We start from the raw sequence: 55,945 nt of genomic DNA on the forward strand, positions 1-55,945 counted from the left end.
CGGCTGGGCCCGCCGGCCGCCCCGGGCGAAGAAGTCGGCCAGCGGGAGGATCGCGGCACCGACGGTGACCGCCTCCGGGCCGAGCGTGCCGAGGCCGATCGTCACGCGGGCGGCCGGATAGCGCAGCGCGTACTCGCGCGCGTGCTCCCGGACGCGGTCCAGGAAGCGGTCGCCGAGCTGGAGGCCGGCCCAGCCGCCGACCAGGATCCGCTCGGGCTGGAAGAGGTTGATGAGGTCGGCGAAGCCGGCGCCCAGGTACTCGGCGGTCTCGTCCAGGACGGCGACCGCCGGGGCGTCGGGCGCGCCGCCGGATCCCTCCGCGGGGTGAGCGGCGGCCAGCATCGCGGCCAGGGCGGTCTCCTCGTCCGCGCCCGCAGGGGGCCGCCCGCCCGCCTCGCGCCAGCGTTCGAGCATGGCCTCGGCGCCCGCGTACGCCTCCAGGCAGCCGCGCGCGCCGCAGCGGCAGCGCCGGCCCCGGACCCGTACGGCCAGATGCCCCCACTCCAGGGCGCGGCCCGGCCCCAGCGGATCGGTGGCGACGCAGGCGCCGACGCCGGAGCCGAAGAGGACGAAGACGGCGCTGTGCGCGCCGCGCCCGGCGCCGAACCACAGCTCGGCCTGGCCGAGGGTGCGGGCGCCGTTGTCGATCCAGTACGGGACGGAGTCGGGCAGGTCGACGGCCTCGCGCAGCAACCGCTCCAGCGGCACCGCGTCCCAGCCGATCGTCTGTCCGTGCACGATCGCGCCGCCGTAACCGCCGCCCGGGCCGCCGTGTGCGCCACCATCCGGGCGCTCGCCGGAACCGCTCCCCGGGGTCCGGTCGGCACCGCCGCCGGCCGTACCGCCGTGCGCGACGATCCCGGGCACGCCCACGCCGACCCCGAGCAGTCGCCCCGGGTCCATGTCCGCCGCCCGCAGCACCTCCGCGATGCCCTCGCGGATGTGCGCGACGACGAGCCCGACCTCGTACCGGTCGTGCGGGGCGCGGCTCTCCACGGCCAACGGCCGCTCGGTGCGGGCGAGTTCGGTGAGGGTGAGGTCGAACAGCTCGATCCTGACCCGGGTCTCGCCGACGTCGACACCGATCATGCAGCCGCTGGTGGGGCTGATCCGCAACAGGGTGCGCGGCCGGCCGCCCGCCGAGTCGACACTGCCGGCCTCCTCGACCAGGCCCTCGGCGACCAGTTCGGCCACCACGTTGCTGACCGAGCCGGAGCTGAGCCCGGTCGCGGGCCCGAGGGAGAGCCGGCTCGCCGGGCCGTCGAAATACAGCCGCTGCAGCACCGCCGTGCGGTTCTCCCGCCGCAGGTCGCGCACCGTGCGGCCATGTGTCGCTCGCACAGCAACCCCCCGTTCTCCAGAGCCTGTTCGGCCAGCTGGTCCGCAACATACACCTGACGCGAAGCCTTGACGCGCCCTTCCCGTGCAGCTTAACTCACGTCCTAAATTAAGCCTCACTCGAAAGGGTTACGAGGAGTCATGCGCAGAATCAGAGCCGCGGTCACCGGCGCCGTCACCCTCTCCCTCGCCCTCACCGCGACCGGCTGCGGCGGCGGCACCGCCGACGGCTCGGGCGGCGCCAACTCCCAGCCCAGGACGCTCACTTACTGGGCCTCCAACCAGGGCCCGAGCGTCGAGGCCGACAAGAAGGTGCTCCAGCCCGAACTCGACAAGTTCGAGAAGGAGACCGGCATCAAGGTGAAGCTGGAGGTGGTGCCCTGGTCCGACCTGCTGGCCAGGATCCTCACCGCCGCCACCTCCGGCCAGGGCCCCGACGTCCTCAACATCGGCAACACCTGGAGCGCCTCGCTCCAGGCGAGCGGCGCGCTGCTGCCCTGGGACGCGAAGAACCTCGCCGCGATCGGCGGCAAGGACCGCTTCGTCGACTCCGCGCTCGGCTCCACCGGCGCCGCCGGCCAGGACCCGGCCGCCGTGCCGCTCTACTCCATGGCCTACGCGCTCTACTACAACAAGAAGATGTTCGCCGACGCCGGCATCACCAAGCCGCCGGCCACCTGGGACGAACTCAACGAGGACGGAAAGAAGCTCGCCAAGGACGGCAGGTCCGCCATCGGCGTCGAGGGCGCCAACCTCGCCAACAACATCCACCAGGTCTTCGTGCTCGGCAAGCAGCACGGCGCCGACTTCTTCACCCCCGACGGCAAGGCCGACTTCACCTCCGACGGCGCCGTCGCCGCCGTCAAGCAGTACGTCGACCTGATGGCGGCGGACAAGCTCGTCGCCCCCGGCAACGCCGAGTACGCCCAGAACCAGTCGCTCGGCGACTTCGCCAAGGGCCGCACCGCGATGGTGCTCTGGCAGACCCCCGCGCAGACCTTCGCCGCCCAGGGCATGAGCCCCGACGAGTGGGGCGTCGCCCCCGCGCCCGTCCCCTCCGGCACCCCCGGCCAGGGGACCCGGGTCAACTCCATGGTCGCCGGCATCAACATGGCCGTCTTCGCCAACACCAGGAACCGCGACGGCGCGCTGAAGTTCGTGAAGTTCATGACCGGCGACACCGAGCAGAAGATCCTCAACCAGGCCTACGGTTCCGTCCCGCCCGTCAAGACCGCCCAGGCGGACCCCGCCTTCTCCGGACCCGCGCTCGCCGTCATCCGCGACACCCTCGCGGGCAGCGCCGCCGCCCTGCCACAGGTCCCCGAGGAATCCCAGTTCGAGACCGTCGTCGGCACCGCCGTCAAGGAGCTGTTCGCCGACGCCGCCGCCGGCCGGCCGGTCACCACCGAGTCCGTACGTGCCAAGCTCGGCAAGGCCCAGCAGCAGATGCCGAAGAACCAGGCGCGCACCCTGCCATGACCACCACCGCCACCCCCGGGGCGAGCCCCGCAGCCGGCCCCCGGACCGTTCGAGGCGGCGCCACCGGAGCCGCCACGTCCGCCCGGAAGGCCCGCGGCCGCTCCGCACTGCCGTATCTGCTGCTCCTGCCCGCCCTGCTGCTCGAACTCCTCGTCCACCTCGTGCCGATGCTCATCGGCGCCGTCATGAGCTTCAAGGAGCTCACCCAGTTCTTCATCCGCGACTGGACGGCCGCCCCCTGGAACGGACTCGACAACTTCGCCGTCTCCGTGGACGTCAACGCACCCGTCGGCGAAGCCCTGCTGAAGTCCTTCACCACGACCTGCGCCTTCACCCTCGCCTCGGTCGCACTGTGCTGGCTGCTCGGCACCGCCGCCGCGATCTGCCTCCAGGACCCCTTCCGCGGCCGCGGCCTGCTGCGCACCCTCTTCCTCGTCCCGTACGCGCTGCCCGTCTACGCCGCCGTCATCACCTGGGCGTTCATGTTCCAGCACGACAACGGCCTGATCAACCACGTCCTGCACGACCGGCTCGGCATCGGCGACAGCCCCGCCTTCTGGCTCATCGGCGACAACAGCTTCTGGGCGCTGCTCACCGTCTCCGTCTGGAAGGGCTGGCCCTTCGCCTTCCTCACGGTCATGGCCGGCCTGCAGAACATCCCCCGGGACCTCTACGAGGCCGCCGCCCTCGACGGCGCCGGCGTGTGGCGGCGGATCCGCCACATCACGCTGCCGTCGCTCAGGCCCGTCAACCAGGTCCTGGTCCTCGTCCTCTTCCTGTGGACCTTCAACGACTTCAACACCCCCTTCGTCCTCTTCGGCAAGGCCGCTCCCGAAGCCGCCGACCTGATCTCCCTGCACATCTACCAGTCCTCCTTCCAGACCTGGAACTTCGGCACCGGATCCGCCATGTCCGTCCTGCTCCTGCTCTTCCTGCTCCTCGTCACGGGCCTCCACCTCGCCCTCACCTCGCGCGGAAGGAGGGCCGAACGTGCGTAACCCGCCCTCCGCACCGCCCCGTTCGTACCGGTGGACCCGGCGGATCCTGCTCACCCTGCTCACCGGATTCGTCCTGCTGCCGGTGTACGTGATGGTCTCCAGCTCCCTCAAGCCGCTGGCCGACGTCACCGGCGCGTTCCGCTGGTGGCCCTCCACGCTCACCCTGCGCCCGTACGCCGACATATGGCGCACCGTCCCGCTCGCCGACTACTTCGTGAACTCGGTGATCGTGGCCGGTGCCGCGACCGTCTGCTCGGTCACCGTCGCCGTCTTCGCCGCGTACGCCGTCAGCCGCTACGACTTCCGCGGCCGGCGCGTCTTCACGGTGACCGTCCTGTCGACGCAGATGTTCCCCGGCATCCTCTTCCTCCTGCCGCTGTTCCTCATCTACGTCGACATCGGCAACGCCACCGGCATCGCCCTTTTCGGCTCGCGCGGCGGACTGGTCCTCACCTATCTGACCTTCTCGCTGCCGTTCTCCATCTGGATGCTCGCCGGCTATCTGGACTCGATCCCGCGCGACCTCGACGAGGCCGCCAAGGTCGACGGCTGCGGCCCGGTCGGCGCCCTGTTCCGGGTGATCCTGCCCGCCGCCCTGCCCGGCATCGTCGCCGTCGCCGTCTACGCCTTCATGACCGCCTGGGGCGAGGTCCTCTTCGCCTCCGTCATGACCGACGACACCACCCGCACCCTCGCCGTCGGCCTGCAGGGCTACGCCACCCAGAACGACGTGTACTGGAACCAGGTGATGGCCGCCTCCCTCGTCGTCAGCGTCCCCGTCGTCGCCGGCTTCCTGCTGCTCCAGCGCTACCTCGTCGCCGGCCTCACCGCGGGTGCCGTCAAGTGACCCACCTGAGCGCCCACCAGCCTTCTTTCACCGAAGGGCATTTCGTGTCCGACGCACACTCCGTCCCGCACCCCGTACCGCGCCCCCTCACGCACTCCGCCACCACCCCGCTCGACCTCGGCGCCTTCCCGGCCGGCTTCGCCTGGGGCACGGCCACCTCCGCGTACCAGATCGAGGGCGCCGTCGCCGAGGACGGCCGCGCCCCCTCGATCTGGGACACCTTCGCCCACACCCCCGGCGCCGTCGACAACGGCGACCACGGCGACACCGCCTGCGACCACTACCACCGCTGGCCCACCGACATCGCCCTGATGAAGGAGCTCGGCACCGACGCCTACCGGATGTCGATCGCCTGGCCGCGCGTCCTGCCCGGCGGCGACGGCCCGGTCAACGCGGCCGGACTCGACTTCTACGACCGGCTCGTCGACGCCCTCCTCGACGCCGGCATCACCCCCAGCGTCACCCTCTACCACTGGGACCTGCCGCAGGCGCTGCAGGACCGGGCGGGGGAGTCGCGCGGCGGCTGGACCGAACGCGCCACCGCCGAGCACTTCGCCCACTACACCTCGGTGGTCGCCGCCCGCCTCGGCGACCGGGTCCGCGACTGGGCCACCCTCAACGAGCCGCTCTGCTCGGCCTGGATCGGCCATCTGGAGGGACGGATGGCCCCCGGCTGGACCGACCTGCCCGCCGCCGTCCGCGCCTCGTACCACCTCCTCCTCGGCCACGGCCTCGCCGTCCAGGCGCTGCGCGCCGCCGTCCCCGGCGCCCGGATCGGCCTGGTCACCAACCACTCCACCATCGAACCCGCCACCACCCGCCCCGAGGACCTCGCCGCCGCCGTCCGCGCCGACGGGCACACCAACCGCTGGTGGCTGGACCCCGTGTACGGGCGCGGCTTCCCCGCCGACATGCGCGAGCTGTACGGAGTCGAACTGCCGGACAGGAGCGGCGACGCGGAGGTCATCGCCGCCCCGCTCGACTGGCACGGGCTGAACTACTACTTCCCGGTCACCGTCGCCGACGACCCGGCCGGCCCCGTCCCCTACGCCCGCGAGGTCCCCCGGCCCGAGCTGCCCCGCACCGGCATGGACTGGCCCGTCGACGCCGGCGGCCTCGAAGCCCTCCTGCTGCGCCTCACCGAGGAGTACGGCGTGCGCCGGCTGTACGTCACCGAGAACGGCTCGTCCTTCCCCGACACCACCGGGCCGGACGGACGCGTCGACGACCCGGAGCGCACCGCCTACCTGGAACAGCACCTCGCGGCCTGCGCCCGCGCCCTGCGCAAGGGCGCCCCGCTGGCCGGCTACTACGCCTGGTCCCTGCTCGACAACTTCGAGTGGGCCTACGGCTACGACAAGCGCTTCGGCCTGGTCCACGTCGACTACGCGACCCAGCGCCGGACGGTCAAGGCCAGCGGACGGCGGTACGCGGACATCATCCGCGCCCACCGGTCGCAGGCCCGCTGACCCGCACCACCCCCCACCGAAGAATCCAGAAGGAGCCGCCGTGTACGACGCCATGCACCGCTCCCGACCACGCACCGAACCGCCGCGCCGCCGGGCCCTCGCCCTCGTCACCGCCCTGCTGACCGCCCTCATCGGCGGGCTGTTCGCGCTCACCCCGGCCGGCCCCGCGCGGGCCGCGGCGGCGGCCGCGCCGGTCCTGCTCTCCCAGGGCCGGCCGGTCACCGCCTCCAGCCAGGAGAACGCCGGCACCCCCGCGGCGGCCGCCGTCGACGGCGACCCCGGCACCCGCTGGTCCAGCGCCTTCGCCGACCCGCAGTGGATCCGCATCGACCTCGGCACCCCCGCCGCCCTCAGCCGGGTCGACCTGACCTGGGAGACCGCCTACGGCTCCGCGTACCGCGTCGAGACCTCCACCGACGGCACCGCCTGGACCACCGCCTACGCCACCACCACCGGCCACGGCGGCACCGAGTCCCTGCCCGTCTCCGGCACCGCCCGCTACGTCCGGCTCACCGGCCAGACCCGGGCCACCGGCTGGGGCTACTCGCTGTGGGAGTTCCAGGTGTACGGCACCACCGACGGCGGCACGACCCTGCCCGGCGGCGGCGACCTCGGCCCCAACGTGCACATCGTCGACCCGTCCACGCCGAACATCCAGGCCCAGCTCGACGACGTCTTCCGGCAGCAGGAGTCGGCGCAGTTCGGCACCGGCCGGCACGCCTTCCTCCTCAAGCCCGGCACCTACAACGGCCTCAACGCCCAACTCGGCTTCTACACCCAGATATCCGGCCTCGGGCTGCGCCCCGACGACACCCTGATCAACGGCGACGTGACCGTGGACGCCGGCTGGTTCAACGGCAACGCCACCCAGAACTTCTGGCGCTCCGCCGAGAACCTGGCCCTCAACCCGGTCAACGGCACCGACCGCTGGGCCGTCTCCCAGGCGTCCTCCTTCCGCCGCATGCACGTCAGGGGCGGCCTCAACCTCGCGCCCACCGGCTACGGCTGGGCCAGCGGCGGCTACATCGCCGACAGCCGTGTCGACGGCCAGATCGGCAACTACTCGCAACAGCAGTGGTACACCCGCGACAGCGCCGTCGGAGGCTGGTCCAACTCCGTGTGGAACCAGGTCTTCTCCGGCGTCGAGGGCGCCCCCGCCACCACCTTCCCCGACCCCAGGTACACGACGCTCGACACCACCCCGATCTCCCGAGAGAAGCCCTTCCTCTTCTTCGAGGGCGGCCAGCTGAAGGTCTTCGCCCCGGCGAAGCGGACCAGCGCCCGCGGCGTGAGCTGGTCGGCCGGCACCCTGCCCGGCGAATCGATCCCGCTCAGCCGCTTCTACGTCGTCAGGCCCGGCACCAGCGCGGCGACCATGAACCAGGCCGTGGCCCAGGGACTCCATCTCCTGTTCACCCCGGGCGTCTACCACGTCGACCGCACGGTGGAGATCGACCGCCCCGGCACCATCGTGCTCGGCCTCGGCCTCGCCACGATCGTCCCGGACAACGGCGTCACCGCCCTGCGCGTCGGCGACGTCGACGGCGTCCGCCTCGCCGGCCTCCTCATCGACGCCGGCCCCGTCAACTCGCCCACGCTCCTGGAGATCGGCCCGCAGGGCGCCACCGCCGACCACGCGGCCGACCCCACCACCGTCCAGGACGTCTACCTCCGCGTCGGCGGCGCCGGCCCCGGCCGCGCCACCACCGCGATGGCCGTCCACAGCGACGACACGATCATCGACCACACCTGGGTCTGGCGCGCCGACCACGGCGACGGCGTCGGCTGGGACACCAACCGCGCCGACTACGGCGTCCGCGTGTACGGTGACGACGTCCTCGCGACCGGCCTCTTCGTCGAGCACTTCAACAAGTACGACGTCGAATGGTTCGGCGACCGCGGCCGCACGGTCTTCTTCCAGAACGAGAAGGCGTACGACGCCCCCAACCAGGCCGCCGTCCAGGACGGCCCCTACCAGGGATACGCGGCCTACCGCGTCGACGACTCCGTCACCACCCACGAGGGCTGGGGCCTCGGCAGCTACTGCTACTACAACACCGACCCGACCATCCGTCAGGACCACGGCTTCCGCGCCCCGGTGAAGCCCGGCGTCCGCTTCCACAGCCTCCTCGTCGTCTCCCTGGGCGGCAAGGGCCAGTTCAACCACGTCATCAACACCACGGGCGCCCCGACCTCGGGCACGGACACGATCCCGTCCACGGTCACCTCCTACCCGTAACGCCGTCACCGCGGCAACGCCGTCACACCGGCCCGAGCCCCCTCCACCCTGCGGCGGAGGGGGCTCAGCCCTCGGCCGGCGCGTAGTCGGGCAGGTCGACGCGGCCCGGCCGCGCCGATCGCACGGAGGGGTGGCCAGGACCACGTTGCGACGGCCGATCGGCATCCTGGATGATCAACCGGGGCCGAAACCAAGGGGGATGACATGCGGTATTCCGAAGGTCCGCGGGTCGAGTGCGAGATCCACGTCGAGGCGCCGCCGGCGCGGGTCTGGGCGCTGGTGACCGACATCCACCTGCCGGCGCGGCTCAGCGGCGAACTGCAGCGCGTCGCCTGGCTCGACGACGCCGACGGACCCGCGGTGGGCGCGCGCTTCGAGGGCTACAACCACAACGAGATGATCGGCGAGTGGCGGACCGTCTCCCACGTCGTCGAGCTCGACGAGCGGCGGGTGTTCGCCTGGGCCGTCACCGACGCGGACGGCCGCTACGGCGAGCCGACGCTGGACCCCGCGAAGCCGCTGGCGACCTGGCGGTACGAACTGGAGGCCGACGGCGCGGGGACCCGGCTGCGGCAGACGGCCCTCCTCGGGCCGAACCGCAGCGGGGTCACCCTGGCCATCGAGCGCTGGCCGGACAGGGAAGAGGAGATCGTCGCCTACCGCGTGCGGGAACTGCGCGCCGCCATGGAGGCCGCCCTCCTCGGCATCAAGGCGCTCGCCGAGGAGGACGCCTGACGGCCCGCCGCGGGACGGGTGCTAGCTCGGCTCCATGTCCTTGACGAACACGATCCCGTCGCTCGCCGCCAGGTGCTCCGGATCGAACGGCGCGTAGCCGAACCACGGGGACACGCGCGCCGCCGGCCGCCAGGCGCCGAAGGCGGCCGCCAGCCGCCGGGCGTCGACGAGAACACGGTCGTCCGCGAGGGCGTACAGGAGTCCTTCGAGGGTGTCCGGCTCCGGGGCGTCCACGCCCTGGTGGCGGATCGTGCCCAGGGCGGTGGCCACGAAGGCGTACTCCGCGCCGAGCCGGACGCTCACCAGCGCGCCGGCCCCCCACCACTCCACCGGCCCCTCCCACATCCCCATGGAGCTCTTCTCCCGCTGGAAATGGGAGTTGTGCCCGAAGGCCAGTGCCGGGCCGCGCTCGGCGAGGGCCAGGAGGTTCTCGGCGATCATCCGGTCCCGGACGCCGAGCAGCCGGGTCATGCGGGCCGGCGAGGTGTCGGCCATCGCGTGGTGGTAGCGCAGCAGGCCCGTGGCGGTGCGCGCGTACAGGCGCGCCCGGTCCCACTCCTCGCGTGACGTCGCCGCGATCAGCCCCGGTGTCCGCTCGTCGAGCAGTTCCGTCAACTCGTCGGCGAGCAGCCGCAATTCGGCTGCCTCGGCCGACCGCCCCACGGACCGGTCCGGGTGCATCATCACGGCCTGGTCCGTCCACTGCCCGTCGGTGCCCAGCAGCCGGTCGAGCGTCTGTGCGGTGCAGGGGAGCAGGTCCGCGTCCAGGCGGTCCGCGAGGTAGCCGTGGAGCGCGGCGAGCGCCTGCCGGGGGCTCGCCGCGCCGGTGATCTCCAGCGGGCCGTCGGCACCGGCGAAGCGGAGCCGATCGGAGGCGGGCCGGCCGTCGTTGTAGGCGCGCATCCAGCGGACGAGCTCGCGGTTGGCCGCGTAGGCGCCCCAGTCGTGGCTGAATCCGTGCTCCATGACCTCGTCGAGCGTGCCCGCGCCCGTGGTGACGTGGTCGTCCACGAGCAGACCCCTCAGGCAGTCGGTCTCCAGGGCGATCGTCCGGTAGCCCTCCTGCTCGACGAGCTGCCGGAAGAGCTCGTTGCGCAGGTCGAGCAGAGTCTCCTCGCCGTGCGTGGGCTCGCCCAGGGCGAGCAGCCGGGGCCGGGAGGGCAGCAGCCCCATGACGGCGGCGGCGTCGGCGGGATGGACGGCATCTCGCGCGGTTTCCTTGATGTCAGTCGCCATGCCCTCAACGCTATCGTTGAAGCCTCGGTGGAGACTTTTCCATGAATGAGCCGCGATACGGTCGTCCTCATGGGGCAGAACCTTCAAAGCGGTGTGCGGCTCAGGCCGATCGATCTGGCGCGTGGGCACGGTCTGTCCACGCAGGCGGTACGCAACTACGAGGAGGCCGGCATCCTGCCTGTCGCCGACCGCACGCCCAGCGGCTACCGCACCTACACCCCGCTGCACGCGCGAGCCCTCGGCGCCTTCCTCGCCCTGCTGCCCGGCCATGGCCACCGGGCGGCGACGTCGATCATGCGGGCGGTCAACGACGGCGCGGTCGACGAGGCGCTCCGGCTCATCGACGAGAGCCACGCCCAGCTCCTCGACGACCGGCGCACCCTGCGGGCCGTGGAGACCGCCCTCGGCGACCTGGATCCCGGTGCGGGGCGCGAGCGGCCGGCACCGTCCGCGCCCGGCGACACCTTCATCGGTCCGCTGGCGGCGAAGCTCGGCATCAAGCCGGCGACGCTGCGCACGTGGGAGCGCGCCGGCCTGGTGCGCCCGCGCCGCGACCCGCGCACCGGGTACCGCGTGTACGACGAGGCCGCCGTACGGGACGCCCGGCTCGCCCACCAGCTCCGGCGGGGCGGCCACCTCCTCGAACAGATCGCCCCGCTGATCGACCGGGTACGGGCGGCCGGCGGCCTCGAACCGCTGGAAGCCGCCCTCGGCGACTGGCACCGCCGGCTCTCGGCCCGCGGGCGCGCGATGCTGGCCGGGGCCGCGGAGCTGGAGGCGTACCTCCGCGAGCGCGGCTGAGGAGCGTACGGACAGCGGCGAGACGGCCGAGGCCCTCCGGATCCCGACAGCGGATCCGGAGGGCCTCGGCGCGTGGTGGTGCGCGGAGCGAGCGTTACGGCGTCGGCGTCTTCCAGATGCCGCGGCCGTGCGTGGCCACGTACACCTGGCTGCCGTCCGGGCTCGGCGAGAGGTAGACCGCCGGTGCGGTGGGCAGGTCGGTGCCCAGGCGCGCCCAGTGGCCGGTGCCGGCCGTCGTGCCGGTGAAGACGCCGAGGTCGGTGGCGACGACGAGGGTGCCGTCCGCGGTGACGAGGGCCGAGTTGGCCGGGGCGTCCGGGAAGGAGTCCGCGGCGGTGGTGTCGCCGCCGATGTCCGTCCAGGTCGCGCCGCCGTCGGAGGTCTTCCAGACGTGGCCGTAGCCGGCGCCGGGGCCCTCGTTCCAGTGCCGCGAGAAGCCGTTGATCACCGCGTACACCGTCCTGCCGGAGGCGTCGGACGGGTCGATGGTCAGGCCGGAGACATAGCGGTTGGGGAAGGCGGCGGGCAGGTCCACCTGGTGCCAGGTGCCGCCGTAGTTGGTGGCGATGCCCCGCGCGAAGGTCTCGTCGACCGCGCCGCACGGGCCGCACCAGGCCGCCCAGGTGACGTGCCGGCGGCTGGCGACCGCCGAGGCGGAGCGCCCGGCGCCCAGGTCGAAGAGCTTGGTCCAGTCGGCTCCGGACGTGCTCTGCCACGTCCTGGTGTTGCCCCAGACGTACTGTCCGCCGGCGACCCACAGGCCGTTCGGGTCGGTCTCGTCCGCGGCGAACGGGGCGATGAAGCGGGCACCCGGGTCGCCCGGCGCGATGTCCGTGATCACGTCCTCGGCGCCGTTGTCGCTCGCCGTGAAGCCGCAGTTGTTCGTGATCTGCAGGGCGAGGTCGACGTACTCGCCGACCGTCTGGCAGCCGTTGTCCGGGTTGACCAGCTGGTCGCCGCCGTCACCGCCGAACGGGGCCACCATCCGGCCGTCGGGGTTGAGCCGCTGCCCCTGGTACGTGGCGCCCTTCGGAGCGAGCAGCGAGACGCCGTTGTCCTGCAGGCCGCCCCAGACCGCCTCGCCGCTGCCGTCGGGCAGCTTCCCGGCGCGCACCGAGTAGTACTGCAGGTTGCGCAGGGTGCCCGACTCGTTGAGGTTGCGCCAGCCGGCCGTGGTCTGCGCGGTCGGCCGGGCGTAGGCGCCGCCGTCGTTGCCGACGAACACCTCGGGCGTGCCGCCCTGCCACCGCGAGAACGCGAGGGCGTGCTGGTCGGAGTGCATCACGTCGGCGTCGCAGGTGTTCGCGGCGGCGTCGTACGAGAAGCACGGCATGCCGAAGTTCCAGTAGCGGCCGATCGTCTTCCAGGTGGCGCCGCCGTCCCGCGACTCGAACATCTCCTCGAGACCCAGGTAGACGTGGTCCGGGTCGCTCGGGTCGACCGCGATGACCTGGTCGTACCAGGCCTGCGAGCCCGGCTGGTAGCCGGATCCGATCGCCTTCAGCTTCATCGCCGAGCCGGTCGTCGACAGGGCCGCGGAGGTCGCGATCTGCTTGAACGGCCCGTTCGCGTCACCGTTCTGGCTCACGTACACGCCCGCCAGGACCGAGGAGACGCCGGAGCCGGAGGACTTGCCCAGCAGCTTGGGCGACTCCATCGACACGTACAGCCGGCTGCCGTCCGCCGCGTACGCGAAGGCGGCGTTGCCGATCTCGGCGGGGTTGACCGCACCCGTCGGGTTGGCGCGCTTCCAGGTGGTGCCGGCATCGGAGGAGTAGTAGAAGCCGTTGTAGCCGGCGCCGCCGCGCCAGGCCACGTTGGCGAGCAGACGGGTGCCGTCGCCGCCGGGCTGTACGGCGATGTCGTTGGCGATGTCCGCGTAGTGGCCGTCCACTCCGCAGGTGATGCCGCCGACGCCGACGCCCGCGCAGGGTGCGAGGACCTTCGCCCAGACGGCGGACCGCCCGGCGGACAGCGGGCGCCGGAAGACTCCGTGCGAGGAGGCCGCGAAGACGTAGCCGGCGGCCTGGTCGAAGGCGAGCGTGTGCACGGAGGACGAGTCCAGCTCCGTGCCGCCGACCTTGTCGCCCTCGCCGAAGACGCCGGTGACCGGGTCCGCGAGCCGGTACACGCCGCTGCCCAGGTAGTTGTCCGACGCGGTCGTGGCCTCGCCGGTCGCCAGCCACAGCGCGCCGTCGGGCGCGACGGCGAGCGCGCCCACGGACAGCGCGGGCAGCCCGTCGGCGATCGGCGTCCAGGTCCTCCCGTCGTCGGTGGAGCGGAACACACCGCCGCCGGCGGCGCCCGCGTAGACCACGCCCCGGTGGGTCGGATCGGTGGCAAGGGCCGCGATCCGGCCGGACGAGAACCCCGTACCGGAACCGGAGTTGGACGCCGACTGGTCACGGTAGTGCAGCGCGTCCTCGTCGTACGGGGAGGTGGTCACCTCCGTCCAGCTGCCGGACCTGACGGGCATGTTCCTGATGTGCGCCCACGCCCCCGTGTACGCGCCCGGCGCGACCTGGGCGGCCGGGGCGAGCCTCGGCTCGTTGAACGAGTCGACGGACTCCATCAGTTCATGGGACTCCTCGCCCGCCACCTCGTGGCGGCCGGCCCCCGGGTCGCCCTGCCCGTAGGCGGCGACGGGTCCCGCCCCCGCTATGAGGAACGCGGCGACGACGGCGAGTGCCGTCCTGCCGCCGCGCCCCGCTCCGCGGCGCGTTCCGCGCCGTGCGGAATACACAGTCATGGACTGTCTCCGGCTTCTTCGGCGTAAGGCGTGCCGCCCCGACGGCCGCACGCGATCTCCTACTGCCGAGCGCCGGAACCGTACTCCTGGGCCCTCCTGTTGCCACAGAGGTTTGCGGCGACTTTACGCAGTGCCCGGCGGCCCGGGCGTCAGGCCCACGGGTCGAAGGGGATGCCCGCCGGCCTGGAGGCGTTCAGGAGGTTGCGGAAGCGGTCGTCCTTGTCGGTGATCTTGATGGTGGCGGCACCGAAGTCGGCGTTCATGAGCCGGTCGCGCAGCCCGGTGGACGGGTAGCCGTTCCAGTCGACCAGCGGGGGATAGCGCCAGTTGTGGTAGTGGTTCTCCGGCGGCTCGTCGTTGTCGTTGGCGAGCCGGAAGAAGTGCGTGCTCAGACCGTCCTTGTGGTAGACGGCCTTCGGGTGGGAGCCGTCGAAGCGGACCTGCGAGGCGGGGTAGGTCTTCACCGTGCTGTGCTGCGTGGTGGACAGGTACGCCACCCGGTTCGCGGCCTGGTCGACCCAGGAGATCACGTGCTCCCAGTCGTGCCGGTGCCCCCCGAGGCTGCTGCCGGGCAGGGCCTGGTCCTTCTCGAAGTAGCTGGCGTAGACGATCGCGCACCAGCCGTTGTTGCACTTCGAGCGGGCGTACGTCTGGGAGTTGTCGAGGTCCGACTGGTCACGGCAGTTGCCGTTGACGGCGCCGGTGGGGTTCAGACCGGGGGCGAGGGTGCCGTCGGGGCCGATGGCGGGCGTGGCGTAGCAGCCGTCCGTGTCGTAGTCGTACGCGGGGGAGAAGGTCTGCTCGTAACCGCCCGCGCTCTGGGGCAGGTTGTGCGGCGGATCGGCGTGGGCCGATGCGACGGGGACCAGCACGGCCAGGAGGGCCGTGCCGAGGACGGCGGTCGTTCGGGGGACCAGGCGGCGGGGGGTCGGGGCCTTCATTCTTCCTCGCTCTCGAGTGGCTCGACGTGGGCCGGTGGTGCTCGACGCTGCTGAACGGGGCTCCGCGGGGCGGCGTGCGGCTCCGCGTGGAGTGCGGTTCGAGGGTGCCGCAGCCGGTGCGGCGGCGGTAGGGGCTGAAGGGGCCGGCGAGGAAGTGTTCGCCTCCGGTTCGCGCGGGGAGTGCGGCCGGCCGCTCGGTGCAGTCCCGAAATGCACCGGCTCGGCAGGGAAAGTGACGCGCTGATGATCGCTATCAAGCCACCCGCCCGCCGCTCTCGACGACCGCTCCGTCGCCGACCCCCGAAAAACAGGGCCCGCGCTCTGTTTCTGCTGACGAGAACAAGCCACTCGGTGAAGGCGTCGTTGACGCGTACCGATCAAGCTGAATAGAGTCATGATCACTTCGAACGGGCGCCGCGAAAAAGGTTCCTGCGAGAGACGAGTGGGCGGCACGACTGAATGGGGGCTTTCGTGATCGGTGACACAGACACCAAACTCTCCACCGGCCTGGTGGGGGACGGGAATTCATTGGTCGCCGACCGTGACATCCTCTACAGTGGCGCAGCCGCTATCTACAACGAGGAAGAGCCTGCCCGGCTGCCGAGCGAGTCCCACGCGGACTTCCTGGCGGACACGGTCAGGCGGATCAATCTCGACTACCTGATCGTCGAGGGTGCGGGTGCGATATCCGAGGAGAACGATCCCGGAATTCAGGGGGATCGCCCGGGTTCGCCGCGGCAGCGCCTGAGCGGTGTGGCCGGCTCGTGGTGGGTCTGGGACAAGGACAGCGAGGCGTCGCCGTCCGTCGCGTACGGGAATCATCTCGGACGTGTCCTCCGACAGCACGAGCTCGACGACATCCTGCGGCCCACTCCGGTGACGGAGGAGCAGGAAAAGCGCGCTGTCGAAGCCCTTTCCCTGGTTCAGGAACTGCTCCCGCAGGTGGCCGCGACGACCTTCCCCTTCGTGCATCACCTGGTCTTCCTCGACGGCCGCATCCTCAGCATGAACCTGCCGCAGGTGCCGGAAAGCGTGTTCATCTCCACGGAACTGCTCGGCCGGGACACGATAGAACTCGCCGACGCTCTTCTGCACGAATCACTGCACGAGAAGATGGTGGTGCTGCGCCTGACCCGCAGGCTCATGCGCGCCGGTTACACGGACGACGACAGCGCGACGTTCCTGCTTCCGTGGAGCATCGACTACGTGAAGCCCCGGCATTTCAACGCCGGACGGATCATCTCCGCGGCGCACGTCTACACCCATCTGGCAGTGCTGCACTGCGCCGCCCTCCTGCGGGACACCTCCGCCGGCGGCGACGTCACCGACCTGCACCGATCCAGGATCTCGCTGCCGTACGCCCGCGCCGCGTGCCTGCTCGACGCGATGACGCGCGAGCACGTCAAGGACGAGTTCGGCGACGACGGCCGACTTCTTCGGGAAGTCCTCGTCGAAGCCCTGGAGTCGGTACGCACAGAACTTCACGGTGTGGTCGAGCTGAAGCCCCACGGATGGTCGGGGATGAGCGAGAGCGCACTGATCACGCCCGCCAAAGTCGCAGGATAGGCAGCCATGAAATACCAGGTTTCTGACGGGGTCCGCATCCAGCCGATCAGTGTCCCCGGGCGCTTCTTCGTCTTCTCGGTGAACCCTCACTCGATCCTTCAGATCGACGCCAAGTCGGCGTTGGTCATCAAGCTTGCCGCCAGCACTCAGAACGCTGATGAGGCCGTGGCGGCCTACGCTTCTGCGACCAAGTCCGAACTGAGCGATGCCCGAGCGAACTTCGAGCGGATCGGCGAACAGCTGATCGGCGCCGGCATCCTCACCAAGAGCTTGTAATTCGAACCGGGGGATCCATCCGCCTGGAGAGGGTTACGGGGAAAAAATCCACGACGAAAGGAGGTGTTCCTATGTCCATCAACGAGCTGAACATCGACGAGCTCGCCGAGCTCGCCGCCGGCGAGGCCGGCGACGGTGACGTCGCCACCCAGGTCCTGCCTGAGGTGCGTGCCCAGTCGCAGTACCCCGCGTCCGGCATCTGAGGACGCAATACATAGGGTTCTCTGAATTCCTATGCGGGTGCGGGACCGGCTCCGGCCGGTCCCGCTCCCGGCGTTTTTACAGACAGACGGTTGTCAGAAGAAGAGACAGAGACAGATCGAGGACTGTTCGCCATGACCGCAGCACGTCAGATTCTATCGAGCGGGCCCTACGGGGATGCCGGGGCCATCGCAGACGACGTTTCCGCCTTCATGCGTCTGGTGGACGATCTCCTGCACGACGCGACGGGAATTCGGCTTCCTGACGCGGACGAAAACAGTCCGCTTTCCGTGCGGAGCATCCGGCGCGGCCTCATCATGGATGCCTACCGTGCTCTGACCGTCCGCAAGGACATCGCCGAGGCCCGTCTGATCATGGCCGAAGGCTTGCGGATCACTGACGGCACCGCGCCCCGCAACGAGGTGGCTGTACCGGGCTTCCGCTACGCGCTGGCGGGCGACTGGTCGGCCGACACCGCGGGCCGGGCGGTGCAGGAGCGGATCGGCAAGGACCTGGCCCCGCACACGTGCGGCTATGTCGCGGCGGGCGAGGACGAGGCCCGCAAGATGGCAGACGGCATCCGCCTGCTGACGGACTCGGTCGGCGAACTGGGCGCATCGGTCCTGAGCACCGTCTCCGGCGCGGTCCTGGTGACCGACTGCCCGATCGACTCCGGCTTCCTCGTGCCCGTCCCCTTCGCCTCCGTCGTCAACATCAGGCTGCTGGAGGACCCGGTCGCGCTGGCCGACGCCGTCTTCCACGAGTCCTGCCACCAGAAGTTCTACGACGTGCTGCTGTGCCGGCGCGTGGTGAACGAGGGGTACGGCTTCCTCGACGGCACGCTGTTCGACGTGCCGTGGCGTCCGATCGGCGGCAAGAAGCGCCAGATGGACTGCCTGCGCATCCTGTCCACCCTGCACGTCTACTCGCACCTGCTGGAGTTCCTGCTCTCCCTGGAGGGCGACGTGGCGGGCGGCTCGATGAGCCTTCGGACCAGGCTCGAGGAGTACTGGCGTCGCGCCTCCTTCTTCCACGAGCTCTCCCGCTCGTCGACCGTCCGCGACGGCCTCGGCCCGGACGCGGGCGACATGGCCGACTGGCTGGACTCCGTCATGGCGCGCCACCAGGCCTCCCTCACGGACCGGGGCATGTACGCCGGTTCGTTCTATCGCGAAGAGGCGCTGCGCCAGGTCGCCGCCGTCTCGGCCGCACACTGAGCACAGCCAGGATCCCGTGAACCAGCGCGGGCCCGGCGACGTCACGGAAGATCGAGGATGGATTCAGGGAAGCGCTTCACCCTTTCATGGCGTGTCTACGTCATCGTCGTCGGCATGCTCTTCTCCCTGATCGGGGACTCGGCCGCGGCGCTGGGGCTCGCCCTGGACGCGGCTCATTCGGGGACCTCCTGGAACGTCACGGAGGTCTACGTGGCGGGGCTGGTGCCCCCCATCCTCTTCGCGCCCCTGGTGGGCGTCCTGGCGGACCGCTGGCGGGCCCGCCGGCTCTGGATCGTCTCCGTGCTCGCCCAGGCGGTGGCCCTCGGTGCGGCCACCGCCGTGCCCGCGCTCCACTTCCGCATCGCGATGCTCGCGGTGGCGGGCGTCTTCGGCGTCGCGGCGGCCGCGGTGGGATTCAAGCTCCTGCCGGAACTGGCGGGCAGCGAGCACCTCTCGCGCGCCAACTCCGCGGTATCGGTGGCAAATTCGGCCTCCGGTCTGCTCGGCCCCTCGCTGGGGGCGACCGTGCACGCGCTGTGGGGCAGCACCACGCTCCTCGGCTACGACGCGCTCTCCTTCCTGGTGATCGCCGGCGCGGCATTGATCGCCGTCCCCGCCTCCTCGGACTCCCGCGCGACGGTCAAGGCCCACCCCTTCCGCGGGGCCGGCGCGGGATTCACGGCGCTTCGCGCTTCATCGGTCATCGGCCCCATGCTGCCCCTGCTGGCCGGCCTGATGCTCGCGACGAGCATCGAGGGCGTCGCGGGCGTCTTCTACATCCGGGGCGTCGTGAACAACGACACCTGGTACGGATACGTCGTGGCCTGCTGGGCGCTCGGGAGCATTCCCGGCGCCGTGCTCGCCGGGAAGAACGCACTCCTGCACCGCCAGGGCCAACTGGTGGTCATCGGCGCCGGCATGATGTCGGCGGGACTCCTCGTCGCCGGCCTCGTTCCCAACGGATTCGTCATCGCGGCCGCCTTCGTCCTCGCGGGCCTCGGAAACGGCGCCCACAACGTGGCCGTGCGCAACAGCGTCCACTCCACCGTTCCCGACGCCTTCCACGGACAGGCGTGGGCCGCCTACAGCGCCATGGCCCGGGTGTCGGTCCTGGCCGGTTACGTCCTCGGAACACCCGGCGAGGTCCTGACCCCTCGCGCGCTCGTGATCGCCTCGGGTGCCCTCCCTCTCGCGCTCACCCTGGGAGTCTCGCTCCTGTTCTGGCGCCGCGACGCCGGGCGAACGCCCCGGGCGGACGCCACCGGACCCCAGGCGCGGCAGGAGAAGGACTCCCTGCCCACCTGACTCCCCGCGGTCATCGCCTCAGGAGTTCCCCGCCAGAACGGCTTCCGCCAGCCGCTCGCGGAACCAACGGTGGCCCGGATCCGCCGAGTTGCGCGGGTGCCAGGCCATCCCGATGTCGAGCGGTGCCAGGTCGAGCGGGATGGGGAAGGTCCGCAGCCTCATGGCGGAGACCGTGTCAGGGAGCCAGCCGGCCACGGTGAGCGCGACGAGGTCGGTGTCCCGGGCGAGCATCATGGCGCTCGTGTGGCTGGGCACCACGACCGCGATCCGGCGGCGCAGCCCGAGTTCCGCGAGCGCGGTGTCGATGGGGCCGAGGCGCTTGCCGAGCCGGGAGATGCCGATGTGGTCGGCCGCGGCGAACCGCCGGACATCGACCGGCCCGCCGTCCCCTCCGCCCGGGTCCTGCCCGTCGAAGAGCGGATGGCCGCTGCGGGCGACGCCCACCAGCGGCATCCGGCTGAGCCGGCGGGTACGGATCTCCGGATCCAGATGCCCGAGGACGCCCAGCTCGACGTCCACCGAGCCCTGTCGCAGCCCGGGCCCGCCCTCCACCGCCTCGGGCAGGAACACCACGTCCACCCGCGGCGCCTCCGCGTGGATCCGCTCGGTCAGGGTCCCGGCAAGACCCACCAGGAGCAGGTCGGCGGCCTGCACGGTGAAGCCGCGCTGGAGCTGCGCGGCGTCGAAACCGGGGCCGGGCCGCAGGACGCTGTCGCATCCGCGCAGCAACGCGCCCACCTCCTCGCGGAGTTCCTCGGCGCGCGGGGTCGGGACCATCCGCTGGCCGGCCCGGACGAGCAGCGGGTCGCCGACGGCGCGGCGCAGCCGGGCCAGCGTACGGCTGACGGCCGCGGGCGAGGTGCCGAGCCGCTCGGCGGCACGGGACACGCTGCTCTCCTGGAGCAGGGCGTCCAGGACGCGCAGCAGATTGAGATCCATTCCTGCCCCCGTACCCACAACAGCGCTGCTGACCTGCATTTTTACGCATGAGTCAACAATTGAGTGCTCATCTTTGCATGGCGTCGGCGGTCGCCGGCGCGGAGAGTGGAGCTGCCCGCGGAGCCGCCCGCGAAGACCGCGTGGCCTTCCCTCCGCCCTATGCAAGGAGCCGCTGTGCAGAAGTCCCCCCGTGCCGGTCGAGAAGGCGACGTGCTGGCCGTCGTCAGCCAGAGCGGACCGGCGGTCTCGTTCTTCGACGCCGCCTCCGACCGGCTCCTCGGCACCACCCAAGTCCTCGCCGAACCCCACGAATTGTGCTTCGACCCGGAGCAGCGCCTGCTGTGGTGCACCACCACCTACCACTCGGGCTACTACCACGCGAACGGCGGCCGGCGCACCGAGCTGACCGTCATCGACCCCGACACCCGCCGCGTCGTCGACGTCGTCGACCTCGCCCCGGAACACGGGCCGCACGGGCTGGCGCTCGACCCGGCGCGCCGCCGGCTCTACGTCAGCGTGGAGAGCACCCAGGACCGGCCCGGCGGAGTCGTGGTGATCGACACCGCGACCCGCCGCCCCCTGGGCCGGATCGACACGGACGCTCCCGGCCCGCACTGGTTCGCGATCGACCCGGCCGGCAGGACCGGGTTCGCCACCAACAAGGAGGCGCCGTTCGTCTCGGTCGTCGACCTCGAAAGCGGCACGCTCACCGGGAAGGCCGAGGTACCGGGCAGCGAGGGCCTCGCCGTCTCCGCCGACGGCACGCACGCCTTCGTCGCCGCGCCGTACGCCTCCTTCTCCTTCACCACCGAGGAGCGGCCCGCCACCGGCATCCGGGTCATCGACGCCCGTACCGCGTCCGTCGTCGACACCCTGCCCACCGACCATGTCGTCCTGCCGGTGCACCTGACGTCGACCGGCAGGCTGCTCGCCGGCGAACTGCGCATGGCCCCCGACCCGGCGGCCGGCCTCGGCCGCCACGCGCCGGGCCGCCTCACGGTGTTCTCCGCCGTCACCCGCGAGCGGCTGGGCGGCGTCGAGGTCGGGCACTTCCCGCTGACCATCACCTCCTCCCCGGACGGCCGCCTCGCCTACGTGGCCTGCGTCGTCTCGTCCACCGTCGACGTCGTCGACCTGGAGACGATGGAGCGGCTGGCCCGGCTCGACGTCGCCAAGCAGGGTGAGCCCGGCGCCCACGGCCTCGCGTACATCCCGCGCCCGGCCTGAGGCCACGGCCTTGGGGCGCGGCCGGGCGGCGGCGCTCAGCGCGGAAGCACCCAGTCCGGCGCCCACGTCCCGGCGGCACCGTGGCGGGGCGCCGTGGCGGCGAGATGGGCGCGGAGCGTGGCCAGCGCCGGGTGGGGATGGTCCCGGTGCCAGAGCAGCGAGTGCGGGTAGACCAGCGTCGGGTCGGTCACCGGGATGCGGCGCAGACCGTGACCGGCCGGCCAGACCAGCCGGGTCCCCTCGCTCATGAAGGTGGCCAGTGCCGGCGTGTCGGCGACCGTGTCGAGCAGCGCGTCGGAGCCGAAGTTCGGGCCGGTCGCCTCGATGGTGAGGCCGAACTCGGCGACGAGGTCCTCGTAGTAGGCGGCCCACTCGCTGCCTGGGACGATGCCCGGCATCCAGATCCGGTGCCCCACGAGCTCGGCGACGGTCACCGACCTGGCCCCCGCCAGCGCGTGGCCGGGGCCGGTGAGGAGCTGGAGCGGCTCGTCGAGCACCCGTACGGACTCGATGTCCTCGGGGAGGGGCCGGCCGGGCGCGGCGACGGCACGGAACGACGCGTCGATCTCGCCGGACCGGATGGCGGCGACCGCCCGCTCGATGTCGAGCAGCATCACCACGGCGAGGTCGATCTCGGGGTACGCGCGGTGGAAGTCGCGCATCAGACCCGACGCCGCGCCGCGCGAGGCGATGATGTCGACGCGCAGCGGACGGCGACCGGTGCGCACGGACGCCACCGCGCGCTCGGCGGCGCGCAGCACCTCGCGGGCGTGCGGCAGGAACGCCTGCCCGTCGATGGTGAGCTCGGCACCGCGCGGCGTCCGGGCGAACAGCCGCACGCCGAGCTCGCGCTCCAGCACGGCGACGCGCTTGGAGACGGCCTGCTGGGTGATCGACAGATCGGCGGCCGCCTTCTGGAACTGTCCCGCCTCCGCGACGGCGACGAAGGTGCGTACGGCTTCGAGGTCCATGCCGCCCCACCTTAGTGAACAACGTATGGTTGTGCGGATTCGGTCGTCCGGTTGTTTGACCTGCGGTTGTGGCGCTCGCTTAGCTCTCACCGATCAACGAGGGATTGTTCCGGTGGGACATCGAGGGAGGGTGCTGGGCATGGTGGGCAGGAGACGGCTGGGCCGGCCGTTCGGCTGGCTGTGGACGGCGTACGCGGTGAGCGCGTACGGCTCGGGTCTCGGATTCGGGGCGCTCCCGCTGATCGCCGTGCTGGTCCTGCACGCCGGACCGGCCGAGGTGTCCGCGCTGTCCGCGGTGGGGCCGGCCATGGGCGCGCTGATCGCGGTGCCCCTCGCACCGTGGATCGAGTTCCGGCGCAAGCGACCGGTCATGATCGCGGCCGACCTCACCCGCTTCGCGGCCATGGCGACGATCCCGCTCGCCTACGCCCTCGGCCTGCTCGGCTTCGTCCAGCTTCTCGTCGTCTCGGCCGTGGTCGCCGCGGCCAGGATCGCGTCCGGCGCGGCGAGCGGCGCCTACCTCAAGGCCCTCGTCCGGCCCGACGACCTGCTCGTGGCCAACGCCCGCTTCGAGTCCACGAACTGGAGCTCCATCGCGGTCGGGCCGCCGCTGGGCGGGGCGGCGATCGGCGTGTTCGGGCCGGTCGTCACCGTGGTGGCCGACGCGTTCAGCTATCTGCTCTCCGCACTGGCCCTCACCGCGATCCGCGGCCGCGAGGAACCGCCGCGGCCGGCCGACGACAGCCCGGCCGCCGGCAAGAGCCCAGGCGCGGGTATGGGCCAGGTCGCCGGCAAGAGCCCGGTCCGGGCGGGCGCCCTGCTCGACGGCTGGCGGCACATCATGGGCGACCCCGTCCTGAGGGCGCTCTGCCTCAACAGCATGCTCGTCTCCGGTCTGATCATGGCCACCGAGCCGGTCCTCGCCGTGCTCCTGCTCCGCCAACTCGACTTCGCCCCCTGGCAGTACGGCCTCGCCTTCGCCCTTCCCTGCCTCGGCGGACTCGTCGGCTCCCGCCTGGCCCCGCGCGTCGTGGCCCGCCACGGCCGTCACAAGGTCTTCCGGACCGTCGGCACCCTGCGCGCGATCTGGCTGATCGGCCTCGCCTTCGTCGGTCCCGGCCCCGTCGGCCTCCTGACCGTCATCGCCGTCGAGCTGGCGATCATCGTCAACATGAGCCTGTACACCCCGGTGCTCGCCACCTACCGGCTCGAACACACCCCGCGGCACCTCGTCGCCCGCACCCTCACGGCCTGGTCGATCGCCCAGCAGGCGGCCATCGCCGTCCTCACCGCGCTCGGCGGGCTGCTCGCCGACGCCGCCGGCCCGCGCACCGCCCTCACGGTCGCCGGGCTGCTCGTCCTGACCACGCCGCTGCTGCTTCCCCGAGCCGACCGGACGCCGCGGCAGGAGCGGCCGGAACCGTCCCGTACCGGCGCATGACGCGTCGCCGACCTCCGAGGAGAACCCGCACATGAGCACCGCCCCCGCCCTGGACCCCGCCCGCACCGCCCTGCTCGTCCTGGACCTCCAGCCCGCGATCCTCGCCGCGCTCCCTGACGACGCGCAGCGCGAGGCCCTGCTCGACCGGGTGGCGGGAGCCATCGCCGACGTACGCGCCCAGGGCGGCACCCTCGTCTACGTACGCGTCGGCTTCACCGAGGCCGACTGGGACGCGATCCCGGCCGCCAACACGTCATTCGGCCCGCTGGCACGCCACCGCGTCCTGCACCACGAGGACCCGGCCACCGCCGTACACGAGCGCCTGGCTCCCCTGGACGGCGACATCGTCGTGCGCAAGACCCGCCACGGCGCCCTGTCCACCACGGACCTCGACCGGCGGCTGCGCGAGCGCGGCATCACCACGCTGGTCCTGTGCGGCGTCAGCACCGGCGGCGCCGTCCTGTCCACCGTCACCGAGGCGGCCGACCGCGACTACCGGCTCCACGTCCTGTCCGACGGCGTCGCCGACCCCGACCCGGACGTCCACGACGTGCTGCTCCACCGGGTCCTCCCCTCTCGGGCCCACGTCACGACCACCGCCGGGCTGCGGGCCCTGCTCGGCGCGGCCTGACACCGCGGGCCCGGCTCGGACCGCGGCGTGTGCCCGCCCAGCCGGAACCGCTCCGGCGACTCGATGACAGGGACCTCGCATGCATCAGAACACTGTCATCAGGGTGCTGTCACAAGCCAGGGTTCGATGGATCACATGGCGTACGATCCCTCCATGAACAGGCCGGCCACCGAACGCCTCGGCCTGCACATCAAGCGGGTGGAACAGGAGTTGACGGCGGCCAAGCACACCGCCCTCCGGTCGCTCGGGCTGACGGTTCCGCAGGTGCGGCTCACCGACGAGGGACGCCTTCTGCCGGCGCAGGCCGACGCCAAGGCCGTCGCCATCGAACGGCACACCGCCGACGGGTTCGGCCAAGAGGAACGGGCACTGCTCATCGACCTGCCGGCCCGCGTGTCGGGCCGGCTGACCACGCCCTAGCGGCGACGGGGGACAGGCAAGCGCATGACCACGACATCATCGTCAACGCCGTCCGGAGCGGCGGAATCCGGCGAGGCCCCCATACGGGTCGGCGCTCTCGCCCCCCTCTCGCGGCCCGGCTGGGTCGAGGCGGGCCGGCATCTGATCGCCGGACTGCAGACCGCCGTCGACGAGGTCAACGGCGCCGGCGGGATCGCCGGCGCACCGCTCGAACTGGTGGTCAGGGACACCGCGGCCGACCCGGAGCGGGCCACGGCCGCCGTGGACGAACTGGCCCGCCTCGGCGTCGTCGCCCTGGCGGGGGAGTACCACAGCGTCGTCGCCCGCGCCGCCGCCGCCCGGGCCGACGCCCTCGGCCTGCCGTACCTCTGCTCGTCGGCGGTGCTCGACGCGCTCACCGAACAGCCGACGCCATGGGTCGCACGGCTCTGCCCGGCGCAGTCCCACGGCTGGCGGATCTACGCCGATTTCCTCCTCGGCGCCGGCCACCGCCGGATCGCCGTGGCCACCCAGCCGAGCGTCTACTGGGCCTCAGGCACCCGCATCCTGCGGGACCACCTCGCGCCGCACGGCGGCACCGTCGTCGAAATCGAGACGGGCGAGCTCTCCCCCGAAGCCCTGTGCGACGCACTCGTCCGCCACGAGGCGACGGCCCTCCTGCTCCTGGCCGGCCAGCCGGAACCGGCCGTCCCGATCGTCAAGGCCGTCCGCCGCGACCACCGCCTCGCCGGACTCCTCATCGGCGCACCGGCCGGCCAGCCGGAGTTCGCCACCTGGCCCGAGCTGCTCGGCGACGACGGCTCCGCGATCCCCTTCCTGCGCTACCTGCCCGAGCGCCACGGCCCGCTCGCCGCACGCGTGGGGGAGACCCTGCGCGAACGGCTCGGCGAGGCACCCTCCTTCGTCGCCTTCGAGGGCCACGACACGATCACCGTCCTCGCCGAAGCGCTGCGCACCCACGGCGCGGACCGGGCCCGGCTCGCCGCGTCCTGGCCGCACGTCGCCGTCGACGGCACCCGCGGGCGCATCCGGTTCTCCCGCCCGCCGGGCAGCGGCGTGTGGCAGTGGGCGTGGCCGCCGGTCCAGGTCGTCGACCGCGATCCGGCGGACCCCCGGCGCTTCCGGATCCTCCGCACCGGCTGAGAGAGGCGGCGCCGGAGCTGCGCACTACACCCCGATGTCCTCGTTCCACAGCTCCGGACGGGTTCTGACGAAGTCGGTCATCAGCGCGGCACACTCGGGATCGTCCACCACCACGATCTCCACACCGTGCTCGGCGAGCCAGTCGTGCCCGCCGTGGAACGTCCGTGCCTCGCCGATGACCACGCGCGTGATGCCGAACTGCCGTACGAGGCCGCTGCAGTACCAGCAGGGAGACATCGTCGTCACCATCGTCGTACCGCGATACGTGCGCTGGCGTCCCGCGTCGCGGAAGGCGGCGGTCTCCGCGTGCATGGACGGGTCGTCGTCCTGCACGCGGCGGTTGTGACCGCGGCCGAGCACGGTCACTCCGTCCGCCGCGAACAGCGCGGCCCCGATGGGGATGCCGCCCTCCGCGAGACCCGCGCGCGCCTCTTCGACCGCGACCTCGAGCATGCGTCGATCTGTTTCCCTGGACATGACGGTCATTCTTCCCCGGCCCCGGCCCAGGCCGTCCACGCCCGGCCCCGGCCCCCGGCGCCCGGCGCCCGGCCGGGAGCGCGGCCCGCGCCGCGGCAGCGCGTACCCGGGCCTACACCTTCACGTCGTCACCCGGAGCCTCGCCCGCCGCGTCCCGTTCGAGCGCGGCCTCGCCCTCCGTGTCCAGGTGCGGCAGGATGCGGTCGAGCCAGCGCGGGGTCCACCAGGCGTGCTTGCCGAGCAGCGTCATCACGGCGGGCACGAGGAGGAGCCGGACGATGGTCGCGTCGATGAGGACGCTCGCCGCCAGGCCGAGACCGAGCATCTTGACGACGATGTTGTCCGAGACGATGAACGCCGCGAAGACACTGACCATGATGAGCGCGGCACAGGTGATCACCCGGGCCGTGATCTCCAGGGCGTGCGCGACGCTCGCCTTCGGGTCGCCCGTACGCAGCCACGCCTCGCGGACCCGCGACAGCAGGAAGATCTCGTAGTCCATGCTCAGCCCGAAGACGATGGCGAACATCATCATCGGCACGTAGCTCTCGATCGGCACCTTCCCCGACACGCCGAGCGCCGGGCCGCCCCAGCCCCACTGGAAGACGGCCACGACCACGCCGTACGAGGCGGCGATGGACAGCACGTTGAGGACGGCGGCCTTCACGGCCACGAGCAGCCCCCTGAAGACGATCAGGATCACCAGGAACGCGAGCCCGACGACCACCGCGATGATCAGCGGCAGCCGGCTGGAGACGATGTCGAGGAAGTCCACCTGCGCGGCCGTGGTGCCGGTGACGTACGTCTTCGCGTCCGTCCCGGCCACCGCCTGCGGCAGCACGTCGTCGACCAGGTTGTTGGTGAGCTTCGTGGTGCGCTCGTCCTGCGGGGAGGCGACCGAGTAGGCGGTTCCGATGAGGACGTCGCCGTCGGGCGTGGGGTGCAGCGCGGTGATGGACGCGGCGTCCGGCACGCCGGTGAGGGACTGCTGGAGCTTGGTGGCGAGCGCGGCCCGGTCCTGGGCCGGCACGGCGGTCTGGTCCACCACCAGCGTCAGCGGCCCGTTCGCGCCGGGCCCGAAGGCCGTGGAGATCAGGTCGTAGGCGCGCCGGTCCGTGAACGACTTGGGGTCGGCGCCGTCACCGATGTGACCGAGCTGGATGAACAGGAGCGGGAAGGCCAGGATCAGCAGGGCCACCACCCCGCAGACCAGGAACCACCAGGGGCGCCGCTCGACCCGCTGGGCATAGCGGTGCCAGGTGCCGTGCGCGGGCGCGCCCGGCGCGGAGTCGGTCTCGGCCACCGGCTTGCGCACGTGGTAGCGGTCGATGCGGCGGCCGACGAGCCCGAGCAGGGCCGGGACGAGGGTGAGCGCCGCGAGGACGGCCGTGATCACGGTGAAGGCCGCGGCGAGGCCGAGTTTGCCGATGAAGGTGACGCCGGAGACCCACAGCCCCGACAGCGCGATGATCACCGTGCAGCCGGACACGAGCACGGCACGGCCGCTGGTGGTCGTCGCCAGGCCCGCGGAGTCGGCGGGATCGTGCCCGTTCATGATGTTCTGGCGGTGCCGGGTGATCAGGAACAGGGCGTAGTCGATGCCGACGCCCAGGCCGATCATGGTGGCCAGGGTCGGCGAGACCGTGCCGAAGGTGAAGGCCGCCGCCATCAGACCCAGCAGCGCGAGGCCGCAGATCGCGCCGATGAGCGCGGTGACCAGCGGCATGACGGCCGCGATCACGCTGCCGAAGCCGATGAGCAGGACCACGATCGCGACGGCGAAGCCGATGGCCTCGCTGGTGCGGTCGTCGGCCGCCGGCCGGGCCAGCTCGCCGAGCGGGCCGCCGTACTCGACGGTCACACCGGCGTCGCGCAGCGGCTTCACGGCGGAGTCGACGCCGTTCAGGTAGTCGGTGCCGAGCGTGGACGGCGGCACGCTGAAGCGGATGGTGATGTACGCGGTCTTGCCGTCCGTGGACAGCGGCCCGGTGTTGGGCGTGGAGGAGGGCGGCGGCGGGGTCGATCCCGGCGGCGGCAGCGGGTTCTGCACGCTGAGCACGTCGGGCAGCTTCTGGAGCGCGGCGACGGTGGAGTTGACCGTCGAGGAGTCCTGGGTGATCGGCCCGGACGGCCGGTTCAGGACGATCTGGGCTCCGTAGCCGCCGGCCGCCGGATCGTGCGCCTTGAGGACGTTCAGGCCGTCCGAGGACTGCACGCCGGGAAGGGAGAAGTCGTCGGAGAACTGGCCGCCCACCGTCCGGTTCGCGATCTGCAGTCCGGCGACGGCCGCCAGCCACAGCACGATGACGACGACGAAATGCCGGCCGCACCAGTTTCCGAGCCGGTAGAGGCCGCTCTTCCGCGCCTGCTTGCTCCCCTGCCGGCGACCCTGCTTCGGGTTCTGCCGTGGCGCCGGTCGGCCGCCCTGGTCCGGGCTTCGTGCGTTCATGGCACCGCCGCGTGCGGATAGGAAGGTCCCCGAGCGGAACGAGCTGCGTCAGCCCCACCACGACCTGCCGGTCCTCAGGTTTCATTGTTGGCCATCGCCGCCGCATCGGCATCCCGGCGCGGGCCCCGGGAAGCTCCCTGCCACCTGGATGCGGCGCCCGCCCGGGGAGCCCGGCGGCCACCGGGCCGCGGCGCCCGCCCTCGCCGATAGTGGAGGGATGAAGCGCTACCCGCTCATCGCCGATCACGGGCTGGTGGGCGATCTGCAGACCGCCGCGCTCATCTCGGACGAGGGCGTGGTCGACTGGTTCGCGGCGCCCCGCTTCGACTCGCCCGGCATCTTCTCCGCGCTGCTCGACCACGACCGGGGCGGCTACTTCAGGCTCACCGTCGACGCGCCCGACGTGACGGTGAAACAGCTCTACTATCCCGACACCGCACTGCTCGTCACCCGCTTCATGTCCCCGGACGGCGTCGGCGAGCTGATGGACTGGATGCCGCCCGACCGCACCGGCCGCCGCACCGATCAGCACGCCATCCTGCGCGTGATGCGGTGCACGCGGGGCAGCGTCACCTTCACCCTGGAATGCCGGCCGCGCTTCGGCTTCGGCCGCAACCCGCACGAGACCGCCCTCGACGGCCGTACGGCCACCTTCCGCGCCCCCGGCATCACCGCGTTCCTCCAGACGAACATCCCCCTGGAGCAGGACGGCCCGTACGACGTCCGGGGCCGGCTCACCCTCACCGAAGGCGGCTTCGCCGGCGCGGCGTTCACCGTGGACGGCCCCGAGGCCGAGGCCCCGCCGCTGCCGGACGCCGAGGAGGCCGAGGCGGCCCTGTGGGACGCCGTCGACTTCTGGCAGCAGTGGGTGCGCAACGCCCACTACGCCGGCCGCTGGCCGGACATGGTGCACCGCTCCGCCATCACACTCAAGCTGCTCACCTACCTGCCCACCGGCGCCCCGGTCGCCGCCGCCACGCTCGGCCTGCCCGAACGCGTCGGCGGAGAGCGCAACTGGGACTACCGCTACACCTGGATCCGCGACGGCTCGCTCGCCGTCCGGGCCCTGCTCGACCTCGGCTTCGTCGAGGAGGCTGCCGCGTTCACCGGCTGGCTCACCGACCGCGTGAAGGAACGGGCCACCGCGCCCCGCGGCCCGGTCCGGCCCCTGCAGATCATGTACCGGGTGGACGGGGACCCGTGGCTGCCCGAGGAGATCCTCGACGACTTCGAGGGATACCGCGGCTCCGCCCCCGTACGCGTGGGCAACGGGGCCGCCGACCAGCTGCAGCTCGACATTTACGGCGAGGCCCTGTACGCCCTCGCCCAGGGCCGCGGCCTCGACGCGCTGCCCACCCACCAGGGCTGGCAGGCGGTGTCCGCGCTGCTCGACTGGCTGGCGAAGGCATGGGACGGCCCCGACGAGGGCATCTGGGAGACACGGGGCGGACAGCGCGACTTCACCTTCAGCCGCGTGATGTCCTGGGTCGCCTTCGACCGCGGCCTGCGCCTCGCCGAGGAGTTCGGCCGGCCCGCCGCCCTGGACACCTGGCGGGCCGCCCGTGACGAGATCTTCGCGCAGGTGATGCACCGCGGCTGGAGCGAACAACGACAGGCCCTGGTGCAGTACTTCGGCGGCGACGTCCTCGACGCCTCCCTGCTCCTGACCCCCCGCACCGGCCTGCTCAACCCCACCGACCCCGCCTGGCTCAGCACCCTCGACGCCATCGAACACGGCCTCGTCCACGACAGCCTCGTCCACCGCTACGACCCCGGCGCCTCCCCGGACGGCCTGCGCGGCGCCGAAGGCACCTTCAGCCTGTGCACCTTCCTGTACGTGGACGCGCTGGCCCGCGCGGGACGGGTGCGTCAGGCCCGCTTCACCTTCGAGAAGATGCTCACCTACGCGAACCACGTGGGCCTGTTCGCCGAGGAGATCGGCCCGAGCGGTGAACAACTGGGCAACTTCCCGCAGGCGTTCACCCATCTCTCCCTGATCATGGCGGCCACGACACTCGACGAGGCACTGGACGGGCGGGGGCGGGCCGGCCGCTAGTCGTCGCGGTGGCCTCGCCGCGTCAGGCTGCCGCCGGATCCCATCCGCCGGCGAACAAGGCGAGTTCGAAAAGCTCCGGGCTGGATTCGGGCCACCCGATCCCGGCGGCGGCGAGCTGCCCGGCGGCGGCCCTGGCCCACTCCACGTACACCTCGTAACGGTGTGGCGTCCAGCCGCCGCCCGACCACGTCCACCTCGCCGCACGCGGCGCCCAGACGAGCCCGGCCTCCAGCCCGACCCGCGTGGCGTGGGCGCGTACGACGCCGGCGACCTTCTTGTCCAGGATGAGTGCACGAGACGCCGCGGGAGCGTCCGCCGCCTGGTCGAGGAAGTACAGGAACTTGGTGAAGAACGCCGGCCCCAGCCCGCGCACGGATCCGTACAGCACGCGATACGCGGCGACCGCGCCCTCGTTCAGGAGCGTCGTGCCGGCCTCGGCCAGCGCGACGTCGAGGTGCGGCCGGGCGAGGATCTTCTTGAGGCGGTACGGACCGTAACCGGTCGTGCCCTGCCCCCACACGTACGAGGCGACGAAGGCCTCCGACCAGCGCTCGTCCTTGACCGCCTCTCGCGCGATCGCCGCCACCTGAGCACGGCTGATCTCCGTGGTCTGTGCGTGTGACTGCCTGAGGAGGCCGTCGGGCCACGGCTCGATGCCCGACCAGCGCGCGGGCACGTACATGACGGTGTGATCGCCGGCCCCGGTCACGTACGGAGCCCCGTGGCCGGCCAGCCACACGCCGATGGCGTGCACCGCGGTCGCCGGCAGCGGCCTTTTCCTCAGCTCCGCGTCCAGCGCGTCGGCGAGCTCCTGCCGTCGCATCCCCACCCCTCCCCGTAGCCCTGCGCCATCATGGCGCGTGCCAGCCACGGTGCGTGCCCGATCGGCCGTTCAGGGATCACGCCGTACGGAACGATCGATGCCCTCGCGGCTGTCGGCGGCGGCGTCCGCCGACGGCCTCAGGCGGCGCGGCGGGGCCTGGCCACCAGTTCGCCGCCGCAGTTGGGGCACACGTCGTCCATGGTGTCGGCGCACGGCACGCAGAACGTGCACTCGTACGTACAGATCCGGGCGGGGGCGTCGACGGGCAGGTTGGTCGTCTCGCAGCGTTCGCAGCGTTCGCGCATCTCAAGGGCCATGCGCTCATCCTCGGCGACGGCCCGCGCACAGGGAAACCGGGCGCGGGCCAAAGATCGACGGGATCGGGACAGCGCGGGGCGGGTCGGTGCTGGTCAGACGAGTGCCGGGCGGAGACGGGACGCGATCCGGGCGGACTCGGACGGGGGCGGCGAGCACTCCGCGCTCCGGCCCCTCAGAAACTTCCCCGAAGTTTTCTCCCTTCTCCGGTCACACTCGCGCCGGCCCGCCCGTCAGTGCAGTGAAGCCACCCGCGAGGTGGTGAAGTGACCGACCTGAAGGAGAACCGCCATGACGAAGCCCTCGATCTCCCGGATGCCGAACCCGGCCGACTTCGTGCCCGAGGTCGCCGACGTCAGCGCCGCCCTGTTCCGGGCCACGGGCAACCACTCGGTGCCCCGGACCACGATCAACCTGATCCACCTGCGGGCCGGCCAGATCGTCAACAACACGTATCTGACGATCCTGAACACCGGTTTCCTGCGCAAGGCCGGCGAGACGGAGGAGCGCATCACCGCCGTCGCGTCCTGGCAGGACGCCCCGTACTTCACCGGTGCCGAGCGCGCCGCCCTCGCCCTGCTGGAGGCGACGCTCCAGCCCACGCCGCACGGGCGGGAGCGCGTGAGCGACGAGCTGTACGCGGAAGTCGCCGAGCACTACGACCAGAAGGCGATGGCGACCCTCACGATCGCCATCGGCCAGATCAACTTCTTCATCGCCCTCGCCGTCATCGGCAAGCCCCAGCCCGTCACTTCGCTCACCGCCCAGCAGTGGGACTGAGCGACCGTCACCGGCCGGGACGGGGCTGTCAGAGGGACCGGCCATGATGGCTCTCATGACGCATACGACGACCTGGCTCGCCGCGCCCCGGTCCATCGCCTTCGGCGGCCATTACGTGGTCCTCGCGCGCGGGCTCTCTCCGGAGGAGCTCGCCGGCCGGCTGGCCCAGACGCTGGTGTACGACGCCGAGCACGTCGTCGTGGCCGTGGGCGAGCACACGGGCGAGTCGCTCCTGGAGCTGATGCACGACGCCTACGGCGATCCTCTCGACGGCATCGGGCTGCGGCTCGGCCGCTGCGGGGAGTGGACGTACGCGGTCGCGTACGGCGGCTGGCAGGACGAGTTCGGGCCGCTGACCGGCATATCCCGCGGCGGTGCGCACGTCTGCCTGCTGGAGTACGAGGAGGAGAACGGCAAGCCGGTCCCGCCCCGGTTCGCGTACGCCCACGACGGCCGTCTGCTCGGTGCGTGCAATCTGCGCCTGGACGTCTCGTGGGGGTACGAGGGCGTCGAGGGCGACCCGGCCACGGCGGCCCGCCTGCAGGAGCTGTTCACGGCCGCCGGGCTGCCGGATCCGGAGCGGGACGGGCAGGAGGCGCACCGCACCGCGCTGGGCGTCGTCGAGACGTACTTCGGGCTCGCGCTGCCGCGGGACCCGATCGTGAACGGCGCCCTGCCGGCGGTGCTGCTGGAACCGGCCTGATCCGCGGGCCGGTCCCGCGGAGCGCCACGGTCGTGCCGTGCGGCACGGTCCCGCGGAGCGCCACGGCTCCGCGGGATGACCGGGCCTCGGCGGTGACGTCAGTACACGTGTCCCACATGGGCGAGGGCCTGCTTGAGCAGGACGCCGTGGCCGCCCGGCATCTCGCTCTGCAGGGCCACCGACGCCGCTTCGTGCGGGCTGACCCACACCAGGTCGAGCGCGTCCTGGCGCGGGCGGCAGTCGCCGGTGACGGGGACGATGTAGGCGAGGGACACGGCGTGCTGGCGCGGGTCGTGGAAGGGCGTGATGCCGGCCGTGGGGAAGTACTCGGCCACGGTGAAGGGCTGGAGGGAGGCCGGGACCCGGGGCAGCGCGACGGGGCCGAGGTCCTTCTCCAGGTGACGCAGGAGCGCGTCGCGGATGCGTTCGTGGTGCATGACGCGGCCGGAGACCAGGGTGCGGCTGATGGTTCCGTCGGCGCCGATGCGCAGGAGCAGCCCGATGCTGGTCACTTCTCCGGCGTCGTCCACGCGTACGGGCACGGCCTCGACGTACAGGATCGGCATGTGGGCCCTGGCGGCGCTGAGCTCGTCGGTGGTCAGCCAGCCGGGTGTGGTCTCGGTGATGTCGGACATCGCTTGATCGTACTTTCCTGACCGGGTGTCAGCCCAGAGTTCCGTATGGGTCGGCCGGGTGAACGGTCGGTGCGGACCGGTCCGCGGCGGGCACTGCCCAGGCCGGGCAAGGCCCGCGGCACACCTGCCGCACACAAGTGCGGGTCCGCGTAGGGCGCTTCGACGCGGCTCGGCGACGCGGCCGCACCGCTTATCTGATCGCGTATCCGTCCCACAGGGCGCCGCCGGCCACGTCCAGCACCTCGGTCACGGCGGCGGTGAACGCGTCCGTGTCCCCGGCGATCGCCCGCGCCGCGGACTCCGTCAGCGCACGGTGCGGTCCGGGCGCCGCCGCGGCCAGCCGCCGCGACAGCCACTTGCCCGTGCCGAGCCAGTGGCCGCCGGCCAGCAGGACCAGTTCGGAGGCGCACTGCAGCGTGTGGGCGACCAGATGGACGCGCTCGGCGGGATCCGTGCAGCCGCGCAGGTCGTCGAGCAGATCGGTCAGGATGTAGCGCCGGTAGTCGCGCTCGCGCTCCGACAGCGGCGGCGGGCCCGCGGCCAGGCGCTCGCGCGCCTCGGACTGCAGCGCGGCACCGAGCCCGTCGGCATCCACCAGGAGCATGCCGTCGGCGCACATGGCGAGCAGCGGCGAGCTGCGCTTGGCGGTCTCCTGCTCGGCGAAGCGCCGCCAGTCGGCCTCGGTCTGCACGAACAGCTCCACCGGCCAGCCGCGGTGGATCAGGTTCTCCCGGAGCGGGGCGGGCGGCCCGTCCAGGAGCACCACGATGTCCAGGTCCGAGGTGGCCGTACGGCGGTCGGTCAGCACGCTGCCGGCGAGGAAGGCCGCGCGGGCGGCGGGAAACCGGTCCCGCACCAGTTCGCGGGCCGTCCGTACGGGGTCGGGGTCGGGGTCGTTCATGAGCGCAGGATACGGAGCGGCGCCCCGCACGCATCAGGCGGCCTTCGTCCGGCGGCCGCGGCCACCGCCACGGCCGCTTCAGCGCGGAGCGGAGTCGTCGGCCGGGAAGGCGGGGCCGTGGCCCGGCACGATCACGGACGCCGCGTCGAGGACCCGGAGCCGCGACGCCAGCAGGACGTCGTGGTCGGGGGCGACGGGGTCGACGACCGGCCCGTTGGGCCGCCACCACAGATCGCCGACGAAGGCGACGACACCCGCGTCCGTGCCCGCGAGGAGGGTGATGTCCTCGGGGCTGTGCCCCGGAGTGCGGATCAGCCGGAGGGACGGGGAGAGTTCGTACCCCTCGGCGTCGCGGTCGGTCCACTGGTCGTGGTGGTAGATCGCCTTGTGGTCGTGGACGCGGGCGTTGCCGAAGAGGCCGACGTTCATGGTGTTGTCGGGGTGGTGGTGACTGAGGATCACGTCGGTGATGTCGTCGGCGGTGAGCCCGAGTCCGGCGAGCGGACCGAGGATCCGGTCGCGGCCGGCGACCATGCCCGGGTCGACGATCACATGGCGGTCGCCGTCGTGCACGTAGGAGACGGTGGCGGCGACTCCCGGGCCGGTGGAGAGGGTGTAACCGGTGGTCAGGATCGTGTACGTGGCGCTGCGGGCGAGCGGTGCGTTCTTCATGTCCCTCAGTCTTCTCGCCGGCCGGCCGCGCCACGAGTGGCCGCTGTGCCACCGATCGCAGGAATCGTGCCATCGCGCGCGCCGTCCGTGGCACACTGCCGGGATGTCGCCGTTCAAGATCATCGCCGCCTATGCGCCGCCGGGTGTCGGCATGCTCGCGGCCGGCATCGTCGCCGAGGTGTTCGACGCGCGCGGCCAGGACCTGCCGCGCTTCGACTTCGCCCTGTGCACCGACCGGCCCGGCCCCGTCCGTACGGACGTCGGACTGCCGCTCGTGGTCGAGCACGGCCTGGAGCGGCTCGCCTCGGCCGACCTGGTACTCGCCCTGCCCTGGGCGGACTTCCGGACCCCGCCCCCGCCCGCCGCGCTCGACGCAATCGGTGCCGCGTACGAGCGCGGCGCGCTGGTCGCCGCCCACTGCGTCGGCGCCTTCGCGCTCGCCGCGGCCGGTCTGCTGGAAGGGCGGCGCGCCACCACCCACTGGCGGTTCGCCGGACTGCTGGCCGACCGCTACCCAGACGTCGCCGTCGAACCCGACGCCCTGTACATCGACCAGGGCCGCATCGCCACCGGCGCCGGCGCCGCCGCGGGCTTCGACCTGTGCCTGCACCTGCTGCGGCGGGAGTACGGCGCCGCCACGGCCAACGCCATCGCCCGCGACCTGGTCCTGCCCTCCCACCGCGACGGGGGACAGGCCCAGTACCTGGCCGCTCCCGTGCCGGAGGACTGCCACGACGACCGGCTCGCCGAGGTGCTCGCCTGGGCCCAGGGGAACCTGCACGAGCCGCTGCCGGTCGCGGAGCTGGCCCGCCGGGCCCTGATGAGCAGACGCTCCTTCGCCCGCCGCTTCGCCGCCTCGACCGGCACCACGCCGCACGCCTGGCTCCTCGGCCTGCGGCTCAGCCGCGCCGAGGAACTCCTGGAGACCACCGACCTGCCCGTCGAGGAGATCGCCCGTCAGGTCGGCTTCGGGAGCGCCGCCGTGCTGCGGGCCCAGTTCGTACGACGCAGGGGCGTGCCGCCGCGCTCGTACCGCCGGTCCTTCAGCCGGACGACCCCCTGACGGGTGTCTGACGCATGATCCCTATGGGCGGCTGCGAACACGGGACGAAGCCCTTTCGTCGGCCTGCCGGCGGGCCCGTCCGGGCCGGGCCTCACGTCCTGGCGGTCGCGGCGTCGATGACCTCGTCCAGGACGTCACGGGAGCGGACGAGGTCGAGGATCATGCGGTCGATGCGCTCGCGCTCGACGGTCAGTTCCTCGACCAGCTCGCCGGTGGTGAGCTCGGTCGGGCCACCGTCCGCGTCCCGCATGCAGGGGAGCAGCAGCGCGATCTTCTTGCTGCCCAGGCCCGCCGCGTACAGGGCCTGGATGCGGATGACGCGGTCGACCGCCCACTCGCCGTACGCGCGGTGGCCGCCGGGGGTCCGCTCCGACTGCAGCAGGCCCTGCTGTTCGTAGTACCGCAGGGACCGCTCGCTCACTCCGGAGCGCCGTGACAGCTCCCCGATCCGCATCGTCCGCTCCGCTCCGCCGGCCACGTTTCCACTTGAATCTGACACCGGTGTCAAGTTCTACGGTACCGGCATGACGAACGACGCGAGCGGATCCCGCCTCTTCGAAGCCACCGACCTCGGACCCCTCTCCCTCCCCAACCGGCTGGTCATGGCCCCGCTGACGCGCAACCGCGCCGATGCGGACGGGGTGCCGACCTCGCTCATGGCCACGTACTACGCGCAGCGCGCCTCCGCCGGCCTGATCATCGCCGAGGCCACCACGCCGAGCGCCGTCGGTCAGACCTACGCCAACATCCCCGCGCTCCACACCTCCGCCCACGTGGCGGGATGGCGCGAGGTCACCGACGCCGTACGGGGCGCCGGCGGGCGGATGTTCGTGCAGATCCAGCACGGTGGGCGGGTCGGCCACCCGGACACCAGCGGTCACGTCCCCGTCGCGCCCTCACCGGTGGCGCTCCCCGAGGAGATCCACACCACCAACGGGCGCCGTCCGTCAGTCGTCCCCCGTGAGCTGACGGCCGACGAGATCCACTCCACCGTCGCCGACTTCGCCGCCGCCGCACGACGGGCCGTGGACGCGGGCTTCGAGGGCGTCGAGGTGCACGCCGCCAACGGCTACCTGATCCACCAGTTCCTCGCGAAGAACACCAACCAGCGCACCGACGCGTACGGCGGTTCGGTCGGGAACCGGATCCGGTTCGCGGTCGAGGTGGTGCAGGCCGTCACGGACGCGATCGGCCCCGAGCGGGTCGGGGTGCGCATCTCCCCGGGAGTCGGCGTCAACGGCATCGAGGAGGGCGACACCGACCGCATCTACTCGACTCTCGTCGCCGCTCTGGCCGAAAGGGGTCTCGCCTACCTGCACATCGTGTTCGCCGACCCGGACCAGCCGCTGTTCCAGGAGATCCGCAAGGCCTGGCCGGGCACGCTGATCGCCAACCCCGTCCTCGGCTGGGGAGGACCGCTGCCCGCCGATGGCGGCCGCGGGGCCGGCGAGCGGCTGCTCGCCGCCGGAGCCGACCTGATCTCCCTGGGCCGCGGCTTCCTGGCCAACCCGGACCTGGTCGAACGCCTGCGCGTCGGGGCGCCGCTCAACGCCGTACGGGATCAGTACCTGATGTACACGGGCGGCGAGACGGGCTACAGCGACTACCCGACACTGAACGAGCCCGCACTCGCGGCCGCTTGAGGCTCCGAGCTGCCTCCGATTTCACATGCGGTCGAGCGCGGGGCCTCCACCTCGCCGTCATCAACTCCGCAGATGATCGGAGGTCAGTCCAACGGCGCTGTTCCGCAGGGGTGTGGCCGGGGTAGCCGAGGCGTCCCACGCCCTTGACCCACTCGGCCCAGAGGCCGTCGGGCTCCATGAAGGGGTCGGCGCGGTGGGTGCCGAGGAGGGCGTCGAGGCGGCGGAGGTCGTCCAGGGCGGCGGGCTGGTCGCACGGACTCCGCGGCTACCGGCCGGAAACCTCAGAACTCGCGCAAATCTTGCGGGGAGTCGTTGCTGCCCCGCCTTACAGATGCCAGGGTTCCGGTCATCCCCGTACCCACGCAGGTCACCGGAGGCTGTCTTGGGCCTGGCCGTCCGCCGCACCACCGTCGTCGCCGCTTGCGCGGCGGCGCTCCTCCTCCCCGTCCTCCCACCAGCCGCCGCCGGAACTCCCGCCGCCGGACCCCTCCTCTCCCCGCCCGCCAAGCAGGCCGTCGCGACCGGCAGCGGAGGGGCGGTCGCCAGCGTCAACCCGTACGCCTCGCAGGCCGGCCTCGACGTGCTGCGCCGCGGCGGCAACGCCGTCGACGCGGCGGTGGCCACCGCCGCCGCGCTCGGAGTCGTCGAGCCCTACTCCGCGGGCATCGGCGGCGGCGGATACTTCGTCTACTACGACGCCCGCACCCGCAAGGTGTCCACGATCGACGGGCGGGAGACCGCCCCGGCGTCGATGCGCTCCGACTCCTTCACCGACCCGGCGACCGGAAAGGCGATCCCCTTCGCCGAGGCCGTCAACTCCGGTCTGTCCGTGGGCGTCCCGGGCACCCCGGCCACCTGGGACAAGGCGCTGAAGGACTGGGGCACCATCCGGCTGGCGACGGCCCTGCGCCCGGCCACCCGCCTCGCCGAGAACGGCTTCGTCGTCAACGACGAGTTCCGTGCCCAGACCGCGATGAACGAGGACCGCTTCCGCGCCTTCACCTCCACCACAGAGCTCTTCCTGCCCGGCGGCGAACTGCCCGTGGTCGGCTCCCGCTTCCGCAACCCGGACCTGGCCCGCACCTACCGGGAAATCGCCCGCGAGGGCACGAGCGCGCTCTACCACGGCGACCTCGGCCGTGACGTGGTGCGCACCGTGCGGAACCCGCCGGTCGCTCCGGGCGCCGACCGCGTCGTGCGCCCCGGTCTGATGGCCGAGGGCGACCTCGCCCGCTACGCGCCCCTGCGCCGCGAGCCGACGCACACCACGTACCGCGGCCTGGACGTGTACTCCATGGCGCCGTCCTCCTCCGGCGGGACCACCGTCGGCGAGGCGCTGAACATCCTGGAGAACTTCCCGCTGTCGAAGGCCGACCGGGTCTCGGCGCTGCACCACTATCTGGAGGCCAGCCGGATCGCCTTCGCCGACCGCAACCGCTGGGTGGGCGATCCCGCCTTCTCCGACGTGCCCACGCGGGCGCTGCTGTCGAAGGAGTTCGCCAAGGACCGCGCCTGCCTGATCAGCCCCGACACCGCCCTCACCAGCCCGCTGGCACCGGCCGACCCGCGCGCGCCGGGCTCGGCCTGCGTCCGGGGCACGGGCAGCCAGGAGCCGTACGAGGGCCCGTCGACCACGCACCTGGTGACCGCGGACCGCTGGGGCAACGTCGTCTCGTACACCCTGACGATCGAGCAGACCGGCGGTTCGGCCATCACGGTGCCCGGCCGCGGGTTCCTGCTGAACAACGAGCTGACCGACTTCGACTTCACGCCCCTGACCGCCGGTGTGCCCGACCCGAACCTGCCGGGTCCCGGCAAGCGCCCGCGCAGCAGCATGTCGCCGACGATCGTGCTGCACGACGGCAAGCCCATGCTGGCCGTCGGCTCGCCCGGCGGCGCCACGATCATCACGACCGTCCTGCAGACCCTCGTCAACCGCGTCGACCTGGGCATGTCCCTGCCCGAGGCCGTCGCGGCGCCGCGCATGTCCCAGCGCAACCGGGTGGCGACCGAGGCCGAGCCGGCCTTCCTGGACTCCGCCGAACGCGGGGCGCTCGAAGCACGCGGCCACCGCTTCGTACCGGCCCCGAGCACCTTCACGCCCTCCCCGGAGATCGGGGCGGTGGCCGCGCTGGAGTTCCTGCCCGACGGCCACCTGGAGGCGGTCGCCGAGCCGAAGCGCCGCGGCGGCGGGTCGGCGATGGTGCTGCGCGAGAACCGCTGACAACGACCGGTGACGGTCACGGCGCACAGCCACGGCGTACAGCGGCCGCGCGCATCGAGCGCGTACGCCGACCGTGTGCAGTGACTGTGTACATCGACCGTGTTCATCGACCGTGTGCGGCGCCGGCCTGGGCCGGCGCCGCACACGGTCCTGCGGTCATTCCGGGCGGTTGAAGCGGTGCGCGGCCCACATCAGGGCGGCGACACCGATGGCGACGAGCAGGCCGGCCTCGAGCGGCAGCGGCGGCCGCCGGCCCGCCCACGTGATGCCGCCGGCCGCCTCCTGGCCCGGCACCTGCCAGGCGATCAGCCGGCGCAGCAGGTCGACCGCGTACGCGAGCGGGTTGACGCCGGCCAGGGTGTGGGCCCAGCCGGGCAGGGCCTTGAACGGGAAGAAACTGCCGGACAGGAACAGCAGCGGCATCATCACCAGGCCGAGCAGCATGTGGAAGGTCTCGGCCTTGCGCAGCGTCACGGCGAGCGCCAGGGCCAGCGCGGTGATGGTGAACGAGGCCAGGATCATGCCGGCGAGCAGCAGCACCAGCAGCAGCGGGTCGTACGGCAGGCCGACCGTGCCGGCGAGACTGAGCAGGACCGCGCCCTGGACCGTGGCGACCAGGGTGCCGCCCGCGCAGCTGCCCAGGAGCAGGGTGGTGCGGGCGACCGGGGCCATCAGGAGTTCGCGCAGGTAGCCGCTCTCCCGGTCGGTGATCAGCCGGACGCCGACCAGGAGGGCCGGGGTCTGCACCGTCATCATCAGCATGCCGGGGAAGAGATAGGCCTGGTAGCCGACGCCCAGGGTCGCGCGCGGGACGAGGGCGGACAGCCCGCCCCCGAGGATGAGCAGATACAGCACCGGGTGGAGCAGCATCAGCGCGGTGTGGGCGCGCTGGCCCGCCAGGCGCAGCAGATCGCGGTGCACCAGGGCGTGGACCGCGCGCAGTTCGCGCCGCAGACGGGTCGGCTCCTCGCCGTCGAAGGTGTCCGCGGCGCCGGTGGTGTGGAGAGGGAAAGTGGTCATCGGCCGCCGCCGGATTCCTTCGTCGTCGTGGACGCGGTGACGGCCGCCGGCAGCTGACCGGTCCCGGTGGCGTTCATGCTGCGTCCGGTGTGGTGGAAGAAGACGTCGTCGAGCGTCGGCGGGGTCGCGGAAGCGGCGTGCACCGCGATGCCGTGGCTCTCCAGCGCCGCGCAGAGGCGCGGAATGAAGGCGCTGCCGTCGGGCACGCGCAGACACACCCCGCCCGCGTCCGCCGTGACGGGCCGGCCGTCCGGCGCGATCTGCCGCACGATGTGCTGGGCCAGCGCGTCGTCACTGGTGTGCAGGACGACGCGGTCGTCCCCGATCGCGTCCTTCAGCGCGCGGGGCGCGCCCTGGGCGACCAGTCGGCCGCGGTCGATGATGGCGATCGCACCGCAGTTCTCCGCCTCGTCGAGGTAGTGGGTGGTGACGAACAGCGTGCTGCCGTGGCGTTCGGGCAGCGCGCGCAGGTGCTCCCAGACCTGGGCGCGGGCGTGCGGGTCGAGCCCGGTGGTCGGCTCGTCCAGGAACAGCACGCTCGGCGCGTGCAGCATGCCGCGGGCGATCTCCAGACGCCGCCGCATGCCGCCGGACAGGGTACGGACCGGGGAGCGGCTCCGGTCGGCCAGGCCGACCATCTCCAGCACCTCCTCCGTACGCCGTCGGGCGTGGCGGCGGCGCAGCCCGTAGAGGCGCGCGTGGATGGCCAGGTTCTGCTCGGCCGTCAGGTCCGGGTCGACGGCGCTGTGCTGGAAGAGCATGCCGACGCGGCGCCGCACCTGATGGGGCTCGGTGAGCACGTCGGCGCCCGCCACGGTGGCGTGGCCGGCGGTGGGCCGGGCCAGCGCGCACAGCATCGCGATGGTGGTGGACTTGCCCGCGCCGTTGGGCCCGAGGAAGGCGAAGGTCTCGCCCCGCGGCACGTCCAGGTCCAGGCCGCGTACGGCGTGGATGGTGCTGCCCTGGGGCCCCGGATAGCTTTTGACCAGACCGCGGGTGCTGATGGCGTACGCCGGCGGGGCGGCGGGACGGGGGGTGGCCTTCGGGCTGGTCACGGCGGCCGTCATGAGGGCCGCCCGGGCGGGATCGTCATCACCGGCGTGAAGCTGCATGTCGTCTGGTCCTCGTGTGCGGGTTCGCTGTTCGCGGCCGGGCGGGGTGTGCGCGCGGACGGGGACGGCGCGCTCGCCCGAGGTTCGGGCACGAGTCCGGCCGGCGGCTGTCCCGGGTAGTCGCCGCCGGCCGGACCGTGCTGTGGTGCTACGCGCAGCTGATGCCGATACAGACGGTGTTGAGGAGCGTCAGCAGGCCGATGCACTCGCAGGTGCCGGAGAACGGCGCGTCAACGCCGACCGGGTCCGTCTCCGGAAGAGCGTGGAGGTGGGCCAGCAGCTCGAGGTCCTGGTTTTCCATGGTGTTCTCCCTCTTCTTCTGTGTTCGGCGGCAGAGCCCCTGCCGCTCACACCGGCAGCTGGACGGTCCAGTGCCGGGGGCTTGTGTGTCGGATCCGCAGGAGGAACGCGAGGATTCCCGCGGAGCCGTCGCTCCAACTGGTCGAGGTGTCCCCGTACTCGTTGGGGAAGACCACGTGGTCGCCGCGGTCGGCCTTCTCGCAGACGATGAGTCCGGCCAGCCGCTCCGCCATCTCGCGGTGGACCGGGTCCCCGGTGGCGTCGGCCACGTCGAGGAGGAAGTCACCGTTGCCCGCGAGCCCGTGGCACTGGGTCAGGGCGGCGCGCGAGGCCCGTTCGTCGACGGCGTGCGTGGCGCGGCGGGCGGCCTCGCCGAACCTCTCGTCGCCGGTGGCCCGCCACAGCTGGAGGAGGAAGCTGCCGATGCCCGCCGAGCCGTGGCACCAGTACGGGGCCGTCGGCACGTCGCCGTCCTGGGCGGGCCACTGGGCCGCCCCGCCGACGAGCCGGCCGGCGGCGAGCAGGTGCTCGCCGGCCTGCAGGGCCAGTTCCCGGTGCGCGTCGGCCCGTGAGACGGCCGAGGCGGCGAGCAGGAAGCTGCCGATGCCGGCCGTGCCGTGGGCGAAGCCGAGGTAGCGTTTCCCGCTCTCCCCGGACGCGCCCTCCGCGGCGGCGGCTTCGGCGGGAATGGGCCAGCTGACGGCGGTCGGTTCACGCCGTGCGGCGGCGGTGAGGCGGTCGGCCGCGTCGACGGCCAGTTCCGCGAAGCGCGCGTCACCCGTGCGATGGAACAGATGGAGGGCGGCGAGCCCACTGCCCGCGGAGCCATGGGTGATGTCGTGGTGCAGCGTGGACTGCTGCGGCGCGAGGGCCAGGGCCAGCGCGTGCTCGGTGAGCCGGCTGTCGTCGACGGCGCGGCCGGCGTCGTACAGCGCCCACGCGGTGCCGCGACCGCCGAAGTGCAGGCCGGGCCGTACGGAGCGGAGATCGGTGTGGTCCGCGATCCAGCGTCCGGCGGTGGAGATCACCTCGGGCAGACGCGGGTCACCGGTCAGTTCGAAGTATCTCGTCAGCACGGCCAGGACACCGCCCGCGCCCTGCTGCACGGTGCAGGGATCGGCCTCGCCGGCCATGGTGGACACGGGCCACAGGCGCCGCTCGTCCGCCGGGGTCATCGAGTCGACCAGGTGGTTCACGATCCCGGCCACCGCGTCGTGCGGGTCGTCGTCGCCGGGCGCGGAGTGGCCGGCCGCGGGGTGGGACCCCGGGCGCGCCGCCTTCGCCGTCGTCCTCGCTGTGGTGGGTGTCGCGGATGTCGACGCCTCGGAAGGTGCCGCTTCGGCCGCCGTGAGGTCCGTCTTGCGGAGGGCGTCACGGGCCTGTGCCGGGTCCCACCGCTCGGCAGGATCGTCCCGAGTCAGCCCGAGGATCATCTCCACCAGACCGTCCGGCAGGCGAAGCGGCCCCGTACACGCGTGCAGCCAGGCGGCGAGCCGCTGCTCCACGGGTCTGGTCTCGGGCTCCTCGGGCAGGAGGTTCGGCACCTTCCCGGCCAGGACGAAACACACGGTGGCGCCGAGGCTGTAGTAGTCGGCCGTACGGGAGACGGGCGCGTCGGACAGCCGCTCGGGGGCGCTGAAGCCGGGCGTCCCGACGCGGGTGGGCAGCGGCGAGTCGTCCTCCAGGACGGCGAGCTCCAGGTCGATCAGGCGCAGTTCCCCGTCGGGGCGGACCATGACGTTGCCGGGCGTGAAGTCCCGCAGGACCAGGCCACGGGCGTGGGCCGCGGCGACCAGGTCCACCAGACGGACGACCTGGGCCAGCGCGTCGGCGCGGTATTGCGCGTTGCCGACGTCACGGAAGTGCTCGGCCACCCAGTTGCGCAGGGCCACGCCCGGCACCTCGTCCTGGGCCAGGAACAGGTGGCCGCCGTGCTCGAACATCCCCAGCGACCGGGGCGCGAGATCCGTGCCCTGGAGCTTCTCCAGCGTACGGGCCTCGGCTCGCAGCCAGTCCCGCACGTCGTTGCCCGAGGAGTCGCCCTCCACGTGGGGCCGGGCCTCCTTGATCACCACCGGGTCGCCGGTGCGCACGCAGGTGCCCCGGTAGACGCCGCCCTTGTTCGTGTGCCGGATCGCCTCCCGTACCGCGAAGCGACCGCCGATCACGACCGGTCCGCTCGGCGCGGCGGCCGCGCGCGGCACGACCGGCACCGTGGCGGGGAAGGGACTGACCGCCCAGGGGGGAGGGGAGTACTGACCGGTGCGCTTGTCCTCCACGAGATTGCCCTCGGGGTCCTCGATGAACCACACCAGCAGACCGTCCTCCGACAGCCCCTGCCGGCCCACGAAGGCGCCGTAGCGGTAGTGCACCAGGCTGCCCACGGCGTACGGCTGGTCCGACAGGATCCTCGGACCCGCCAGCCCCTCCGTGGCGCGGTGCAGTGCCTGAGCCAGTCGGACGGCGTCCTCGTCCGAGCGGGGGTAGACGGTGATGAACTTGCCCGAGCTTCCCCGGGGCGTCGCCCGTGTGTTGAGCGCGCTCACCTTCTCCAGCGACCGTGCGAACTTGAACGAGGAGTCGTCCCGCAGCAGCACCTCGAGCGCCCCCGCCAGCACCGCCGGCGCGGACGCGGCCGTCGCCGACACGTGCAGCTTCCATCCCTGGTTGCGCCGCTCCGCGGGCACGGGCCGCGGCGCTACCTTGCACCACATGTCGTCCGTGTCGGCCGCCCAGCGCCCGTCCGTACCCGTGGCGTGCAGCGCCTGGCTCAGAAGGTCTTCCAGATCGGCTTCGGTGGCGTGGCTCGTCATCGTGTCCCTCTCAACGGATTCAACCGCCGGACGGAGCGTGCCCCGATGACATAAACAGACCAACACACACCCCGCCCGGTTCACTTGATTCAGCGAGCGTGCGTCGCAGTTCTCTCACCAGGAGGCGCGACCGGCGCAGGAAGAAGCAGCAGGGCGCGGGAGCCTGTGGTGGTGGTACGGGCCACGTGCGGGTCGCTCGAATCCCGTGAAGAGGTGCGCCCGGCGCGAAATCGGGGCGCACGATAGCGAAGTGGCTGGTCGGAGGCGGTTCGCGTCGGCTGCGGCGACCCTGCCCAGATCCTTCGGCGCGGCCGCGGAGAGGAGGCGGACCCGAGGGGAGAGGCGCGGCCCGGTCGGCACGCGCAGCAGCGACGGCGCCAGACCCTGGGTGGATGGACGGGTTCCGCCCGGGTGAGCCGGATGGCCGCCCGGCTCACCCGGACGGCGGTAGCCTCCGGCCGTGGGGCAGCCACGAAACGGGTGTCCGAAGCCGGCGCCGAAACCGACGGGGGCTCACCGGCCGCCCCGGGCCCGCCGCTTGTCCGGCCATCGGATCACGACCGCCGGCGGCCTCCGGCTCCCTCGTGACCTCGCTCGCGGGCCGGACGCCGTACGCGTCGGCTTCGCCGGAGACGTCGTAACCGTCACTCTGGAAGCGGTGGGGTCTGCCCCCGACCGAGGCGAGACCGGCGCGCGGTCCGTCGTACCGCTCCAACCCCGCGTACACACGCTCGAAGCCGTCCGCGAGCAACTGCTCTTCGTCCCGGGTCCGAGCCACACGGGCAGGCGACCGGGAGCGAACCCCCGACCTCCACGCTCACGAACCCCCGACCTCCACGATCACGAACCCAAGGAGACCCCGCATGACGATCCAGCGCATGGACAACGTCCTCATCGTCGTCGACGACCTCGACGCCGTCGTCGCCTTCTTCGTCGAACTCGGCATGGAACTGGAGGGCACGATGCCCATCGAGGGGCGCTGGGTGGAGCGGATCATCGGGGTCGACGACGTCCGGCAGGACGTCGCCATGCTGCGCACACCGGACGGCCACGGCCGGATCGAGCTGGCGAAATTCCACGCGCCGAAGGCGATCCGCAGCGAGCCCGTGGACGCGCCGGCGAACACCCTGGGCATCCGGCGCGTCATGTTCGCCGTCGACGACATCGAGGCCGTCGTCGCCCGTCTGCGCACGCACGGCGCCGAGCTCGTCGGCGAGGTGGTGCGGTACGAGGACGTCTACCTGCTCGCTTACGTCCGCGGCCCCGAGGGCATCGTCGTCGGGCTGGCCGAACAGCTCGGCTGAAGGAGTGCGAGCCGCCTGCGGCCCGGTGCAGGCCAGTACGGCCGGACGGCGACCCTCCAGGTGCGCATGCAAGGCCACTTTCCCGGAATTGGCCCCCGCCCTCACTTCGCTGGACTGTCTACGCTGCGGCCATGCATCCCACGCTCGCCGCCGACCTCGACCGGCTCCCCGAACTCCTCCAGTCCGCCCGCGACTTCGCGGCCCGTGAGCTCACCGGGGTCGCGGAGCGGCCGGTCGCCACCGGCCGCGAGGCCCCCGCGTCCGATCCGCTCCCGGTGGCCGGCGTCGGGGCGCAGGGCGCGCTGGAACGGTTCGCCGGCCGCTGGGAGCCCGGATTCTCCGGGTCGGCGGGGCCGCGCTACCTCGGCTTCGTCACCGGCGGCGCCACCCCGGCGGCCCTCACCGGCGACTGGCTCACCGGTGCCTACGACCAGAACGGCTCCAGCGCCGGCGGCTCGACCGCCGACGCGCTGGAGCACGAGACGCTGGGCTGGCTGCGCGAGCTCTTCGGGCTGGGCGAGGCGCACCGGGGCGCGTTCGTCAGCGGCGCCACGATGTCCAACACCGTGGGGCTGGCCGTCGCCCGGGAGTGGCTGGGTGAGCGCCTCGGCATCTCGGTGTCCCGCGCGGGAGCGGCCGCGCTCGGCCCGGTCGACGTGCTGTCCGGCAGCCCGCACTCCAGCATCACCAAGGCGCTCTCCGTCCTGGGCATCGGCCGCGACAGCCTGCGCCCGGTGCCGCTGCTGGGCGGGGACCGCGAGGCCCTGGACGTGGACCGGCTGGCCGAGGCGCTGGAGGCGCTGGGCGGGCGGCCCGCCGTCGTGGTCGCCAACGCCGGGACCGTCAACACCGTCGACTTCGACGACCTGCGCGCCATCGCCGCCCTCAAGGAGCGGTACGACTTCTGGCTGCACGTGGACGCCGCGTTCGGCGCGTTCGCCGCGCTCTCCCCCCTGCACGCCCCTCTCGTCGACGGCCTCGACGCCGCCGACTCGATCTGCGTGGACCTGCACAAATGGCTGAACGTCCCCTACGACGCCGCCGTCCAGTTCACCCGCCGCCAGGACCTCCAGGTACGCGTCTTCCACAACGAGTCGCCGTACCTCGGCCTGCCCACCGGCACCCCCGACTTCCTCCATCTGACCCCAGAGAACTCCCGGCGGCTGCGCGCCCTGGCCACCTGGTTCTCCCTCACCGCCTACGGCCGCGAAGGCCACGCCGAGATCGTCGAGCGCTGCGCCGCCCTGGCCCGGCGGCTCGGCGAGGGGATCTCGGCCGTCCCGGGGCTGCGGCTGCTCGCCCCGGTGCGCCTGAACGTCGTCTGCTTCACGCTCGCCGACCACCCGACGACAGAGCGGCTCGGCGCCCTCGCGCGGGCCGTCGCCGACTCCGGCGAGGCGTTCCTCACGCCTACGGTCCTGCACGGGACACCCGCCCTGCGCGCCGCGTTCAGCAACTGGCGCACGACGGAGGCGGACACGGACCGGGTGCGGGACGCGCTGGCGCGGGCGGTCCAGGGGCTCGCGCCGGTGGGAAGCTGACGGGGCCGGCTGCCGCGGCCGGCTGTCGAGGGTGGCTGTCGGGGCAGCTGTCGGGGGCGGCTGCCGGGGGTCGCCTGCCGGGATCGGTCTCGGGGTCGGCTCTCGGGGGCGGGCGTCCCGACGCGAAGCGCGGCACGGCCTACCGGATACGGCGCGAACGCGCGGGAGGGGGCGCGTGGCACGGCACCGCGCAACCGTATGCCGGTGGAATATGCCGGTAGACGCTGCGGCGCACCACCCTCGTACCCCATCGTGCATACGGGCGACGCGCGCGTGCGGCCGCCCACTGCCGACGAGGAAGGGGAACGACGGTGAGCTGGACGCGCGAAGGGTTCGAGTCACACGCGGGCGCCGTAGGGGTGCTGCTCGCTGACGGCAGTGAGCCGGGCCCGGTCTACTTCGACCTCGGCAGCGGCGCCCACTTCCACGAGTCGACGGACTGGTGGGCGTACGACGGCACCTTCCACAGGCCGACGGCGACGACGATGCGGGGGCGATGTGCCTGCGGCTGGAGAGGCGAGCGCACGTTCCCCATCGACTGGCAGCAGATCGACCCCGACGACCTGTACTCCTACGAGTCGTACGACACCTCCGGACCCGAGGCGGACTGGGAAGCCCACCTGGACGACGTCGTCTCCCGCGCGACACCACTGCCCGAGGACGTGTCCGGCCTGCTGTCGACACTGCGCGAGCGCCTGGACGACATCCTCGACGACACCCCGCTCACCGTCCTGAAGGCGGCCGACGAACTGGAATCGATCGTCGCCTTCTTCGGCCCGCTGGCCGCCCGGTTCGTCTCGCGCGGCGAAGAGACGTCACTGCCCGCCATCGCCGAAGCCCTCGGCATGACGGAGAAGGCGGCCCGCTCGCGCCTCCACCACTACGCGTACATGCGGTTCTGACCGGAGCGACTCCTCCCGTCCGCAGGCTCGCCCGCTTGAAGGTTGAGCCCGTCCGTCCTTGATCGCAGAGCGGTTCCCGTGACGAGCTGGAGGTGAGGTGAGCGGCCGGCCTCTGGCTGCATCCGTTCCGCGCTCGCCGGGCTCTGAGCCCCCGTGTGCGGCGAGTCGCACCGGTCCGCCCGGGTGGAGAGGGATGTCCACCCCGGGCGGACCCCTGGGTGGACGTGGGAGAAGGGGGCGGCGGCCCAGCATGGCGGTATGAGTACAAGGGACTGGTTGATAGACATCGCCCTCATCGGCGTGGTGCTGCTGCAGCTGCGCGGCCGACAGCTGACGGTGCCGGCGCTGCTGCTGCCACTGGGGCTCGTCGCCTGGGCGGCGACGACGTACCTGCACACGTTCCCCACCTCGGGCAACGACCTCGTACTGATCGTGGGAACGACGCTGATCGGGCTCACGCTGGGTGCGGGGGCCGGGGTGCTGACCCGGGTCTACCGCGATGACGCCGGCCACGTCTTCGCCCGGGCCACGGCCATGGCGGCCGTGCTGTGGGTCGTGGGCTGCGGCTTCCGGATGGCGTTCCAGCTGTTCGCCACGAACGGCGGCGGCGAGGCGATCGGCCGCTTCTCGGCCGCCCACCACCTGGACGCGGCCGCCTGGGCACCGGCGATCCTCCTGATGGCCATCGCCGAGGTCCTCGCCCGGAGCTCGATCGTGGCCTGGCGAGGCCGGGACGGCCTGCTCGGCCGGACCCGCGCGGGACAGGCGGGCCGGTGATTGGCGCCCCGAGGCGCGCGCGGTGGCCGCGCGAGCTGAAGCAAGCCCGGGCACGGCATGCTGGACGGGTGCGTACCCACGATCGCCACCCCGGTCCGGGCTCCAGGCCGGAGCGGGGCGAGGCCCCCGGCCATCCGGCCCGCCCGGCCCCTCCCGCACCGGTCGGGCTGCCCATGGGCGCGGCCGTCGGGCTGCTCGCCCTGGCCGGTCTGGTCTACGGAGCGGTGCAGTCCACCCAGCCCGGTCTTGCCGGCCGGGGCCTGGCCGCGTCCGTCCTGGTCGTGGGCATGGGACTGGGCTGGACCGGCTGGGTGGTGGGAAGCCGTACGGGCCGGCCGGTCCTCGCGGTGATCTCGTCGGCGGTGCTGGCCCTGGTCGGCGGAGCGATGGCGCCCCTGTCCTCGTACGCCGCCGTGGTCGTGGGCGTCGCGGCGCTGTGCGCCGCCACCCAGCTGGAACTGCTGCCCGCGGCGGCGCTCACCGGACTGGGCCTCGTTGCCGCGACCGTGGCGCTCGCCGTCGACGGAGAGGGCTTCGCGGTACTCCTGGCGGTGGCGGCGGGCGGGCTGAGCGGCCTGCTGCTGGGCGTCGTACGCCACCAGCGCCAGGAGAGCCTGCGGGCACAGGCCGAACTGGCGGTCGCCAGGGAACGCAGCGCCGTCGAGCACGAGCGTGCGGAACTGCTCGCCGAACGCAACCGGATCGCCCGCGAGGTCCACGACGTCCTGGCGCACACGCTCTCCGCGCTGTCGGTGCAGATGACCGCCCTCGACTCCCTCGTCGAGGACGGCGCGGACACGGACGACGTACGGAAGGCCATCGGCCGCTCCCGCCGCCTGGCGGTCGAGGGCCTGGAGGAGACCCGCCGGGCGGTACGCGCCCTGCGCGAGGAGCCGGTCGCCCTGGCGGAGCGGCTCGGCTCCCTCGCCGCGGGCGAAGGAGCCGCCTTCCAGGTGGGCGGTGCCGAGCGGCCGCTGCCGGCCGCCGCCGCGATCGCGCTCGTACGGGCCGCACAGGAAGCCCTGACCAACACGCGCAAACACGCGCCCGGCACCCGCGTCACCGTCGACCTCGACTTCCGCGCATCGTCCACCCGACTGACCGTCACGAACACGGCCCCGGCCCGGCACCACGCCGCACCGGCCGACGAGCTCGCCGGGACCGGCGGCGGCTTCGGCCTGACGGGGATGCGCGAGCGGGTCGAACTCCTCGGCGGCACACTGACCGCGGGCCCCCACGAGGGTGGCTGGCGAACGCGGGTGGAGGTCCCGGCGTGAAGGTGCTCATCGTCGACGACCAGACGATCATCCGCGACGGCCTGGTCACCATCTGCGAACGTCTCCCCGACATCGCCGTCGTCGCCACCGCCGCCGACGGCGAACAAGCCCTCGCCGCAGTCGCCGAGCACACCCCGGACGTGGTCCTGATGGACCTGCGCATGCCCCGCATGGACGGCATCGAGGCCACCCGCCGCATCACCGCCGACCACCCCGGGACACACGTCGTCGTGCTCACCACCTACAGCGACGACGAGTCGATCCAGGCGGCGCTGGCCGCCGGCGCGCTCGGCTACCTCACCAAGGACGCCGCCCGCGAGGACATCGACCGCGCACTGCGCGCCGCCGCACGAGGCCAGGCCCTCCTCGACCCCGCCGTCCACGCCCGCCTCGTCACCCTCGCCCGACAACAGCCCGCCCCCGCCCCGACGGAACTCCCCGACGGCCTGACCACCCGCGAGGCCGAGGTCCTCGCCCTCATGGCCGAGGGACTGTCCAACCGCGAGATCGCCCGCTCCCTCTTCGTCAGCGAAGCCACCGTCAAGACCCACGTGAACCGCGTCTTCGCCAAGACGGGCAGCCGCGACCGCGGCCAGGCGATCGCCTACGCACACCGCCGCGGACTCACCTGAACGAAGGGCCGGCGAGGTCATGGCGCCCGCCGTGCCGCGGGGCCGCACGTGGTCAGGTGGCTCCCGGCCACACATCCGTCCGCGGATCATCCGGCTCACCCTCCAGGGGGAGCAGGCCTGCACCGTGAGCCGGACATGCCGGACGCACCCCGGGGCGTCGTACGGCCCCAGGGTGCGCTGAACTCCGGTGCGCTGCTCCTCATCTCCCTGCGGAAGCTCTCCCGGACCTCATTCGGAAGCGATCAGTAGCCCGTGTGCCGTCCGGCGGACTTCGCCGGCTGGACGCGCTGCGCCCTCAGAGCATCAGCAGGAGCCGCGTGTTCGTCAGGAGCTTCCGGTTCACGCTGGTGCTCTGCACGAAGATCGTGAAGTCGTCGTTGTGGTCCGGCTTGACGCGGACCTCCACGTCCGGAAGGCCGAGCAGGGCACGCGCCTCGGGGCCCGTGTATATGCGGTCCGTCTTCTTCTCCAGGACGGCGATCTGCTTACGCGCCTGGATCTTCTCCGACTTGCTCAGCTGGTAGAAGGCGCCACCCGTGCGGTACGTGTGCCCGCTCTCGACGACCCACTCGCGGATCCCCGCGTCACGCGTCACCGGGATCAGCGCGTAGTCCGACGCCTTCGCCGGGGTGAGGCCGGCCGCCTTGATCGAGTCCTTGTTGACGGCTTCCGCGCCCATGGAGAACACGGCACGCGTGCCACGGATGCCCTTCGTGCGGCCCACCATGAACTTCTCGGTGGCCTCCTGGATGACCTGCCCGGCCTCCTCGAGCCCCTGCGTGCTCGTCGCGTCCCAGATGGCGATGTTGTCCTTCGGGAACCCGCACTGGACGGCCTCGCGCTTGCCCATCTGGTCCGGCACCAGCACGGCGAGCGTCCAGTTGTCCTCCTGAGTCTCGATCATCTCGGACACGGCCGCCACCAGCGCGCGCGGATCCCTGGCGGGGGCGTCCGGGCAGCGGTGGCTCGCGTTCTCCTGACCGTCGGTCAGCACGAAGGTCAGGAAGCTGTGGTCGCCGTACAGCTGCGCCGTCTGCGCCAGCTCGCGCTGCGACTTCAGCGTCGCGGCGAGCAGGGCCGTCATGCCGCCGGCCCGGTAGAGCTGCTTGAGCGAGGGCATCCGCAGCACGTCCTTGTCGTAGATGACGCACTCCACCTTGTCGGCGAAGACGTACACCGTGACGCGCGTCTCCTGGTCCAACTCCTTGGACCGGCGGGCGAGATACGTGATCTGCTGGTCGGCGACCTCGACGACCTTGCGGCTCAGGTGCGACATGGACGAGCTGGCGTCAAGCACAAGAGCGACGTGGTTGATGTATGCCTGGTTTCCGGCCACGGGTAGTTCCCCCCTCGTTTCCGACTGGATGCTCCTACCGTCTCACCCACCACTGACAATCGACCTTGGTCCCACGGCGCACCCTCCGAGCCCACGGCCTCTGTGTTCGGTCGACCGTGTGGCACACGTCGGCGTGGATGCTCCGTACTCGCGCACCGTCCGTGTCCCCGTCCCACCTCGACTCACCCTCGTCGTCACTCCGTTACGTCTTGCCGCCGAGGTCCGTCAGTGAGGTGAAGCAGCGCACGCTAGCGAATGGACGACACCATGCTGACCAACCTCATGTACGTGACGCTCTACGTCACCGACCAGGACCGCGCCCTCGCCTTCTACACGGACCAGCTCGGTCTGGAGAAGCGCATCGACTTCCCCAACCCCGGCGGGCGGTTCCTCACCGTGGGCGTCCCCGGCAGTCCCGTCGAGATCCTCCTGTGGGCGCACGCCCCGGCCGCCGGGCAGCCGGTCGAGCCGGGCGGCGCGCCGGGTCCGGTCATCCTCGAGTCGGACGACCTGCGGGCCGACTTCAAGGTGTTCCGCGAGCGCGGGGTGGTCTTCGACGAGGCGGGGCCGGAGGAGTACGGGTTCGGCATCCGCACAGAGACGGCGGATCCGGACGGCAACCGCATCTCGCTGCGCCAGCGCACCCGCGCGGGCCGCGACGACGGCTGACCCCTCGTGCACCCGGTGGGGCCGGCGCCCGTCCGGCCCCGGCCGCACGGGCCATGCGCCCTCGGCGGGTCGATCTCCGGGGCCGCGCGAGGGCGGCGGCGCCGACCCGGTCCGCCGATACGCGCCCGCCGCGGTGCGCTTCGACGGCCGCGAGCTCTCGCCTGCGGCTGCGCGCCTGGCAGGTGCGAGGATGGAGCGCAACTCGGTGGCGAGTGGCGTGGCGTGGAGTTCAGGAAGGTTCGTGGGCATGGTCTCGGTACTGCAGAACGTGGCGATCGACTGCACGGACGCCTATGGGCTGGCCCGGTTCTGGAGCGGCGTGACCGGTCGTCCCCTGCACCCGGAGGGCCGGCCGGGTGACGCCGAGGTCCAGGTGATGCTGGCGGAGGGCCCGGTGCTGTACTTCAACCAGGTGCCCGAGGCCAAGACGGTCAAGAACCGGCTCCATCTGTGCCTGCGTCCGGAGACCTCGCGCGACGAGGAAGTGGAACGGCTGCTGGGTCTCGGTGCCACGTTCGTCGGCGATCACCGGAACCCCGACGGCTCCGGCTGGGCGGTCCTCGCCGACCCCGAGGGCAACGAATTCTGCGTGCTGCGCAGCGAGTCCGACCGGGCGACGGCGAGCGAGTCCTGACGACGCCCCGTCCGGTCGGGACCCGGTCGGGACCCGGTCGGGACCCGGTCGGCCCTGGGCCGGCCCGTCGGCCGTACGGCCGACCGGGCCGTTCCTTCCGACCGTACGGCTGACCGGGCCGTTCCCCCCAGCCCGTGCGGCCGACTGCCCGGCCAGGCCCGCCGAGCGCGTCAGAACAGACGGGTCCGGCCGTTGAGTCCCGGCAGGCTGTCGTACAGCGGCCGCTGCGTCCGCCCGAGGCGGAGCTTGCCGGACTTTGCGGCCCTTCCGACCTTCCTCGCGGTCTTCTGGGGCTCGCAGTTGACCACGATGTTCGTGCCGCCCTCGCCGTCGCAGTCGTCGATGCCCGCCTGGCCGTCGAGGGTGTCGTCGGCGGGGCCGCCGCGCAGGAAGTCGTTGCCGTCGCCGCCGCGCAGGCCGTCCCGGCCGCCCGCGGTGCCGAGGCTCTGGCTCCAGTCCGAGTTGTCGCCGAAGATGCGGTCGTCGCCGCCGCGCCCGTCGATCTGGTCGTTGCCGGCCGTGGCGCCGGTGGGGTCGACGAGGGTGCTGTCGCCGATGAGGACGATCTCGCCCGTGCTGCCGCCGGTGATCCGGTCGTTGCCGGAGCCGACCGCGGTGCCGCCGGACGTGTGGTCGCCGACGGCGCCGAACGCGCCGTCCGTCCCCAGGTCGATCAGGTCGTCGCCGCCGGCCCCGGTCGCGTTGCCGAAGGGGGCGA

General features: G+C 72.4%; 52 protein-coding genes (2 of these 52 cut by a window edge). 31 read left to right on the top strand and 21 right to left on the bottom strand.

The annotated features are described in order from the left end of the window. On the bottom strand, positions 1-1,341 hold the 5' portion of the coding sequence (locus tag ACFYU9_RS24590) for an ROK family protein (RefSeq protein ID WP_389346004.1). It extends 93 nt beyond the left edge of the window; the window shows 1,341 of its 1,434 coding nt (coding positions 1-1,341); its start codon is at positions 1,339-1,341; its stop codon lies off the left edge, out of view. Between the two features lie 138 nt (positions 1,342-1,479). Here ACFYU9_RS24590 and ACFYU9_RS24595 point away from each other — a divergent pair, with 138 nt between their 5' ends. The 6 genes from ACFYU9_RS24595 (at position 1,480) to ACFYU9_RS24620 (ending at position 9,105) form a co-directional block, all read left to right on the top strand. Then, complete coding sequence (locus ACFYU9_RS24595) at positions 1,480-2,817, top strand: ABC transporter substrate-binding protein (RefSeq protein ID WP_389346005.1); 1,338 nt, start codon at positions 1,480-1,482, stop codon at positions 2,815-2,817. Further along, complete coding sequence (locus tag ACFYU9_RS24600; RefSeq protein ID WP_389211788.1) at positions 2,814-3,815, top strand: carbohydrate ABC transporter permease; 1,002 nt, start codon at positions 2,814-2,816, stop codon at positions 3,813-3,815. Before ACFYU9_RS24595 ends, ACFYU9_RS24600 begins: the two co-directional genes overlap by 4 nt. After that, complete coding sequence (locus tag ACFYU9_RS24605; protein ID WP_389346006.1) at positions 3,808-4,662, top strand: carbohydrate ABC transporter permease; 855 nt, start codon at positions 3,808-3,810, stop codon at positions 4,660-4,662. The genes ACFYU9_RS24600 and ACFYU9_RS24605 overlap by 8 nt, the downstream gene beginning before the upstream one ends. 44 nt (positions 4,663-4,706) lie before the next feature. After that, a complete protein-coding gene (locus tag ACFYU9_RS24610; RefSeq protein WP_389346007.1) occupies positions 4,707-6,131 on the top strand; it encodes a GH1 family beta-glucosidase in 1,425 nt (474 codons plus the stop codon). Positions 6,132-6,183: 52 nt separating this feature from the next. Beyond that, a complete protein-coding gene (locus ACFYU9_RS24615; RefSeq protein ID WP_389346232.1) occupies positions 6,184-8,370 on the top strand; it encodes a discoidin domain-containing protein in 2,187 nt (728 codons plus the stop codon). 204 nt (positions 8,371-8,574) lie between these two features. Then, on the top strand, positions 8,575-9,105 hold the full coding sequence (locus tag ACFYU9_RS24620; protein ID WP_389211794.1) for an SRPBCC family protein: 531 nt from the start codon (positions 8,575-8,577) through the stop codon (positions 9,103-9,105). Positions 9,106-9,126: 21 nt separating this feature from the next. Here the strand turns inward: ACFYU9_RS24620 and ACFYU9_RS24625 are convergent, their stop codons facing one another. Then, positions 9,127-10,341, bottom strand: a complete 1,215-nt coding sequence (locus tag ACFYU9_RS24625; RefSeq protein WP_389346008.1) for an erythromycin esterase family protein — start codon at positions 10,339-10,341, stop codon at positions 9,127-9,129. A 69-nt stretch (positions 10,342-10,410) separates the two neighbouring features. Here ACFYU9_RS24625 and ACFYU9_RS24630 point away from each other — a divergent pair, with 69 nt between their 5' ends. After that, the gene (locus ACFYU9_RS24630; protein ID WP_389346009.1) at positions 10,411-11,142 is read left to right on the top strand and encodes a TioE family transcriptional regulator; all 732 of its coding nucleotides are present in this window, start codon (positions 10,411-10,413) and stop codon (positions 11,140-11,142) included. A 94-nt stretch (positions 11,143-11,236) separates the two neighbouring features. Here the strand turns inward: ACFYU9_RS24630 and ACFYU9_RS24635 are convergent, their stop codons facing one another. Continuing rightward, positions 11,237-13,891 (bottom strand): WD40/YVTN/BNR-like repeat-containing protein, encoded by a 2,655-nt coding sequence (locus ACFYU9_RS24635; RefSeq protein WP_389346010.1) that lies wholly within the window; start codon positions 13,889-13,891, stop codon positions 11,237-11,239. Between the two features lie 149 nt (positions 13,892-14,040). Further along, positions 14,041-14,832 carry an NPP1 family protein gene (locus ACFYU9_RS24640; RefSeq protein ID WP_389346011.1) on the bottom strand — a complete coding sequence of 264 codons (792 nt, stop codon included), beginning with the start codon at positions 14,830-14,832 and terminating at the stop codon, positions 14,041-14,043. Positions 14,833-15,303: 471 nt separating this feature from the next. Here ACFYU9_RS24640 and ACFYU9_RS24645 point away from each other — a divergent pair, with 471 nt between their 5' ends. The 5 genes from ACFYU9_RS24645 to ACFYU9_RS24665 all read left to right on the top strand — a co-directional run bounded on the left by ACFYU9_RS24645 (position 15,304) and on the right by ACFYU9_RS24665 (position 19,397). Continuing rightward, entirely contained in the window at positions 15,304-16,398 is a 1,095-nt protein-coding gene (locus tag ACFYU9_RS24645; RefSeq protein ID WP_389211804.1) for a hypothetical protein, read from the top strand. Positions 16,399-16,404: 6 nt separating this feature from the next. Further along, positions 16,405-16,674, top strand: a complete 270-nt coding sequence (locus ACFYU9_RS24650) for a hypothetical protein (protein WP_389211806.1) — start codon at positions 16,405-16,407, stop codon at positions 16,672-16,674. Between the two features lie 71 nt (positions 16,675-16,745). Further along, complete coding sequence (locus tag ACFYU9_RS24655) at positions 16,746-16,877, top strand: hypothetical protein (RefSeq protein WP_389211808.1); 132 nt, start codon at positions 16,746-16,748, stop codon at positions 16,875-16,877. 132 nt (positions 16,878-17,009) lie between these two features. Then, entirely contained in the window at positions 17,010-18,092 is a 1,083-nt protein-coding gene (locus ACFYU9_RS24660) for a hypothetical protein (RefSeq protein ID WP_389346013.1), read from the top strand. Between the two features lie 57 nt (positions 18,093-18,149). Continuing rightward, positions 18,150-19,397 (top strand): MFS transporter, encoded by a 1,248-nt coding sequence (locus ACFYU9_RS24665; protein WP_389346014.1) that lies wholly within the window; start codon positions 18,150-18,152, stop codon positions 19,395-19,397. Between the two features lie 18 nt (positions 19,398-19,415). On the opposite strand, the gene ACFYU9_RS24670 is transcribed toward ACFYU9_RS24665, so the two are convergent. Then, the gene (locus ACFYU9_RS24670) at positions 19,416-20,336 is read right to left on the bottom strand and encodes a LysR family transcriptional regulator (protein WP_389346015.1); all 921 of its coding nucleotides are present in this window, start codon (positions 20,334-20,336) and stop codon (positions 19,416-19,418) included. Between the two features lie 174 nt (positions 20,337-20,510). On the opposite strand from ACFYU9_RS24670, the gene ACFYU9_RS24675 reads away from it, so the two are divergent. Continuing rightward, on the top strand, positions 20,511-21,563 hold the full coding sequence (locus ACFYU9_RS24675; protein WP_389346016.1) for a YncE family protein: 1,053 nt from the start codon (positions 20,511-20,513) through the stop codon (positions 21,561-21,563). 35 nt (positions 21,564-21,598) lie between these two features. On the opposite strand, the gene ACFYU9_RS24680 is transcribed toward ACFYU9_RS24675, so the two are convergent. After that, on the bottom strand, positions 21,599-22,534 hold the full coding sequence (locus tag ACFYU9_RS24680; protein WP_389346017.1) for a LysR family transcriptional regulator: 936 nt from the start codon (positions 22,532-22,534) through the stop codon (positions 21,599-21,601). Positions 22,535-22,673: 139 nt separating this feature from the next. On the opposite strand from ACFYU9_RS24680, the gene ACFYU9_RS24685 reads away from it, so the two are divergent. The 4 genes from ACFYU9_RS24685 to ACFYU9_RS24700 all read left to right on the top strand — a co-directional run bounded on the left by ACFYU9_RS24685 (position 22,674) and on the right by ACFYU9_RS24700 (position 26,169). Beyond that, complete coding sequence (locus ACFYU9_RS24685) at positions 22,674-23,975, top strand: MFS transporter (protein ID WP_389211819.1); 1,302 nt, start codon at positions 22,674-22,676, stop codon at positions 23,973-23,975. A gap of 31 nt (positions 23,976-24,006) precedes the next feature. Next, positions 24,007-24,606 (top strand): cysteine hydrolase family protein, encoded by a 600-nt coding sequence (locus tag ACFYU9_RS24690; RefSeq protein WP_389211820.1) that lies wholly within the window; start codon positions 24,007-24,009, stop codon positions 24,604-24,606. A gap of 153 nt (positions 24,607-24,759) precedes the next feature. Beyond that, positions 24,760-25,026, top strand: coding sequence for a hypothetical protein (locus tag ACFYU9_RS24695; protein ID WP_389211823.1), 267 nt, complete (start codon positions 24,760-24,762; stop codon positions 25,024-25,026). A 24-nt stretch (positions 25,027-25,050) separates the two neighbouring features. After that, on the top strand, positions 25,051-26,169 hold the full coding sequence (locus ACFYU9_RS24700; protein WP_389211825.1) for an ABC transporter substrate-binding protein: 1,119 nt from the start codon (positions 25,051-25,053) through the stop codon (positions 26,167-26,169). A gap of 24 nt (positions 26,170-26,193) precedes the next feature. On the opposite strand, the gene ACFYU9_RS24705 is transcribed toward ACFYU9_RS24700, so the two are convergent. Next, positions 26,194-26,646, bottom strand: a complete 453-nt coding sequence (locus ACFYU9_RS24705; RefSeq protein WP_389211827.1) for a nucleoside deaminase — start codon at positions 26,644-26,646, stop codon at positions 26,194-26,196. A 112-nt stretch (positions 26,647-26,758) separates the two neighbouring features. After that, positions 26,759-29,095, bottom strand: coding sequence for an MMPL family transporter (locus tag ACFYU9_RS24710; RefSeq protein WP_389211828.1), 2,337 nt, complete (start codon positions 29,093-29,095; stop codon positions 26,759-26,761). Between the two features lie 217 nt (positions 29,096-29,312). On the opposite strand from ACFYU9_RS24710, the gene ACFYU9_RS24715 reads away from it, so the two are divergent. After that, positions 29,313-31,151 carry a glycoside hydrolase family 15 protein gene (locus ACFYU9_RS24715; protein ID WP_389346018.1) on the top strand — a complete coding sequence of 613 codons (1,839 nt, stop codon included), beginning with the start codon at positions 29,313-29,315 and terminating at the stop codon, positions 31,149-31,151. Positions 31,152-31,173: 22 nt separating this feature from the next. On the opposite strand, the gene ACFYU9_RS24720 is transcribed toward ACFYU9_RS24715, so the two are convergent. Together ACFYU9_RS24720 and ACFYU9_RS24725 are read right to left on the bottom strand one after the other, a co-directional pair. Beyond that, the gene (locus ACFYU9_RS24720; protein ID WP_389346019.1) at positions 31,174-31,974 is read right to left on the bottom strand and encodes a hypothetical protein; all 801 of its coding nucleotides are present in this window, start codon (positions 31,972-31,974) and stop codon (positions 31,174-31,176) included. Between the two features lie 137 nt (positions 31,975-32,111). After that, entirely contained in the window at positions 32,112-32,291 is a 180-nt protein-coding gene (locus tag ACFYU9_RS24725) for a DUF1272 domain-containing protein (RefSeq protein ID WP_389346020.1), read from the bottom strand. Between the two features lie 289 nt (positions 32,292-32,580). Between ACFYU9_RS24725 and ACFYU9_RS24730 the strand changes: the two genes are divergently transcribed. Both ACFYU9_RS24730 and ACFYU9_RS24735 read left to right on the top strand, forming a co-directional pair. Next, a complete protein-coding gene (locus ACFYU9_RS24730; RefSeq protein ID WP_389346021.1) occupies positions 32,581-33,069 on the top strand; it encodes a carboxymuconolactone decarboxylase family protein in 489 nt (162 codons plus the stop codon). A 55-nt stretch (positions 33,070-33,124) separates the two neighbouring features. Continuing rightward, complete coding sequence (locus ACFYU9_RS24735) at positions 33,125-33,772, top strand: hypothetical protein (RefSeq protein ID WP_389211837.1); 648 nt, start codon at positions 33,125-33,127, stop codon at positions 33,770-33,772. A 98-nt stretch (positions 33,773-33,870) separates the two neighbouring features. On the opposite strand, the gene ACFYU9_RS24740 is transcribed toward ACFYU9_RS24735, so the two are convergent. From ACFYU9_RS24740 to ACFYU9_RS24750, 3 genes are all read right to left on the bottom strand, one after another. Beyond that, positions 33,871-34,407: an NUDIX hydrolase family protein gene (locus tag ACFYU9_RS24740; RefSeq protein ID WP_389211838.1), complete on the bottom strand. Its 537-nt coding sequence runs from the start codon at positions 34,405-34,407 to the stop codon at positions 33,871-33,873. Between the two features lie 190 nt (positions 34,408-34,597). After that, complete coding sequence (locus ACFYU9_RS24745) at positions 34,598-35,308, bottom strand: nucleotidyltransferase domain-containing protein (RefSeq protein WP_389211840.1); 711 nt, start codon at positions 35,306-35,308, stop codon at positions 34,598-34,600. A gap of 78 nt (positions 35,309-35,386) precedes the next feature. After that, a complete protein-coding gene (locus ACFYU9_RS24750) occupies positions 35,387-35,980 on the bottom strand; it encodes an MBL fold metallo-hydrolase (RefSeq protein ID WP_389211842.1) in 594 nt (197 codons plus the stop codon). Between the two features lie 103 nt (positions 35,981-36,083). On the opposite strand from ACFYU9_RS24750, the gene ACFYU9_RS24755 reads away from it, so the two are divergent. Continuing rightward, positions 36,084-37,043: a GlxA family transcriptional regulator gene (locus ACFYU9_RS24755; protein ID WP_389211843.1), complete on the top strand. Its 960-nt coding sequence runs from the start codon at positions 36,084-36,086 to the stop codon at positions 37,041-37,043. A 91-nt stretch (positions 37,044-37,134) separates the two neighbouring features. Here the strand turns inward: ACFYU9_RS24755 and ACFYU9_RS24760 are convergent, their stop codons facing one another. Beyond that, positions 37,135-37,497: a MerR family transcriptional regulator gene (locus tag ACFYU9_RS24760; RefSeq protein ID WP_376587386.1), complete on the bottom strand. Its 363-nt coding sequence runs from the start codon at positions 37,495-37,497 to the stop codon at positions 37,135-37,137. A 70-nt stretch (positions 37,498-37,567) separates the two neighbouring features. On the opposite strand from ACFYU9_RS24760, the gene ACFYU9_RS24765 reads away from it, so the two are divergent. Then, a complete protein-coding gene (locus ACFYU9_RS24765) occupies positions 37,568-38,686 on the top strand; it encodes an alkene reductase (RefSeq protein WP_389211845.1) in 1,119 nt (372 codons plus the stop codon). Here ACFYU9_RS24765 and ACFYU9_RS24770 read toward each other — a convergent pair. Continuing rightward, positions 38,589-38,921 (bottom strand): DUF6000 family protein, encoded by a 333-nt coding sequence (locus ACFYU9_RS24770; protein WP_389212360.1) that lies wholly within the window; start codon positions 38,919-38,921, stop codon positions 38,589-38,591. The two genes, ACFYU9_RS24765 and ACFYU9_RS24770, sit on opposite strands and share 98 nt — an antisense overlap. 96 nt (positions 38,922-39,017) lie before the next feature. On the opposite strand from ACFYU9_RS24770, the gene ggt reads away from it, so the two are divergent. Further along, positions 39,018-40,910, top strand: coding sequence for a gamma-glutamyltransferase (gene ggt, locus ACFYU9_RS24775; protein ID WP_389211848.1), 1,893 nt, complete (start codon positions 39,018-39,020; stop codon positions 40,908-40,910). A gap of 156 nt (positions 40,911-41,066) precedes the next feature. Here ggt and ACFYU9_RS24780 read toward each other — a convergent pair whose 3' ends face one another. The 4 genes from ACFYU9_RS24780 to lanL all read right to left on the bottom strand — a co-directional run bounded on the left by ACFYU9_RS24780 (position 41,067) and on the right by lanL (position 46,155). Beyond that, complete coding sequence (locus ACFYU9_RS24780; protein ID WP_389211850.1) at positions 41,067-41,930, bottom strand: ABC transporter permease; 864 nt, start codon at positions 41,928-41,930, stop codon at positions 41,067-41,069. Continuing rightward, positions 41,927-43,042 (bottom strand): ATP-binding cassette domain-containing protein, encoded by a 1,116-nt coding sequence (locus ACFYU9_RS24785; protein ID WP_389211851.1) that lies wholly within the window; start codon positions 43,040-43,042, stop codon positions 41,927-41,929. The genes ACFYU9_RS24780 and ACFYU9_RS24785 overlap by 4 nt, the downstream gene beginning before the upstream one ends. 148 nt (positions 43,043-43,190) lie before the next feature. Beyond that, positions 43,191-43,343, bottom strand: a complete 153-nt coding sequence (locus ACFYU9_RS24790; protein ID WP_389211853.1) for a VenA family class IV lanthipeptide — start codon at positions 43,341-43,343, stop codon at positions 43,191-43,193. A 46-nt stretch (positions 43,344-43,389) separates the two neighbouring features. Then, positions 43,390-46,155 carry a class IV lanthionine synthetase LanL gene (gene lanL, locus ACFYU9_RS24795; RefSeq protein WP_389346022.1) on the bottom strand — a complete coding sequence of 922 codons (2,766 nt, stop codon included), beginning with the start codon at positions 46,153-46,155 and terminating at the stop codon, positions 43,390-43,392. Positions 46,156-47,018: 863 nt separating this feature from the next. Here lanL and ACFYU9_RS24800 point away from each other — a divergent pair. The 6 genes from ACFYU9_RS24800 (at position 47,019) to ACFYU9_RS24825 (ending at position 52,588) form a co-directional block, all read left to right on the top strand. Beyond that, positions 47,019-47,459 carry a VOC family protein gene (locus ACFYU9_RS24800; RefSeq protein WP_389346023.1) on the top strand — a complete coding sequence of 147 codons (441 nt, stop codon included), beginning with the start codon at positions 47,019-47,021 and terminating at the stop codon, positions 47,457-47,459. 131 nt (positions 47,460-47,590) lie between these two features. Beyond that, on the top strand, positions 47,591-49,000 hold the full coding sequence (locus tag ACFYU9_RS24805) for a pyridoxal phosphate-dependent decarboxylase family protein (RefSeq protein WP_389346024.1): 1,410 nt from the start codon (positions 47,591-47,593) through the stop codon (positions 48,998-49,000). A 311-nt stretch (positions 49,001-49,311) separates the two neighbouring features. Then, on the top strand, positions 49,312-49,902 hold the full coding sequence (locus ACFYU9_RS24810; RefSeq protein WP_389211861.1) for a hypothetical protein: 591 nt from the start codon (positions 49,312-49,314) through the stop codon (positions 49,900-49,902). Positions 49,903-50,160: 258 nt separating this feature from the next. Then, positions 50,161-50,679: a hypothetical protein gene (locus ACFYU9_RS24815; protein ID WP_389211863.1), complete on the top strand. Its 519-nt coding sequence runs from the start codon at positions 50,161-50,163 to the stop codon at positions 50,677-50,679. Between the two features lie 68 nt (positions 50,680-50,747). Continuing rightward, positions 50,748-51,956 carry a sensor histidine kinase gene (locus tag ACFYU9_RS24820; protein WP_389346025.1) on the top strand — a complete coding sequence of 403 codons (1,209 nt, stop codon included), beginning with the start codon at positions 50,748-50,750 and terminating at the stop codon, positions 51,954-51,956. Then, the gene (locus tag ACFYU9_RS24825) at positions 51,953-52,588 is read left to right on the top strand and encodes a response regulator (protein WP_389346026.1); all 636 of its coding nucleotides are present in this window, start codon (positions 51,953-51,955) and stop codon (positions 52,586-52,588) included. The genes ACFYU9_RS24820 and ACFYU9_RS24825 overlap by 4 nt, the downstream gene beginning before the upstream one ends. 295 nt (positions 52,589-52,883) lie before the next feature. Here the strand turns inward: ACFYU9_RS24825 and ACFYU9_RS24830 are convergent, their stop codons facing one another. Then, a complete protein-coding gene (locus ACFYU9_RS24830) occupies positions 52,884-53,924 on the bottom strand; it encodes a vWA domain-containing protein (protein WP_389211869.1) in 1,041 nt (346 codons plus the stop codon). Between the two features lie 267 nt (positions 53,925-54,191). Between ACFYU9_RS24830 and ACFYU9_RS24835 the strand changes: the two genes are divergently transcribed. Together ACFYU9_RS24835 and ACFYU9_RS24840 are read left to right on the top strand one after the other, a co-directional pair. Then, entirely contained in the window at positions 54,192-54,593 is a 402-nt protein-coding gene (locus ACFYU9_RS24835) for a VOC family protein (protein WP_389346027.1), read from the top strand. Between the two features lie 247 nt (positions 54,594-54,840). Further along, positions 54,841-55,227 carry a VOC family protein gene (locus tag ACFYU9_RS24840; protein WP_389346028.1) on the top strand — a complete coding sequence of 129 codons (387 nt, stop codon included), beginning with the start codon at positions 54,841-54,843 and terminating at the stop codon, positions 55,225-55,227. Positions 55,228-55,397: 170 nt separating this feature from the next. Here the strand turns inward: ACFYU9_RS24840 and ACFYU9_RS24845 are convergent, their stop codons facing one another. Continuing rightward, positions 55,398-55,945, bottom strand: the 3' portion of a protein-coding gene (locus tag ACFYU9_RS24845; protein WP_389211875.1) for a calcium-binding protein. 694 nt of this gene lie beyond the right edge of the window; 548 of the gene's 1,242 nt are visible here — the last part of the coding sequence; its start codon lies off the right edge, out of view; the stop codon is at positions 55,398-55,400.

Source organism: Streptomyces sp. NPDC004327 (assembly GCF_042873935.1).
In the GTDB taxonomy this organism is placed as follows: domain Bacteria; phylum Actinomycetota; class Actinomycetes; order Streptomycetales; family Streptomycetaceae; genus Streptomyces.

Bases quoted from the DNA above. Each gene is read 5' to 3' on its own strand.
- ACFYU9_RS24595 (WP_389346005.1), top strand. From the start codon at position 1,480: ATGCGCAGAATCAGAGCCGCGGTCACCGGCGCCGTCACCCTCTCCCTC.
- ACFYU9_RS24600 (WP_389211788.1), top strand. From the start codon at position 2,814: ATGACCACCACCGCCACCCCCGGGGCGAGCCCCGCAGCCGGCCCCCGG.
- ACFYU9_RS24615 (WP_389346232.1), top strand. From the start codon at position 6,184: ATGCACCGCTCCCGACCACGCACCGAACCGCCGCGCCGCCGGGCCCTC.
- ACFYU9_RS24620 (WP_389211794.1), top strand. From the start codon at position 8,575: ATGCGGTATTCCGAAGGTCCGCGGGTCGAGTGCGAGATCCACGTCGAG.
- ACFYU9_RS24625 (WP_389346008.1), bottom strand. From the start codon at position 10,341: ATGGCGACTGACATCAAGGAAACCGCGCGAGATGCCGTCCATCCCGCC.
- ACFYU9_RS24630 (WP_389346009.1), top strand. From the start codon at position 10,411: ATGGGGCAGAACCTTCAAAGCGGTGTGCGGCTCAGGCCGATCGATCTG.
- ACFYU9_RS24635 (WP_389346010.1), bottom strand. From the start codon at position 13,891: ATGACTGTGTATTCCGCACGGCGCGGAACGCGCCGCGGAGCGGGGCGC.
- ACFYU9_RS24640 (WP_389346011.1), bottom strand. From the start codon at position 14,832: ATGAAGGCCCCGACCCCCCGCCGCCTGGTCCCCCGAACGACCGCCGTC.
- ACFYU9_RS24650 (WP_389211806.1), top strand. From the start codon at position 16,405: ATGAAATACCAGGTTTCTGACGGGGTCCGCATCCAGCCGATCAGTGTC.
- ACFYU9_RS24655 (WP_389211808.1), top strand. From the start codon at position 16,746: ATGTCCATCAACGAGCTGAACATCGACGAGCTCGCCGAGCTCGCCGCC.
- ACFYU9_RS24660 (WP_389346013.1), top strand. From the start codon at position 17,010: ATGACCGCAGCACGTCAGATTCTATCGAGCGGGCCCTACGGGGATGCC.
- ACFYU9_RS24665 (WP_389346014.1), top strand. From the start codon at position 18,150: ATGGATTCAGGGAAGCGCTTCACCCTTTCATGGCGTGTCTACGTCATC.
- ACFYU9_RS24670 (WP_389346015.1), bottom strand. From the start codon at position 20,336: ATGGATCTCAATCTGCTGCGCGTCCTGGACGCCCTGCTCCAGGAGAGC.
- ACFYU9_RS24680 (WP_389346017.1), bottom strand. From the start codon at position 22,534: ATGGACCTCGAAGCCGTACGCACCTTCGTCGCCGTCGCGGAGGCGGGA.
- ACFYU9_RS24685 (WP_389211819.1), top strand. From the start codon at position 22,674: ATGGTGGGCAGGAGACGGCTGGGCCGGCCGTTCGGCTGGCTGTGGACG.
- ACFYU9_RS24690 (WP_389211820.1), top strand. From the start codon at position 24,007: ATGAGCACCGCCCCCGCCCTGGACCCCGCCCGCACCGCCCTGCTCGTC.
- ACFYU9_RS24695 (WP_389211823.1), top strand. From the start codon at position 24,760: ATGAACAGGCCGGCCACCGAACGCCTCGGCCTGCACATCAAGCGGGTG.
- ACFYU9_RS24700 (WP_389211825.1), top strand. From the start codon at position 25,051: ATGACCACGACATCATCGTCAACGCCGTCCGGAGCGGCGGAATCCGGC.
- ACFYU9_RS24705 (WP_389211827.1), bottom strand. From the start codon at position 26,646: ATGTCCAGGGAAACAGATCGACGCATGCTCGAGGTCGCGGTCGAAGAG.
- ACFYU9_RS24710 (WP_389211828.1), bottom strand. From the start codon at position 29,095: ATGAACGCACGAAGCCCGGACCAGGGCGGCCGACCGGCGCCACGGCAG.
- ACFYU9_RS24715 (WP_389346018.1), top strand. From the start codon at position 29,313: ATGAAGCGCTACCCGCTCATCGCCGATCACGGGCTGGTGGGCGATCTG.
- ACFYU9_RS24720 (WP_389346019.1), bottom strand. From the start codon at position 31,974: ATGCGACGGCAGGAGCTCGCCGACGCGCTGGACGCGGAGCTGAGGAAA.
- ACFYU9_RS24725 (WP_389346020.1), bottom strand. From the start codon at position 32,291: ATGGCCCTTGAGATGCGCGAACGCTGCGAACGCTGCGAGACGACCAAC.
- ACFYU9_RS24730 (WP_389346021.1), top strand. From the start codon at position 32,581: ATGACGAAGCCCTCGATCTCCCGGATGCCGAACCCGGCCGACTTCGTG.
- ACFYU9_RS24735 (WP_389211837.1), top strand. From the start codon at position 33,125: ATGACGCATACGACGACCTGGCTCGCCGCGCCCCGGTCCATCGCCTTC.
- ACFYU9_RS24740 (WP_389211838.1), bottom strand. From the start codon at position 34,407: ATGTCCGACATCACCGAGACCACACCCGGCTGGCTGACCACCGACGAG.
- ACFYU9_RS24745 (WP_389211840.1), bottom strand. From the start codon at position 35,308: ATGAACGACCCCGACCCCGACCCCGTACGGACGGCCCGCGAACTGGTG.
- ACFYU9_RS24750 (WP_389211842.1), bottom strand. From the start codon at position 35,980: ATGAAGAACGCACCGCTCGCCCGCAGCGCCACGTACACGATCCTGACC.
- ACFYU9_RS24755 (WP_389211843.1), top strand. From the start codon at position 36,084: ATGTCGCCGTTCAAGATCATCGCCGCCTATGCGCCGCCGGGTGTCGGC.
- ACFYU9_RS24760 (WP_376587386.1), bottom strand. From the start codon at position 37,497: ATGCGGATCGGGGAGCTGTCACGGCGCTCCGGAGTGAGCGAGCGGTCC.
- ACFYU9_RS24765 (WP_389211845.1), top strand. From the start codon at position 37,568: ATGACGAACGACGCGAGCGGATCCCGCCTCTTCGAAGCCACCGACCTC.
- ggt (WP_389211848.1), top strand. From the start codon at position 39,018: ATGCCAGGGTTCCGGTCATCCCCGTACCCACGCAGGTCACCGGAGGCT.
- ACFYU9_RS24780 (WP_389211850.1), bottom strand. From the start codon at position 41,930: ATGACCACTTTCCCTCTCCACACCACCGGCGCCGCGGACACCTTCGAC.
- ACFYU9_RS24785 (WP_389211851.1), bottom strand. From the start codon at position 43,042: ATGCAGCTTCACGCCGGTGATGACGATCCCGCCCGGGCGGCCCTCATG.
- ACFYU9_RS24790 (WP_389211853.1), bottom strand. From the start codon at position 43,343: ATGGAAAACCAGGACCTCGAGCTGCTGGCCCACCTCCACGCTCTTCCG.
- lanL (WP_389346022.1), bottom strand. From the start codon at position 46,155: ATGACGAGCCACGCCACCGAAGCCGATCTGGAAGACCTTCTGAGCCAG.
- ACFYU9_RS24800 (WP_389346023.1), top strand. From the start codon at position 47,019: ATGACGATCCAGCGCATGGACAACGTCCTCATCGTCGTCGACGACCTC.
- ACFYU9_RS24805 (WP_389346024.1), top strand. From the start codon at position 47,591: ATGCATCCCACGCTCGCCGCCGACCTCGACCGGCTCCCCGAACTCCTC.
- ACFYU9_RS24815 (WP_389211863.1), top strand. From the start codon at position 50,161: ATGAGTACAAGGGACTGGTTGATAGACATCGCCCTCATCGGCGTGGTG.
- ACFYU9_RS24835 (WP_389346027.1), top strand. From the start codon at position 54,192: ATGCTGACCAACCTCATGTACGTGACGCTCTACGTCACCGACCAGGAC.
- ACFYU9_RS24840 (WP_389346028.1), top strand. From the start codon at position 54,841: ATGGTCTCGGTACTGCAGAACGTGGCGATCGACTGCACGGACGCCTAT.